This window comes from Vibrio sp. SBT000027 (assembly GCF_963894355.1).
GTDB classification, from domain to species: Bacteria; Pseudomonadota; Gammaproteobacteria; order Enterobacterales; family Vibrionaceae; genus Vibrio; species Vibrio splendidus.
Genome location: NZ_CAWQGD010000004.1, coordinates 1903161 through 1960831, shown reverse-complemented (window position 1 = coordinate 1960831; position 57671 = coordinate 1903161). Strand labels below are relative to the sequence as shown.

The window sequence follows — 57671 nt, the reverse complement described above, 5'->3', positions numbered from 1 at the left end:
ATTCAAGCGGCGATGGAAGCGGGTTTCATGCTTCACAAAGTAACGGACTACAAGTCTGCGGTGAAGTATCACGGTGAATACATTGTTTACCCTGCTAACCGAGGTAACCAACTTGCAGAGATCCCAATTAGCGTTATTGGCTAGTAGCGGATTCGGGATACGAGATGAGAGATACGAAGAGCGGAATTATCCGCTCTTTTTTTGCCTCTCATAGCGCGTGTCGCAAATTTGCTGTTAAGTCTTTTCGCATCTCGGCACTCGAATCCGCTTTTAATCGTTTCTCATCCCGTTACTCTAATCCCGTATCCGCTTTTAATCTTTTCTCATCTCGTTACTCGAATCCCGTATCCGCTTTTAATCTTTTCTCATCTCGACACTCGAATCTCGCATCTGCTCTTTAGCCTGCTTCTCAATCGCTTTAACCATGCCTTTAAAGATAAACAGGTGGGCTGGCATCATCGCAAACCAATACAGTAACCCTAGAAAGCCTTTTGGATGCCACCAAGCTGATATGTTCAGTTCACGTGAATCACCGTGGTCAGAGACGGTAATCTCGAGTCGCCCCAACCCCGGGCCTTTCATACCGAAAAGCAGAGATAAAAACTGGTTTTCTTCACAACGAATGACTTTCCACGAATCGATTTTGTCACCGACTTTTAGGGTCGGCCCTTCAGGCATTTGTCGAACCGGCACACCACCGCCAAAGAGAAGATCTAACCATTCGCGTGTGCGCCATAGAGCATTAGCAAAGAAGTAACCTTGCTTCGGGCTTCCTATTTGCTGAGCGACCTGCCAAAGGGATTCTAAAGATGCGCTTGAGGTGATACTTGCGCCTGTTTTCTTAGGGTAATAGCCGTACCCAGCTTGCCAGCGTTTGAAGGCGGTCTTATCAAAGCCCCAAACATTACTTTTCACGAAGTTTCCTTCAGCGTGAATCGCTTGCTCAACCATATTTTCGAACGAGATAAGCTTCTGAGGGTACTTTTCTCTAATGATGGTCGAACTGGCAATAAAGTCATGTTTTAAGCCCGCGAGAAGCGCTCTGCCTATGTTAGACGGAACAGATGTCACAACGCCTAGCCAATATGACGCAATTGAGGGCGTGAGGAGTGACGTCGCCCAAAGCCTGAGTGGGCGATCGGCTGTTTTGGCAATGTGAGCAAATTGATTTCGATAAGAGACAATATCTGGCCCACCAACTTCGAAGGTTTGGCTTTCGCTAGGCGTGTCCTGTGCGAGTTTTAGCAGATAGTGGTTCAGGTTCTGCAAGGCAATAGGGTTGGCTTTAGAGTCGACCCATTTGGGCGCAATCATTATAGGTAAGTTGTACACGAAGTCTCGCATGATCTCGAACGCTGCAGATCCGGGCCCAATGATCACGCCTGCTTGCAGCTCAGTGACGGGGACTGGTCCTTTGCGTAGCAGTTCTCCGGTTTTCTTTCTCGCTTGAAGGTGTTCTGAATCACCCGTTTGCGGCTGAAGCGAACTCAGGTAGATGACGTGTTGATTCTTTGGCCCAAGAGCTGAAACAAAGTTACGTGCCAAATTCAGTTCATAATCAATAAAGTCGTGGCCTTCTGCCATGCCATGAACTAGAAAGAAGACAAGATCAAAGTCGGGGACTAATGCTTGTGTTGCGGCTTGATCTGCAAGATCAAGATACTCTAGTGACAAGTTGTCATGAGGTTCGGTTCGTGCCTTTAAATAGTCGATATGCCTTGCTGCGGCAGTGACTTGATAGCCTTGCTCAAGCAGGAGTGGGAGGAGCTGCGAACCAACATATCCAGAAGCGCCTAAAACCAGTACTTTCTTCATTGTTACTCCATTTATATCTGTGGTTAAAAACCGAACATTGATATAATAGCGCTATATTTATCTTTATTCATCAATACGTTCCGTTTAGGTATCTCTATGTTGCTCTCTTCAATTATTCATCACACTCGAGGTGATTTTGTTCGTAGGCTTATTGCGATTGCTTTGCCTATTGCTTTGCAGAGCATTATGTTTTCAAGCCGAGGCTTAGTCGATGTGTTGATGTTAGGTCAGCTTGGGGAAGCAGACATTGCGGCAGTGGGGGTTGCGAGCCGTGCAATGTTTGTGACGACCATTATGCTGGTGGGTGTCACTACGGGTGGCGCTTTGCTAACGGCTCAATATTGGGGCGCGGGTAACAAACAAGGTGTCAGAGAAAGTACCGCACTGACGTGGCTGGTTTCAACTCTGTTTGCGTTGCTGACCATTGTTTTCTTTATTTCTTTTCCTGCGCAAATCATGGGCGTGACGACCGACTCTCAAGAAGTCATCAGCCTCGGCGTTGAATACATCGTCATCACCTCATTCAGCATGCTGGCGGTGTCGTGCGTCAGCAGTATGGCGGTAGGTTTGAGAGCGATGCATAAACCTGGGTTAAGCACTTTCTTCAGCGGTATCGGCATTCTGTCTAATGTGTTCTTAAACTGGGTGCTGATCTTCGGTAACTTGGGCTTTCCATCGCTTGGAATCAAAGGCGCAGCGATTGCGACGGTATTGAGCGGTGCCATTGAAGTGGCGACCTTATATGGCTACCTTTATTTTTCTAAACACCTATTAGCTTTTAAACTTTGTGATATCAAAGCGGCTGCAACCGTTGAGAAAGTCGTTCGCTTCTTGAAGTTGTCTTTGCCGACCACGTTTAACTTCTTAGCGTGGGCGGGTGGCTTGTTTGCTTACCACGCGATCATGGGACAATCGGGTGTTCAAGGTTTGGCTGCGCTTTCAGTCATGACGCCGGTTGAATCTATCTCATTGAGTTTATTGATTGGCCTTTCGAATGCGGCAGCGGTTCTGGTGGGTAACCAACTTGGCGCGAAGAACAATGAAGCGGTTTATTATCAAGCATTAGGCTTAACGATTCTGTGTTTCTTAACCAGTATTGTTGTGGCGATTTTTCTCTATTTCGTCCAAATGCCAATATTGAATGCGTTCAGTGCGTTGACTGAAGAAACCAGAGCCCTCTCTGAGAAATTCATCCTCATTCTCAGCGTGGGGATTATTATTCGCTCGGTACCGCTGACTGTGATCGTTGGTGTGTTGAGAGCGGGTGGTGATGTGAAGTTCTGTCTTTATCAAGATTTGATTGCTCAGTGGGTGATTGGTATTCCACTGGCTGCGATTGCGGCTATCTATTTAAAGTTTCCACCGGAGTGGGTGTATCTGCTTTTCCTCACCGAAGAAGTGATTAAGTGGGGTGGGTCGCTCTATCGCATGAAAACAAGAAAATGGATCAAAAACTTGATAGGAAGTTGAAGTAGGGCGCATCGATCACATCACTTTATCGTTGGTGTGTGATCTATCTTTCAAAATACTTCCTCCTAACAGGGAATTAGTGTAGATTCTCCTTCCAAATTCTAACTAATGTGAGCTGTTTAATGTTAAAGCTGTCAGACCTATGTAAAGGCTATGTCGACGGGGGGGAATTTCACCCTGTTTTGCAAGGTGCTGAACTAACATTAAACCAAGGTGACCAGCTTGCACTAATGGGCGAAAGTGGATCAGGTAAAAGTACATTACTGAATCTTATCGCGGGTTTAGACCTAGTAGACTCTGGCGAAATTGCTTTCCCAAACTTCAATATGCATGATTCGACAGAACGTAATCGCACCGCATATCGCCGAAATAATATTGGTCACATCTTCCAGCAATTCAACCTACTTCCAACGCTTAATATTGCTGACAATATTCGTTTTTGTCGCCAGTTAAAAGGCTTGCCTGAAGACAAAGGCCTCTGGCGACAGATTCTTTCTGCTTTAGACCTTATGCCTTTACTTGGACGTTACCCTGAAGAAGCGTCTGGTGGTCAACAACAACGCGCAGCGATTGCTCGTGCTCTGTACATGGAACCTAAAATTCTGTTAGCCGATGAACCGACGGGAAGTTTAGATGAGCGTAATGCAGAAGCGGTAATGCGTTTGCTGACCTCTTTGGCTCGCCAATTAGAATGCACTTTGTTGTTGGTGACACACAGTGAAAAAGTAGCACAGCACATGGACGGCAGAATCCGTCTACAAGGAGGGCAACTGCATGTTATGGCCCGTAGTTAAGGCACTACTCGGTCACTATCGACGCTACCCGCTTCAGATTATTTTGGTATGGCTTGGTTTAACCCTTGGCGTATCACTTTTGGTTGGTGTTACTGCTATCAACCAACACGCCAAGCAAAGCTATGCGCATGGCGAAAAACTCTTTTCGAATCCTCTTCCTTATCGTATTCGACCAAAACACAACGCCAATAAAATCCCGCAAGGTTTTTATATCCAGCTTCGCCGTGAAGGCTTTCAACAGTGTTCTCCTTTTGACCACCATCGTATCACTGATGAAAATGGCGCGAACTTCATGCTTATCGGCATCGACCCTGTGTCTATGCTTCAGCTTCAGCCGGGTGTTGCGTTAAAAGATCTCACTACGTTAAACCTCATGAAGCCGCCATACCCAATCCTTGTGAGTGATGATCTCGCAGAACACATGGAATGGAATAACGGGGATTACATTCCTCTCATGGATGGTTCTGAGCTTGGCCCTATCGCTGTTGATCAAAAAAACCTGATTGATGGCACAAGGCTGATTGCAGATATCTCTTTGCTCAGAATGCTTAAACGCAGTGCTGGGCTGTCTGTGATTGCGTGTTCAGATATGTCGCCTGAGAAGTTTGAGCGTCTTAAAAACATGCTGCCTAATGGTTTGACGATCTCTCGCAGCTCTAAAGCTGAGCTTGAGTCGCTGACCAGCGCGTTCCACTTAAATCTAAAAGCGATGGGTATGCTGTCGTTTGTGGTTGGCTTGTTCATTTTCTATCAAGCGATGTCGCTGTCGTTTATTCAGCGCCAACCGTTAGTTGGAATCTTAAGACAGACGGGTGTGTCGGGTTGGCAACTGGCTAAAGCGCTTTGTTTAGAGTTACTGTTATTGGTGGTATTGAGCTGGATCTGCGGCAATGTATTCGGTGTCATGTTGGCAAACCAACTGTTACCAGCGGTATCTTCAAGTTTAGGTGACTTATATGACGCCAACGTTGGATTAACTATCGACTGGAATTGGCGATGGAGCGGTTACAGCTTATTAATGGCGTTGCTTGGTGCATTCCTAGCGTGTGCTTGGCCATTGGTTCGTCTGCTTCGTTCACAACCGATTCGTTTGACCTCTCGTTTATCTTTGATGCGCTTTGCTGGTACAGAATTCACTTGGCAGGCTTTGATTGGTTGTGGTTTCTTGGTTGCAGCTGTCGCTGTGTATCAAGCGCCTCAGACTCAAGAAACGGGTTTTGCGATTATCGCGCTGATGCTTGTTAGTGTGGCTTTGTTTACGCCGTTCTTGATGTGGAAGCTATTTAACAGCCTGTCTTATTCATTACGCTGGGTTCGTGCTCGTTGGTTCTTCGCGGATGCCGCTTCAAGCATGAGTTATCGTGGTGTGGCGACAATGGCGTTTATGTTGGCGTTAACCGCGAATATTGGTGTAGAAACCATGGTCGGTAGCTTTAGAGATACCACGGATAAATGGTTAACACAGCGCTTGGCGGCAGATCTTTACATCTACCCAACCAACAATGGTGCTGCTCGTATGAGTAACTGGCTGTCAGAACAACCTGAAGTGGATTCTGTTTGGTGGCGTTGGGAGAAAGATGTTGCATCTCCAGTTGGCAGTATTCAAGTGGTCAGTACTGGACCTTCTGAAGGTGAGCTAGAAGCGCTGACGATCAAGTTAGGTATTCCTAATTACTGGTATCACTTACATCACTCTAAAGGTGTGTTGATCAGTGAATCGATGTCTCTCAAGTTGGGTATTCGCCCAGGTGACTACATCGATCTCTATGACAATCTTGGCTCTGGTTGGCAGGTTGTCGGTGTGTATTACGATTACGGTAACCCTTACCATCAAGTCATGATGTCTCATCGAAACTGGCTGTATGGATTTGCAGGGCGGGGCAATGTGGGCCTTGGCGTAATACTCAAAGATGATGTGAATTCAGTAGGGCTTCGAAGCCGCTTAGAAAGCGTATTCAGGCTTGGCTCTGAGCGTGTTTTCGATAACAACAATATTCACAGCCAAGCGATGCGTGTGTTCGATAGAACGTTCGCGATTGCAGATACATTGGGCAACATCACATTGGTCATTGCTGTCTTCGGCATCTTCTTCGCAACGGTTGCTGGTGAAGTGTCTCGACAAAGGCATATATCTTTACAGCGCTGTTTAGGTGTCTCAGCGAAAGAACTGATTCTGACCGGTAGCTTACAATTGTTTGTGTTCGGGCTTATTTCCTCCTTAATTGCTATTCCGCTCGGCTTAGCGTTGGCTAGTTTGATCGTCGATATCGTGATCAAGCAGTCTTTTGGGTGGTCACTCGAGTTACAAGTGATTCCCTGGGACTATTTACAGACATTTGCGTGGGCTATGGCAGCATTGATGTTAGCTGGTGCTTTGCCAGTGATGAGAATGATTCGGAACACCCCGATGAAATCACTGAGGGATGCGCTTTAATATGCTTCAACGAAATGGCTCAACGAAATTCAGACACCGATTTGTCTCCTCACTATTATTGATCGGTTTCTTTGGCACCATTTTAGGTGTCTGGGCGTACTATTCTTACTTTGTTGATGTTGGCGAGAAAGGCGTGAACGAGGTCAACTCAGTGCTTGTAAGCGAGCACTTTAATGTATTCGAGCCTGTGTTACCTGACCGCAGCGTTTCGTTACCTCGAGACTTCCAATTCCACCCAGAATTTCAACACGAGTGGTGGCATTACTTTGCTTCTCTCAAAGGGGATGATGGCAAAAAGTACTCGGTTCAATGGAGCTTCTTCCGAATAGCGACTGACGAACGCGAGACGCCGGGGTGGCAAAGCCCACAGGTCTATATTTCAAATGTCGTGATCTCTTCTGATTCTAAGGTTTGGAAAGAGCAACGCTTAGCGCGTGGCGGTATTGGCCAAGCGGGAATGACCAGTCGTCCGTTTAGAATTTGGATTGATAACTGGAACTGGCGCGCCCTTGGCAACACACCATTTCCTGGTCGCCTTCAAGTGAAAACGGATACGTTTGGCCTTGAACTCGACACCATTGCGAAAGGGCCCTATGTGCTCAACGGCGATAATGGTTACCAGAAAAAGCACGATTTATTGCCTGTCGCGTCTTATAACTTCAGCGCTCCATTTTTATCCCTAAGCGGTGTATTGAATCTGGAGGGCGTTACCAAGGAAGTAGAAGGCACAGCTTGGGTACATAAAGAGTGGGGCAGTGGCTTACTCGGAGTGGGTCAACAAGGCTGGGATTGGTTCGTGTTTAATCTCGATGATGGTACAGCGCTGAGCATTAACCGCTACCGCCATAATCAACAGCTGCCTTATGTATTTGGAACATTGGCCACTCGTTCGGGCAAGGTGTACCAGTTAACGGACTCCGATATTTCTATCAAGCCTTTACAGAATACGACGCTACAGAATGGTAGAAGAATGCCGCTCCAATGGATTATTAACGTGCCACAGCACAATATCAACCTCACGACACGCATCAAACGCCGAGATATGTGGTTGCCATTTGTCATACCATATTGGGAAGGGCCAATTATGGCGAGTGGAAGCCATGAAGCGACAGGCTTTATGCAGTTAACCGGTTACTAAAAACACCTAAGGCTATCATTTGATAGCCTTTTTTGTACTCATGATTTTTGTGAGCCCCTGATTAATTGTGCATACAGCCTTTGTGATCTCATCTATACTTATTTTATGGTGCATAACAACATTATGGAATATACGACGTATTGTTTAGTATTTGTAGGAAAAACCGAAGTTAAACATCCGAAGAAGTGATTATCTATCGATTACGCTTGGATATAAACTCATGGTTATTCTTTGTTATTCGTTTATTTAAATAATAAATATAAGGGCGAAATCATGACCGACGTCATCCGTGACTTCTTTAAAATGGAATCTGCTGGCGGCATCATACTAGTCATCGCTGCGGCGATCGCAATGTTTGTAGCAAACTCACCACTGAACGAAATGTACCAAGGCGTATTGCATAGTTACGTTCTTGGTATGTCTGTGTCTCACTGGATTAACGATGGCTTAATGGCTGTCTTCTTCCTTCTAATCGGCTTAGAAGTTAAGCGCGAACTTTTAGAAGGCGCATTAAAGTCTAAAGAGACAGCAATCTTCCCAGCTATTGCAGCTGTGGGTGGTATGCTAGCTCCTGCACTTATTTACGTGCTATTCAATTCAAGTAACCCTGAAGCGCTTCAGGGCTGGGCTATTCCAGCAGCAACAGATATCGCATTCGCATTGGGTATCATGGCTCTTCTTGGTAACCGAGTACCGGTCAGCTTGAAGGTGTTCCTACTAGCATTGGCAATTATCGATGACCTAGGTGTTGTTGTTATCATTGCACTGTTCTACTCAGGCGATCTATCGACGCTTGCACTAACGGTTGGCTTCATCGCAACGGGTGTGCTGTTCATGCTAAACAATAAGCATGTGACTAAGCTGAGTATTTATCTCATTGTCGGTGCAATTCTGTGGTTCGCAGTATTGAAGTCTGGTGTTCATGCAACATTGGCTGGTGTAGTTATTGGTTTTGCTATCCCACTGAAAGGCAATAAAGGGGAGCGTTCTCCGCTGAAACACCTAGAGCATGCTCTGCACCCATACGTCGCTTTTGCAATTTTGCCAATCTTCGCATTTGCAAACGCAGGTATCTCACTGGAAGGCATCTCAATTTCAAACCTTACAGGCATGTTACCGCTTGGTATCGCTATGGGTCTATTGGTTGGTAAGCCACTGGGTATCTTCCTGTTCAGCTGGGGCGCTGTGAAAACGGGTGTAGCTAAACTTCCTGAAGGTGTGAATTTCATGAACATCTTCGCGGTATCTGTGTTGTGTGGTATTGGCTTTACGATGTCTATCTTTATTTCATCACTAGCATTTGGTCCAACGAACGCAGATTTTGATACGCTCGCTCGATTAGGTATCCTGATGGGATCAACGACTGCAGCTATCTTAGGTTACTTCCTGCTAAGTATTTCTCTACCGAAGACTAAGCAACAAGAAGTAAAGCTATAATTGGTAAGTAAAAGCATAGTTGGTAAGTAAAACTATATTCGGTAGTAGGTTCGCTTGATAGTGAGCCTACTCACTGAGTAACAAGCCAACTCTTGAGTAGCAAGAAGAGTCACAGAGTCATCCCTCGACTCATGTGACAACAAAGAACAAAAAAGCCGTGATGGGTAACCCTATCACGGCTTTCTTGATCTTACTGTTAAGCTGTCTTTGTAAGATAACCCGCCTTACATTTAAGTGACGATGTCACGTTACTTTTCTAGCGTGGTAAAAATGGTCCACTCTTCAACGATTTGTTCACTTAACCCAACCACGGTTGCCGTTACCTTACGGTTTAGTGCATGCGAAGTAGCATCATCACCATCGTTTTCCAGGCGTTCTTCACCATAACCGACAATTCTCACTCGCTCTGGCTCTATACCATTCGACAGTAACTCGTCTTGAACATTGTTTGCTCGTCTTTTTGATAAATCTAAGTTGTATTCGTTGGAACCCACTTTACTCGCGTAACCTTGTATTTCAATCGACGCACTTTTGTAAGTCTCAAGGAATTCAGCCATTGTGCTGATTTGATCAGAAAATATTGGGTTCACTTCAAATGAGTCATGAGCAAAGAGTATTTTTAACTGTCTGACTTCTTCTGCTCGAATCGTTTCTCCACAGCCGTCATTGTCGACTTGTGACGCTTCAGGCGTTCCTGGGCAGGTATCGCGCGCGTTTACCACACCATCGTTGTCGTCGTCTTGCAGGTCTGCAATCTGTTCTGCTTCAGGTGTCTCGATGTAAGCCTCTTCCTGTTGGCTAGAACAGGCAAATAAAGTCATCGTTAATACGGGAAGTAATAAGTACGTTACTTTCATCATTAATACTCCATAGCCGTTGTCCACTCTTCTGGAATATCAACCAGTAGAGCATTCAATAAAGAACCTGTTGCGTTCATCACTCGGTATTTAGCGTACTGCTCAGAGTAATGGGCATCTAGATAATCTTTACGGGCTTCAAATAGTTCGTTCTCAGTGTTGAGCAAGTCAAGAAGAGTACGTTTGCCTATTCGGTATTGTTTTTCATATGCGATAACGGTTTCCGAAGCTGAATCAACATGATCAGATAGGAAGTTCTTTTGTTGCAGCGTGAGGTCTAAGGCGCTCCATGAAAGGCGAAGGCCTTCTTCCACTTGGCGATAAGCACGATCTCTCAAATCTTTTGCTTTGTTCAATTGGTAGGCAGCCGCTTCAGAATTAGCACTGTCTGTTCCGCCGTTGTACAAGTTATATCGCATTCGCAGCATCGCGAGCGTTTCTTGACTTGAGCCTTCATCGCCACCTGCATCGTCACGCCATGACTGTGATGCCTCAATGGAGAAGGTAGGGTAGTTCACGCCTTTCGATTGTTTGTATTGGAAGTGCGCAGCGTCAACATCAGCTGCCGCGATTTTGATCACGGGGTGTTTGTCTAAGGCATCAACAATGGCGTCTGTTAACGACAAAGGAATTCTAGAAATATCGGCTCTTGGGTAAATTAAACCTAGGGGTTCTTGACCCACCACACGTCTAAATTGGGTATGTGTATCGATCAAATTATTCTGTGCAGCCAATAAGTTACCATGAGCTTTTGCAATCCTAGCTTCTACTTGCGACACATCCGCTGTTGAACCTATACCAGAATTAGCTCGTTTCTTAATATCTTTATAGATTTTTTTGTGTATTGAAAGATTACTTTCTGACAGTGCCAAAACCTCAGTGGCTTTTACCGCGTCTAGATAGATTTGTGTCACCTCCAGCGCTTTGTCTTCGGCATCTGCAATCAATTGTAAACGAACCGACTCGGCTTCTGCGGCGGTACGATCAATGTCGTAAAGAGTCGCTGAACCATCCCACAGCAATTGCGTGAGGGAAATCGTCGCTTCCTTTCTTGTTAGATCGGTATCGGGGCCGTTATTTGGTGCAGGATTTATGCCTTCGTAACCAATACCAGCATCAAGGTCGATACTGGGCTTGTACGCTCCTCCTGAGGCATCATTACGTTTTTTCACGCTCGCATATTCGTTGAAGATGCTTTTTATCTCTGGATTCGTTGCCAAGGTAATAGCCACAGACTGTTCCAGAGTTTGAGCGGCGAGTGGTGCTGCAGCAACTAAGCAACACATGATGGATAATTTAAACAATTTCAAAGTAGCTCTCCTTCTACTTTCAATGTCTCATCCGTTTCCCAACCTAGGTTTCCCGTTAGATTGAGAGAAGGGTATTAAACGAAGCTTAGGACATTTGCAAAAAAATGCGAAGTTTGTTGGATTTTTTTTGAATGTAAGTCGCTATTGCTATTGACTAATTTGAAAATCGCCAAATTTACACCCTTCTAGTGAGTTGATTATCAATAGTGACACTACTAAATTTAGTGTAGGAAATAGCCACAGCGCAGAGTGGGATTGAATCCGCGTTTGGCATGTTCTGGGCAGAAGTGGGAATATGGATATGGGAAACATCAACCTAAATATACTAGGTCTTGCTAGCGGGAGTGTTGTGCTCGACGCTCAAGGCCAAGTTAGACGTTTGTCTCCGGGCGAACAACCAGCGGCTAGCGACGTAATTATCAGTTTTGATACTAGTGAAGAAAATGTGCCAAGTGTTTCTGCACGTTTTGTAGATAACCAGGGCCAACAAAATGTACTAGATACTGATGATGCGATCGCTCAAGTTCAGCGTGCTATCGAAGAAGGATTTGATCCAACGGAACTAGGAGATGAGTTTGACACTGCAGCTGGTGAGGAAGGCTCGAGTTTGACCAACAGCGGTAGGATTGAACGTACTGGGGCTGAAACTCAAGCTGCCACGAATTTTGAAACTGACGGGTTTGAGTCTCAAGGATTGTCAGAAACTCAAAGTATTGCTCTTTTTGATATCATCGCTTTTGCGCTTATTTCAGGTGAAACTAACGTTATTGAGTTTGAGCAGGATGAACCAATTGAAACCGGTGGCGCCTTAACCAGCGACGACCCGGACGTTACCTTTATTGGCAAAGAGGTCGCTGGAGACAATGACCTCGGTACCTTTGTCGTCAATGAGGATGGTACTTGGACCTTCGTAGCCAACAGTCCTTATGATGAACTTGCTGACGGCGAGCAAATTCAAGATACAACCACAGTACAAACTTCTGATGGAGGTGAGCAAGTCATTACAGTCACTATTATTGGTACTGATGATGCGGCTGTAGCCACTGATGATTCAGGCAGTGTGACTGAGGACATTGATGTCGATGACATCACCAACCAATTAGTGACGTCTGGTCAGATCGTGATTACAGACGTAGATAGCGACACTCCTACCTTCTCAGCTGATGGTGAGTTTAACCTCGTAGGTTCAACAAACGACTCACAACTTGGCGTATTGAGCATCGAACCTGACGGCGCTTGGACTTACGTAGTCAATAACGATGACGTGCAGTACCTAGACGACGATGAATTCGTGACTGAGGTTTATACCGTTACAGCCAGTGACGGTACCACGAGCGAAGTAATTATCACGATTAACGGTGCCGATGATCCATCTGACATAACCGTTGGCGAAGGTGACTCTGATATGGGTGAGGTGACGGAAGATGTCGATGTCGATCCGGAGAGTAACGACTTGATGGCGACGGGAACACTGACGATTACCGATGTTGATGCTAACGATGTCGCGGCTTTTCAACCTAACGGAACGTTTAATCCTGAAGGTTCGACCAATGATACCGCGTTGGGTATGTTGACCATTACCGACGATGGCGAATGGACTTACGTCGTAGACAACGACAACGTGCAATATCTCGATGACGATGAGTTTGTCACCGAGGTTTACACGGTTACTGCGATTGATGGAACCACCAGTGAAGTGACCATCACCATTAACGGTGCTGATGATCCATCCGAAATTACTGTCGGGGAAGGTGACTCAGACATGGGTGAGGTGACGGAAGATGTCGATGTTGATCCGGAGAGTAACGACTTGATGGCGACGGGAACACTGACGATTACCGATGTTGATGCTAACGATGTTGCGGCTTTTCAACCTAACGGAACGTTTAATCCTGAAGGTTCGACCAATGATACCGCGTTAGGTATGTTGACCATTACCGACGATGGCGAATGGACTTACGTCGTAGACAACGACAACGTGCAATATCTCGATGACGATGAGTTTGTCACTGAGGTTTACACTGTTACTGCGATTGACGGAACCACCAGTGAAGTAACCATCACCATCAACGGTGCTGATGATCCATCTGAGATTACCGTTGGTGAAGGTGACTCTGATATGGGGGAGGTGACGGAAGATGTTGATGTCGATCCAGAAAGCAACGACTTGATGGCGACGGGAACACTGACGATTACCGATGTTGATGCTAACGATGTCGCGGCTTTTCAACCTAACGGAACGTTTAACCCTGAAGGTTCGACCAATGATACCGCGTTGGGTATGTTGACGATTACCGACGATGGCGAATGGACTTATGTGGTAGACAACGACGATGTGCAATATCTTGATGACGATGAGTTTGTCACCGAGGTTTACACTGTTACTGCCATTGACGGAACCACAAGTGAAGTGACCATCACCATTAACGGTGCTGATGATCCATCTGAGATCACCGTTGGCGAAGGTGACTCTAATATGGGTGAGGTGACGGAAGATGTTGATGTCGATCCTGATACCAACGAACTCTCGGTGTCTGGTACTTTAACGATTACCGATGTCGATACCAGTGATATGCCGGCCTTTAAACCTAATGGTGTGTTTAGCCCTATTGGGTCTACTTATGCACTTGCTTTGGGGATGTTAACGATTACTCCCGAAGGGGCATGGAGTTATGTCGTTGATAACGATGCGGTTCAATACTTGAATGATGATGACACGGTTATTGAGCGATATGTCGTAACCGCCATCGATGGTGTCGAGCATGTTATCGAGATAACAATTAATGGTGTCAACGATGCGCCTGAAGCGACCAGCTTTACGGTCGTCAATGATGAAGACGCGATCATACCAATCCTCTTCGATTCGGAAGATGGCGGTATGCCTGATTACATCTCAGATATCGAAGATGACCATGACGACATTCCACTTAATATTCGGATAGAAAGTTTGCCAACCAACGGTAGCCTTTTGTATACCGATGAAAATGGCATCACGAGAGAAATTGCGCAGTCTGACGTCGACAACGGTGTGTTGTTTGTTCCAAACAATATTAGCTTCGTTGCTGGGCCCGGAGAGATGTTTGAAATGGGCTTCAGTGGCGATCCAGACGATATGCCAGATCTCGTTGATGGTTTCTATAATTGGGGTGTCGCGGTATCACCAACCGAAAGGCTAATTACCTTAGCTAACGGAAATACCATTACGCTATCGATTGATGACAATAACGACAAACCCCTACAACAGTATCAAGGTGAACAGCCTCATGTTGGTTATGGGATTGGTGATACTGATGGTAAAGGTATGAACATGCAGGAGACCTTGATCATCGACTTTACCAACAACCCACTTGATGTTGTTCATTTTGGATTAGATGGGCTGGGCGGAGAGTTCAATACGAATAGCAGTGTACATATTGAAGTGATTTATACCTTTGCTGACGGGACAACAGCTAGTGAGCAATACCAAAAAGATGAAGGCGATACAGGCAACCAGCAGATCCTGTACGAGTTCAGCTACTCGTCACCAAGTAATCCGATTGTTGGTATGGAGCTTTCATCTTCCGGTGGTAATTGGGAGTTGCGTTACGTACAAGGTAATGAAGCTGTAACCGATGACCCTCAATTTGACTATGTCGCAGTAGATTCAAATGGCGCTGAAAGTACAGTCGAAACGGTGACGGTTGATATTGAAGAACCACAACAATATAACGTGACTAGTGCTGCGAGTAACGAGCCTTTATTTGCGGGCTCTGGGAATGATCTGCTTATTGGTGATAGCGATGACAATATTTTCACCTGGTTAGACTCTGTACTCGATAATGGTACAGACATCATTAAAGACTTTGAGCTTTATACCAATGGTTCTGGTGATTTGATCGACCTAAATGATCTGATTGAAGATCCACAAGACGAAACTCAAATGGCCGAGCTTCTTGATATGATCGAAGTGTCGTTCGATGGCGAAGACATCGCTTTGTCTATTCCAATCAATGGTGGAGACGACGTTCAAACAATCGTGATAGAAGGGATCACTACGGAAATGGGTGCTTCAGTTGACTTGGGTAATGATCTCGCAATATTGGGAGAGCTTATTAAAAACGATGCAGCCTAATAGGCATCGTGGAATGCTCCATAGCTTGACGTAATGAAAGCCCTCGGTTTCGGGGGCTTTTTGCGCTCAGGAGTAGCCGAAGAAAAGTTGCCTGAAATTAAAAGCTGCTTGAATCATAGGCAAAAAAAAGCCCAAACCAATGCGGTTTGGGCGGATACAAGTATAGGAGTTAATAAGGAAAATGCAGTAATTAAGAAAGCAGGGAGAGAAACAAGTTTGACGGCCTGTTAAACTTCTAAATACTCTGTTTTCTACTTAATTTATGACCCTCCATTTCTAATTCAGTTCCCAGAAAATTCAATAATTTTTCCTTTTTTATTAAACGTACATCGATTCAATCGGTTAGAGCTGATTCTTGCTAACTGGTACGACCAATTGGTGAAAGTGTGATGTTGCTTGCTTGTTAAATAAATGTTCTAAGCGTATATTTCAAACAGTTGTTTAATACGAGTGATTGAAATGGCACCAAGAAGTACAACCAAAGACAAAATCTTAGATGTGGCTGAAGGCTTATTTGCTGAGCACGGTTTCAATGACACCTCTTTACGCACTATTACGGGTAAAGCCAATGTCAATCTTGCTTCAGTGAACTACCACTTTGGCGATAAGAAGACTCTGGTTCGTGCGGTACTCAATCGATACTTAGAAGCATTTATGCCTGCATTGCAAGACGCTTTAGTGAACTTAAACTTGAACGAAACGTATTCTATGAGTGATGTGTTTGAGTCTTTAAGACAGCCGCTAAGAGCACTGAATGATGTAAGGCCAAACGGTACCAGCCGATTTATGTTACTCATCGGTCGAGGTTATACGGATGTGCAAGGTCACTTGCGTTGGTTCATTACAACTCGCTACAGCGAAGTTCTGACTCTGTTTACGACGTCAGTAATGAAAGCTAATCCGAACCTCACTCAAGAGCAGTTATTTTGGCGTTTACACTTCACCCTTGGGACTTGTGTTTTCACCATGGCGTCTAGCCAAGCTCTAATAGAAATTGCAGAGAATGACTACGACACAAAGATAGATGCGAAGGCCGTGGTCGATATTCTCATTCCATTTTTGGCCGCTGGCATGTCAGCAAAAGAATAAAACAATAAAAAGCAAAATATTCACAAACAATATAGTGAACAAAAGGATCTGAACTATGAGCTCTCTAAGACAAAAATGGGTAAGTGACCCAGCTTTTAAACTCTTTAAAAAAGTACTACCACCACTATCTAGCACCGAGAAAGAAGCGATGGAAGCGGGTAGCGTGTGGTGGGACGGAGAGCTGTTTTCTGGTAAACCAGATTTCACTAAGCTTCACCAGTACCCAAAACCTCAGCTGACAGCAGAAGAGCAATCGTTCATGGATAATGAACTTGAAACATTGCTCGCTATGCTTGATGACCACAAAATTGTGAAAGAAGACCGAGACCTTCCAGAGGAAGTTTGGAACTTTTTACGCAAAGAGCGTTTCTTCTCGCTAATTATCGCGAAAGGGTACGGCGGTCGTGAATTTTCAGCGCACGCAAACTCTACCATCGTAACTAAAATTGCGACGCGTAGTATCAGTACTGCGGTTTCGGTAATGGTTCCAAACTCTCTTGGCCCTGGTGAGCTACTGTCTCATTACGGAACTCAAGATCAAAAAGACTACTGGTTACCTCGTCTTGCTGACGGTACAGATATCCCTTGTTTCGCACTAACAGGGCCTGAAGCAGGTTCTGATGCGGGTGGTATCCCTGATGTCGGTACCGTTTGTATGGGCATGCACGAAGGCAAAGAGACACTAGGCATCAAGCTTAACTGGAACAAGCGCTACATTACGCTAGCACCAGTGGCAACGGTACTTGGTCTGGCTTTCAAACTGCACGATCCAGAAAAGCTACTGGGTGACAAAGAAGACATTGGCATCACTTGCGCACTAATCCCGGCAGACCATGAAGGTGTTGTGATTGGTGAGCGTCATGACCCACTTGGTCTTGCGTTTATGAATGGTCCAACACGCGGTCACGATGTATTTATTCCTATGGAATGGCTAATCGGTGGCGCAGATTACGCAGGTAAAGGTTGGCGTATGCTGGTGGAATGTCTGTCTGCAGGTCGTGGTATCTCATTACCAGCACTTGGCACGGCGATGGGCCACCTAACAGCGAAAACGACCGGCGCATACGCTTATGTTCGTAAGCAGTTCGGTATGTCGATTGGTAAGTTTGAAGGTGTTGCAGAGAGCCTTGGACGTATTGGTGGTTTAACGTATCTATTAGAAGCGACTCGTACACTGACAACCACTTCGCTTGATATGAAAGAGAAGCCGGGTATCGTAACGGCTATCGCCAAATATCACATGACAGAAATGGCACGTACTATTCTGAATGACTCAATGGATATCCATTCAGGTCGTGCAATTCAAGATGGCCCAATGAACTACTTGGCTGCGCCTTACCTAGGTATTCCAGTTGCTATCACAGTAGAAGGTGCGAACATCCTAACTCGTAACCTGATGATCTTCGGTCAAGGTGCGACACGTTGTCACCCATACGTATTGAGCGAAATGGAAGCGGCAGCGAACCCAGACGAGAAGCAAGGTGCAAAAGACTTTGATAGCTTGTTGTTCAAGCACATCTCACACGCAACTAAAAACACGTTCGGTGCTTTTGGTGCGGCACTGACTGGCTCTAAGTTCATTAAAGCCGACATGAGCGGCCCAACGAAGCCTTACTACCAAGATTTGACTCGTTTGAGCCGTGCGCTTGCAGTGAGTGCGGATTTCGCAATGTTGACGCTAGGTGGTGAACTGAAACGTAAAGAGCTTATCTCTGCACGTTTGGGTGATGGTCTAAGTTACCTATACATGGCGTCGGCTGCGCTTAAGAAGTATGAAGACGAAGGTCGTCAACAAGCTGACCTAGACTACGTACATTACGCGGTTCAACACTGTTTCCATAATGCGGCTAAGTCGCTGCAGGAAGCGTACAGAAACTTCCCGAACAAGATGGTGGGTAAAGTACTTAAAGGTCTAGTTTTCCCTGTCGGTAACCACTTCGAGAAACCGAGTGATAACCTAACAGTTCAACTAGCAGAAAGCTTGATGACTCCGGGAGCACACCGTGAACGTCTGACTCACCTTTGTTACATTGGCAAAGAGGAAGATGATAGTGTTGGCCTTATGGAGAATGCTTTCAATGCGATGTACAGCATCAAGCCTCTGGAGCGTAAGATCTTCAAAGCAGTGAAAGAGGGCAAAGTGGCTCGTAAAGGCTTGCTTGCGGATAAACTGGCTCAAGCACTTGCTGCTGATGTTCTGACACAAGAAGAAGTCGACCAAATTGTTGCTGCTGATAAACTACGCTACACAGCGATTCAAGTTGACCACTTCAGTCATGACTTTAGTGAAACTTTGACGCGAAAAGAGTTAAAACCTAAGCTAAATAGCGTTGCTTAGATAAAGAAATGATAAAAGGCACCTAATAAGGTGCCTTTTTTTGTTTTTGTCGTAGAAGTCGCAATAGATGCGTTAACAAATGGTGACTTAGTCAGCAAATATCCGCTGAGTGCTCCAACCACTTGCATTTTCACCACATTTTTACAGAAATTAGATGCCATTTGCGTACGAAACTTTTATCCTTACCCTGATTTTTTAAGGAAGTTGAATATGATCATCAAACCTCGAATTCGCGGATTCATCTGTACTACAACACATCCAGTCGGTTGTGAAGCTAATGTAAAAGAACAAATTGCTTACACAAAAGCTCAAGGCCCAATCGCAAACGCACCTAAACGTGTACTCGTTGTTGGCTCTTCAAGTGGCTACGGCTTGTCTTCACGTATTGCGGCTGCATTTGGTGGCGGTGCTTCAACTATCGGTGTTTTCTTCGAGAAAGCCGGTACTGAGAAAAAGCCGGGCACAGCTGGCTTTTACAACTCAGCAGCGTTCGACAAGTTAGCTAAAGAAGAAGGCCTGTATTCAAAAAGCCTTAACGGCGATGCTTTCTCTAACGAAGCGAAACAGAAAACAATTGACCTGATCAAAGAAGATCTAGGCCAAATCGATATGGTTGTGTACTCACTGGCGTCTCCAGTGCGTAAAATGCCTGAGACTGGCGAAGTAATTCGTTCAGCTCTTAAGCCTATCGGCGAAACGTACACATCTACAGCGGTAGATACAAACAAAGATGCGATCATCGAAGCAAGCGTTGAGCCTGCTACCGAAGAAGAGATCAAAGACACTGTTACTGTAATGGGCGGTGAAGATTGGGAACTTTGGATCAACGCACTTTCTGAAGCGGGTGTTCTAGCTGACGGTTGTAAGACTGTTGCTTACAGCTACATCGGTACTGAATTAACGTGGCCAATCTACTGGGATGGCGCGCTAGGTAAAGCTAAAATGGATCTAGATCGTGCAGCATCAGCGCTGAACGAAAAACTAGGCCAAACTGGCGGTACTGCAAACGTTGCTGTTCTTAAGTCTGTTGTGACTCAAGCAAGCTCTGCGATTCCTGTTATGCCTCTTTACATCGCTATGGTGTTCAAGAAGATGCGTGAAGAAGGTATTCACGAAGGTTGTATGGAACAGATCTTCCGTATGTTCAGCCAACGTTTGTACAAAGCAGATGGCAGCGCAGCAGAAGTTGATGAAGTGAACCGTCTACGTCTAGATGACTTAGAACTTCGTGACGACATTCAAGAGCATTGTCGTAACCTATGGCCTCAAATCACAACTGAAAACCTGAAAGAACTGACTGACTACGTTGAGTACAAAGAAGAGTTCTTGAAGCTGTTCGGTTTTGGTGTTGAAGGCGTTGATTACGAAGCTGACGTTGATACTGCTGTTGAATTTGATGTAGCTGACATCTAATTCAAACAATCGAATCAAAACGAAATAGGCGCTCACTGAGCGCCTATTTTTTGTCCGTCGTTTGAGGAAAGAGATTAAAAGCAGGCATGGAAAAATAAAAGCAGATGCGGGATACGAGTGGCGAGATGCGAAGAGAAGTTAAGAGCAGATGCGGGATTCGAGTTACGAGATGCGAAAAGATTTAAGAGCGGATGCGGGATTCAAGTTGCGAGATGTGAAGAGATTTAAAGAGCAGACTTGGGATGCGTTAAAAGCTGAGAAGAAGTAATAAAAAATGCACTAATCCAAAGATGAATTAGTGCATTCGAAATATCTAAGCTTGACTGCTTTTAAAGCCGCAGACGCTAGCTAATGATGATAATGAAAGTACCTGCTAAGGTCATCAATATATTGGCAATCGCGTACGTACCCGCGTAACCCAGAGCTGGGATAGTTGAGCGAGCGTGGTCATTTACGATGTCCATCGCCGGAGCACAGGTTCGCGCGCCAATGATGGCACCAAATAGTAGAGCTCGGTTCATCTTCAATACGTAAGCACCCACCAAGTAAGCGAAGAATACTGGTAGCACACTCACTACTAGAGCAATACCGATGACCTGAGGGCCTACTTGGGTCAAGTGTTCAAACATCTTACCGCCGGCGCTCAAGCCGATACCGACCATGAAGAACATCAAACCCAGGTCTTTGACCATGTTCAATGCCCCCTGAGGCACATAACCGAAAGTAGGGTGGTTTGCTCTTAAGAAGCCAAGCATGATGCCGGATAAAAGCAGGCCAACCGCATTACCTAATCCAAACGACACCTGACCGAATGTCATGGTGATCAAACCAAACAAAATACCCAGAATGAAGAAGCTACAGAAGGCCATCAAATCCGCCATTTGGCTGTGGATTGAGATGAAACCAATTTTCTCAGCTAGACCGTGAACGCGGCTCTTTTCGCCACTCACCTGCAGGACATCGCCTTTAGAAAGCACGATATTTAAGTCCATCGGCATTTCAATTTGAGCACGTACTACGCGGTTAAGGAAACAGCCGTATTCAGATAGGTTCAAGTCGGATAGGCGCTTACCTGCGATGCTGTCACTTTTAACGACAATCTCCTCTTCCACGATACGAAGATCGAGAAGGTTACGGTCGAAAACCTCTTTACCATTACGGAAGCTTGGGTCGAGACGCGCGTGGCTATCAGGGAAACCTACCAATGCGATTTCATCACCTTCTTGCAGGATCGCATCACCATCTGGATGGGCAAGAATACCATTACGGCGAATACGCTCGATGTAACAGCCCGTTTGGCGATAGATACCCAGTTCACGAAGGTTCTTACCGTCTGTCCAAGAGATAAGCTCTTGTCCTACGCGGTAAGCTCGTATGATTGGAAGGTAAACCTTACGTTGCCCTGAAGCACCTAATCCACGCTCTTGGGCGATTTGCTCAGCTGAATCGTGTAGGTTAACTTTCTGAAGCTTTGGAATAAGGCGAGCAAACATAATCATGCTGATTAAGCCAACTAAGTAAGCCATCGCATAACCAACTGAAAGGTTTTCGATGATCAGGCCTATATCCATGTTTCTTGGCAATTCTGCAAGCCCAGAATTCAGAGCATCTTGAGCACCTACTAATATCGGCGTTGCTGTTAAGGCCCCCGCCATCATGCCTGCGGATAAACCAAAGCCTAACCCAAGGTAGTGGCTACTGAAATACGTTAAAGCAATTGCGGTAGAGAGAACCACAAGGCTCAGAATGAGATAATGCTTACCGTCTCTGAAGAAGATACCGAAGAAGTTTGGTCCTGCTTCAATACCAACACAGTAGATGAAAAGCATGAAGCCAATCGTGAGCGCATCAGCGTTAAACGAAAAACCAAGATGTCCCATGATAAGGGAAGTAATCAGAACACCGATTGAATTGCCAAGTTGGAGGCTACCGAAACGAATTTTACCAATGGCTAATCCAATCGATAAAACAACAAAGATGAGGAGAATGGGGTTTTGTTCTAACAGAAAAACAACGTCGATATTCACAGTGGTCGCTCAATAATTGGCGTGAAACACAGGGTAAGTTTGAGAGGTGAATTGTATCTAAATATAAATAAAATATAAGCGATATTTTGCTATTTTACTTGATTTTGACTTTATTATTATTCCGTACGAAAACTGGTCATAAAAAAAGCCCGCTACAGTGAGCGGGCTTGATATAAATCGTACAGTTTAACGCTTGAATTGGTTAGCTGTTTTAGGCTTTAGCATTGGATCTCGTAAGAGAAATCTTAGCTTAGTCGAAAAGACCTAGGTTTTCTTTTGCGTATGCTTCAAATTCTGTGCAGCCGCCGATGTGGTCTTGGTCGATGAAGATTTGTGGCACTGTGTCTACAGGCTTACCAACAGTCTTCTCAAGGTCAGCTTTGCTGATGCCTTCAGCGTGGATGTCAACGTAACGGTAGTTGAAGTCATCGCGTTTAGCTTTAAGAGTTTCAGCATGCTCTTTTGCACGAACACAGAATGGGCAAGCAGGGCGACCAAAAATAACTACAAACATTTAATTTCTCCTAAATACGGGATGAGGCTCGTTAACTCAATTATGTTAACTATTCTTTAATGAATGCCACTCAAAATTTCTTAAAACCAACTATGCCTCAATGCCATGGGGAAATAAAGATGGAATTGCCTCTTAATACGATAGGTTTTGCCTATCAGCGCAAATATTAATCATAAAAAGGTAGGGTCGCGTTCACTGGCCTCTACCATTGTTAAGTACCCTTAATATTAGAGTGTGAATTACCCCTAAGATTGCGACTTTAATCCATCTTTAATGTGACAAGTTGCACCTCGTCAAAAAAATCAAACACAGAACGAGGCATCTTATTATTGGGTATGGAACCATATTCGGTAAGCTGCCAGATGTAACCCCATTTTAGTGTGCTTGTATTTAAGATGCAGGCATTGTGTTGTAAGTACAAAGGTTACATTTCGAAGGTTGTATTCCGAAGATTAAATGCCAAAAAGCAAGAATTTCAAAAAAACCAAGAGTTCGTAGTTTTGTTTAGTCATAGGCGCAGGAGGCTCCATGTTTCAATTTATGACATCTACAAAGATCATCTTTGGTGATGGGGCACTTCCCGCTTCATTGTCTCTCTTTAATCAATACGGCTACAGCGTGTTATTGGTTACTGGTAATACATTAGAACGCACCTCACTTGTTACTGATTATCTAGATGCGCAGAGTATGCGTTACCAGCACATTGCCGTTTCGGGTGAACCCAATATCAAAATGGTTGAAGAGGCTGCCACGTCTGCTCGGCGATTTAAACCTGATATGGTGGTGGCAATGGGTGGCGGCAGTGCCATTGATATGGGAAAAGCGTTAGCTGCGGTTTTACCCAATCAAGGTAATTTATACGACTATGTTGAAGTGGTTGGGCGTAATGTTCCTCTTAAAACTAAACCGCTTCCGTTTATCGCTATTCCAACCACAGCGAGTACCGGCGCTGAGGTCACTAAAAATGCGGTACTTAAATCAGGCCAAGACCAAGTCAAGATAAGCCTTAGAAGCCCAGAGATGCTAGCTGACGTCGCGATTGTTGACCCTGCATTAACCCATGGCACTAATCCGTATTTATCTGGCCGCGGTGCTATGGACGCATTTACCCATTTAATGGAAGCCTATGTGTGTGGTGAACCGAATCCGTTAACCGATATGATCTGTGAAGAAGGGTTGCGTAAGCTGAGTTGTTCTGTCATTCAGGCGTGTATCTATGATGAACCTCAAGCGCGTTCTGATCTTGCCTTCGCTTCTATGCTCGGAGGAATGGCGATAACCAATGCTAAGCTCGGTGCTGCGCACGGGCTAGCTTCTGCGTTAGGAGGTAAGATTTCTGCGCCGCACAGTGTGATTACAGCGCGCTTGGCACCATTTGTGATGTTAGAAAACATAGCAGTAGCGAAAGAGCAGCAAAGAAACGACATATTAGCGCGTTATCAGCGAATCGCTCAGATAGTGACGGGTAACGTAGAAGCAAAAGAAGAAGAGGCGATTACTTGGTTATCTGAAGTGTTGGATACACTCAAGCTACCAAGCTTACTTGAATTTGGTGTCTGCGAAGCTCAGTTTGATGAGGTGTCTGCCGATGCGCTCAAATCAGTGGCTATTAAAGGAAACCCTTTACCATTGAATCAACAGAGGCTTGTACATATTTTGAAGCAGGTTTGCGAGGAGTGTAGTTGTGGAGAGAGGTATCATGAGACAGCCTCAATGAATCAGGCTAATCAACTTGCCCCAGAACAGGCTACCGAGTCGAGTTTTACCATTATTAACTCTTATGCGTCTGAGAATAATGTTGTAGAGAAAGGCAATAGCTGGACGATCTAACGGTCTTCGAACAGTTCACTGCATAAACCATTGTAAACAGATAAATAAAAACGGAGCACTAGGCTCCGTTTTTTAATTCAACTTGTTCTCTGGTCATCTGTTTTCAGGTCATGCCTTAACAGATTAGAACTGAGAATACTTCTCGTAACGTGAATCACGAAGTGACTCTTTCACTCGCTTTAGGTTCTCTCTGAAACCAGAACCACGACGAAGTGTAAAGCCTGTTGCTAGCACATCGATAACCGTCATCTGAACAACGCGACTTGCCATTGGCATGTAAACGTCAGTGTCTTCCGGTACATCCAATGAGATAGACAGCGAGCTCGCTTTATCTAATGGAGAGTCTTTCGCTGTGATAGCGATAACTGTTGCGCCGTTCTCGCGAGCTAAGTTCGCAATCTCAACTTGGCTTTTTGTGCGGCCAGTGTGAGAGATAAGAACAATAACGTCGTTGTCACTGCAGTTAATGCAGCTCATGCGTTGCATCACGATGTCTTCGAAACAAGTGATTGGGATATTGAAACGAATGAACTTGTTTTGAGCATCTTTGGCTACAGCAGAAGAGGCACCCAGTCCGAAGAATGAAATGCGTTTTGCTTGAGTCAGCAGGTCAACCGCACGGTTAACTTGCATCGCGTCTAGACTGTTTTTAGCAACGTCTAAACAAGCCATAGTTGATTCGAAAATCTTATGCGTGTAAGCATCTGGGCCATCATCTTCTTCAACATTACGGTTCACATAAGGTGTACCGTTCGCCAAGCTTTGAGCTAGGTGAAGTTTGAAGTCAGGAAAGCCCTTTGTGTCTAAACGACGACAGAAGCGGTTAACTGTAGGCTCACTCACGTCAGCCATTTTAGCTAAGGTAGCAATGCTAGAATGAATTGCAGTTTGAGGGGAAGCCATGATTACTTCGGCTACCTTACGCTCAGACTTGCTGAAATTTTCCAGGTTTTTTTGTATTTTTTCTAATGTATTCATAGTGTTCACAAGGGTATAGAGAACAACTTGCTAGTTAATATCTTTTACCAGGGGGTATGGCTGAAGCAAATATCAGTAAGCACAAAGCCAAAACTATATTCGGTATTGTAAATACTGATGCATCAAATAGATATCAAGCTAACTAGCACCATAGAGTCAGTATAAACCCAACATACTATTTACTAATACAAAAACACGGCATGAATGCTTAAGAATATGACAAACCTCAACAAAATTTTAGAAAACTACAGAATTGGAAGAGAGTTTGAGCAAAAAGAATGCAAATTGAGTATGAACTGACAGCTTAGTTACATCAAAAAGAAAGAAATTTTCAATTTGATGCAACTAAAATTGAATGACTATGCGTTGATTTGCGTAACCAGTTTGTTGATTTTGCCCATCAAGTTTGGTGCTAGTTTAGAGATTTCACGCTGTTCTTCAAGCACTGAAGAAAGAATATCATTACCTGTCAGTGGATTTGCTAACACTACGCGGAAAACGATGATTGGTTGATGTGCCCATGCTTCGGGATTTAAGCGCGTTCGCGATACGAAAGACTTGCCTGTTTCACGCTGCTTCTTTTGAATAAACTTGGTCAGTTCATTCAGTAGCTCATTCAGTTCAACGCGTTTTATTGCGTCAGCTTTAAGCAGCGCCGCTTTAACTGGCTCAGGCACATAGCGGTAAGTCAGTAGGCACAGCTCAGGCTCTGAAACCAGTTCGAAATCGCTTTGATCTTTAATCAGGTCGGCAAAGTAGCGCGCTTTGTTGATGCTTTGGTCGATTAGCAGTTCGTAGCCAGGTCGGCTGATGATGTGCATCGACGCATAAACAAGCATTGCCATACCGGAACGAGAGCCTTCTAACGTATGACTACCAAGATCTTTCGAACCCTTACGCAATATGTATTGAGCGTGATGTTCGATCGCTGTCATCGCATCTGGCTTCTTAAACAGCACCATACCCGCACCCATAGGGATATAAAGCTGTTTATGTGCGTCAATCGTGACTGAATCTGCTAGCTCGATGCCATCAAGCAGGTGACGATGATTGTTCGACATCAGAGTCGCACCGCCCCAAGCTGCATCTACGTGGAAGTGACAATCCGTTTTGGCACACACCTCAGCAATGTCTCTTAGCGGATCGATATTACCAGTTTCGGTTGTACCAGCCACACCAATGACGGCGAAAGGTTTGATCTTGTTCTGCTTAAGTTGCTCGATCTTGAGTCTTAGATCGTCAGTGCAAATACGGTTGTCGTTATCCGTCTTAACAGATACTAGACCTTCTTGACCAATACCAAGGACATCTGCGGCTTTTTTCAGAGAGTAGTGACCACGTTCAGAAACTAAGATGGCTAGGCCTTCGTAGTCGTAGTGCTTCATGGCTTTAAATAAGCCTTCTTTTTCTACCCCTTTGAACGAACCTTGTGCCTTCAACGCATTGTTGCGCGCAACCCAAAGCGCAGTAATGTTCGCGATGGTACCACCAGAACAAAACGCACCCAAAGAGTGGTTCGCACTGTGCATCCAGCGTGAATAAAACTGATCGTCGTCTTGGTAGATCAAGCGATGTAGCATACCCAAAACTTGACGCTCTAGGGGCGTGAAAGCTTTGGAGGTCTCAATTTTTACTAGATTCTGATTCAACGCAATCATGATTTTAGAAAGCGGCATCAGAAAGTACGGCAGAGCAGACGTCATGTGGCCAATAAAACTTGGCGAAGACGTATGAACCGAGTGAGACACGAGAGAATCGAGGAGATGCTCAGTATGTTCAGAAACAAACTCAGGCTGCTCAGGGATATGAGCATTTGAAAAATCTTTCTCAATTTCACGCAGCGGCTTTTCTTCAGCCACAATGTGTTCACGTAAGAATTGATTCAGGTTTCGTGAAAGTTTGTCTTCAATTTGAGTGAGTGTTGAATCTGGGCCTTCAGGTACCGTGAAGATACGTAAAAGACTGTCGAAGCTAACATCTGCTGTTTTTTGTTCCGTAACCATAGCAAGCGATTTGTTTTTTTTTATATTGACGCGAGCGGGACAATCTAAACGAAAACGGGAACAATGTCCCGTCTTAATTATGAAATCCAACTTCTCAAAAAAGCATATTAAATGAGGGGTTATTTACACTTAATCGCTTCAAGTTTAGTAATTGACTGGTTGTAGCGTTGCAGTGCCGTATCGATTTGCTTAGGGTGGCTAAGCAATTCTGCAAAGGCTGAACGTAACTCGTAGTTTTGAGCATGAGGCGTTGATTGGCGGTCGTCGAACGTTGTTTTCGCGATTTTACCTAGCTCATCATCACGTGTTGATAGCGTTTTAATGTCGTGTTGCTCTAGTTGTAGCCAACCTTCGACAGGTTGTTCTGTAGCCACTTTGCTAGAGTCATTCACAAGGTAGTAGTTTACTGCAGCACGATTAAGCTCAAAGTGGTGCTTACGACCTTCTAGGAACCACTCACTGACTTCTGTTAGCTCTGGGTATTGCTCAGAGGTCAATGCAGCAAGGTCGGCATACCAATTCAAAGAGGCGTCGATGTACGCATCATATTTTTTTGCTTGGCACTGGTTTGTTTCAGACATTGAATCTGCTGCAAAAGAGAAAGTAGAAGTTGAAGCTAGCAGTAATGCGACGCAAAGGCGTTTCATAGTGGTTCCTTTTGTAAGTTTATTCTTTTTATAACTTTGTCGTTACAGGTTACCGTGATCGTTATTTGTTGAGCAATGACACTTAGTGTCTTTTTATTTCGGTAACTGTATCGGTGTCTTGGGCATAGGTATTCGAGTTGCATTCTAATCTAAAACAAACGCTATTCCTGCGATCTAGTTAGCAAGAGATACAAAGAACAACATCAAAATCGGGACAAGCAAGCTTAGGATAAAGCCACTGACGATAGCGATAGGCACACATCGAACACCGCCTGTTGATTGAATCACAGGTAGAGTGAAGTCCATCGCCGTAGCACCTGCATAGCCTATAGAGGTACACGGATAGCTGCGAATCAGCACTGGAATCAGTACTAGGGCAACTAACTCTCTTAACAGCTCAAGCATGAAAGAAGCGCCGCCATAAACAGGACCAAAGGCGTCACCCATCAAGATACCAGCCAGAGAATACCAACCAAATCCAGAAGACATAGCCAAGGCTTTGAACAGAGGGATATCCAGAATGTAAGCCGCTATAACGCCACCTAGCATTGAGGTAATGATAATCGTGATTGCGATGACCATGCCGTGTTTGTTCAGCAAGATTTGTCGAAGTGTTAAACCGCTATTACGCAGTTGAATGCCAATAAAGAAGAGAAGTACAAACAAAATCCACTCACTGGCGGTATCAACCCAATCAAGACTGATAGGCAATACTAAACCAGCGATAAGGCCTGAACCCACAACTAGGATCAGTTTGGCCGACTCCATCGCCATCGAAGAGAGGGGAAGTTTCTTTTTGCTGCTGTCGGTTTTGAGTGGCAGTAACTTATCAATAGCGGGCAGTGCCATTAGGTTACAAACACTTAAGCAGACAAAGAAAGTGACGGTGTAAAGAAGGATTGTCTGCAGATTACTGCCTAGGTTATCGAGGGCGGCTAAGCTTAGCCCCATTAACGCGAGAATCACGTAGATCAACCGCGATGTCGAGCGGTTGATAAATTCTAGCGTCTGATCGTTCGAAATAGAAAAAAGATACCCCACGACGAGTGGTGCAAATATAAAGATCATCCCTGTAAACATGCTTTCCCCATTGCATTTACTTCATATTACATTTACTTGTCACTTAACAGTGACTTAGAAGCCACTAGTATTGATCACGTCGCTTAGCTTTGCATTAAAATCATGTTTGCTCAAGTTGCTTAATTTATAAAGCACCTCTGCACCTGTCACGTTAAGTTCAACTTCGTGATCATCGATGTTCTCATCCTTGTTTCTGAACATCAGCAGGTGATTAGCGATTCGAGCAATATCCAAGTAAGACACTTCGCGTTCTTCGTGGCTATTAATGGTATTACTGCACACATCAATAAAGTCGCTGTCGAAGCCCCAACGATTAAGCACCAGTTTACTGGTTGCAGAACATTGGCCTTGGAATATTTGTAGGGCGATATCGTGGTCTAGGTAATTGCCATTTTCGAGGTAGAGGTGGTATTCGCTCACTAAACAGAACAAACCAATGTCAGCCAGTAACCCAACAAGCAGTGACTTCTCATGTTCAAGGTAGCGGTATTCGATAGGGGAGAGTTCTTTGAAGCCGTTGGTCACCAGTACCATAGTCGCGCCGAGTTCTTTGGAGACAGAAGCGCTCTGAACCAGTAACTCATTACACTCTTTGCTCAGGTTGACTGAATGCTTGAGTTGTTCAATAGCCTGAGCCGTAACGATATCACGCACTCTTAATATGCCAAGGCGCGACACAGCCGTCATCATATCGACACAAGTAATGTTGCGTCTGTTGAATACGACAGAGTTAGCCACTCGAATGACGACAGCAGTGAGGCCTGGGTCTTCAAGTAAGCATTCGGCAACTTCGGCAATCCCGGTTGATTCGAGAGTACAAAGCTTTTGAATTTTCAGTACAACGTTAGGGATAGGAGGAAGTGTTATTTTTCCCGCTGAAATAGAATGGCCAACAAGTTGGGCAAACTCTGATTCTAGACCCTTTAAGAGAAGAGCCTTATTTTGTGGTAGCCAGAAAAACGATAAATGATTCATAAAAAAAGTAACAACATGTATGTTCTGCCATTTTACAAGCCGCGATGCTGTGAAGCAATACTCATCCGACGACATAACCTTGAATAATTTGAACGGGTGTATCACTGGGTGTCGAAATTTAAGCATTGTTTGATAGTTTACTGTGATATCAATCATGAAAAATCATAATACTCAATTGATTGATGTGAACTAAGCCCAGACTTATTTTTCTTTTCGAAGTATCATTTATTTAAAGGTGGAAAACGAAATCATAATATTCACCTAAAGAATAAAAAATAGATTAAAAATTTTTCGCATAAAAAGCTGCTTGTCTGGTAATGAACCTAATCGGGGTAATTTGATTAAGGATCAACGGATATGACCGAGACAGCATTTATTAATTACGTGAATCAATTTGGTGAGCATCAAAAACGTTCTATGTTTGGAGGTATCGGCCTCTTTCAAAATGACGCTATGTTCGCTTTATTGAGTGAAGGTTGTTTATTCATCAGAGGTGGAAAGTCATTAGATAAAAAACTGACGGATCTTGACTGTGAAAAGTATCGTCATGTAAAAAAACAGACAACAGCTACCGTAAATTATTACGATATTACTGACCTGTTTACCTGCGAACATCCTGAATTGGATAGTATTATTCGTACTTCAATCGATAATTCAATTCAGCAACGTAGCTTTAAGAAATCATCCGCTAGCCGTCGATTGAGAGATCTTCCAAACATGCAACTTACGTTAGAGCGCATGGTTAAAAAGGCGGGTGTGGACGATGTTTCAATGTTTATGCAGTTGGGCGCGCCTGAAGTGTTTAATAAGGTTCGCAAAGCGTACGGAAACGATGTTGACCTAAAACTACTTTGGAAATTTGCGGGTGCAATTGATGGTATTCACTGGAAACTATTACAAGAGCCACGCAAGCAGCAATTATTAAAGGGCTGCCACTAAAGAAGTTTGCCTTATATGCTTAAGATTATTACTAATAAATAAAAACCGAGGAATGTCCTCGGTTTTTTTGTTTCTGTCTTAGCCGGATTTCTTAAAAGACTAAGTATCAAAAGGCTAAGTGCTCATGGAGAGCTTATTTGCTAGGGCTTGAGCGTTAAGTATTAGTACTTGAAACGAGCCGTGAACATTAGCTGGTCACCGTAGAAGTCGTTAATACGAGCTTCAGCACCTAAAGAGAAAAGCTCTGTAGAGTGGAAACGCGCGTAAACAGAACCCGTCCAATCATCGTTGTCATCGATAGAAACGTAACCACCTTTACCACCAACTTCTAGTTGTGGACCAAGCCATTGGCGAACACCAACGTTGATTTCCATACCGATATCAGTAGAGCTTGAGTTTTCAGGCTGAACGATACGAGCTAGCATTTCACCTGTTAGGTCTGCCCAGTTGTTTAATGGAGCGTGGAAACCAAGACCTACAGCTGAGTCGTAATCGCCTTCAAATTCTGAATCGATACGTGCTATAGCGTGAGCATTCGGGTGAATTGACTTACTGAACGCGCCACCAAATGTTACTGGGCTAGCACCGATACGTGCTTCAAAGTAATCGTAGTTAAAGTTGCTCATTACTTGTGGTTGTTCATCAACAGCTAGTGCTTGGCTAGAAGCCAATAGCATAGCGGTAGTAAGTAGAATTTTGCGCATAACGACCATAAACCTTTATTTAGTGTTAATTCCTTTGGCTTGAGAAAAATCAGGCAAACCATAAACATTGAGACAGTTTAATCTAACTCGTGGAAAAGTAATCCATAAAAATGCCAATCCTTTGCCATTTAGCTAAAAAATATACAATTTAGGCGCTGCTCTGCAACTGAGATCTCATGTTTATGGGACTATTCACCAAAATCTAAGTTCGATTCACCAAAACTTAAGGTCGATTTACAATGCATTAGCTTATTCACCAAAGCTTGTTCGCTTGTTTGCCATTGACGTGAGGATGCGCTCGGTATCTAAAATGGAAGTCCAGTTTAGCAATTGCTTGTCGTTTGCAATCACATAGTCGGTCAGTTGTTGAGTAATTGTGTCTCTGAGCTGATCACCTTGCCAAGGCTTAGAAATATAGAAATCAAGCGCTGCGTTATTAATCGCGGTAACCGTATCTTCCAGGCCAGCTTGCCCTGTGAGCAGTAGTTTGCGTGTCGGCTTAGTGTGATCGTTCTGATTGAGTTCTATGAGAAAGTCGATACCGGTTTTGTCAGGCATGATGTGGTCGCACAAGATTAACGCGAGCTTTATACCATCTTGTCCCATTTCTTTGATTACTTGCTTGGCTTCATCGACAGACTCAGCACCTTCAACCAGAAAGTTCTCTTCAAATATCGCCAAGTCCTGAAGGACACTGTTAAGAACTTCAGGCTCATCATCGACACATAAAATTAGGTACTTATTCATGAGGTGCTCCTTCTTGTTTGAATGGAAGCCACACTTGCATGTGTGTATGGCTGCCTACCTCAGACTTCACCAAAATAAACCCTTGATGAGCCGAAACGATTTGTTGAGAAATAGATAAACCAATTCCTAAACCAAAGTTACCTTCTTTTTTGGTCGTGAAATTTGGGTTGAAAATGGTGCTGATGTCTTCTTTCGCAATGCCATGGCCGGTGTCGGAAATTTCCACTACTAGAAACGTGTCGTCACCTTGCGTCTGTTGAGAGGTAGTGATTGACACTTTTCCTCGTTCAGAAAGGGCATCGAGTGCGTTAGAGATCAGGTTCGTCCATACTTGTTGTAGCGAGAGCGACTGGCACAATAAAGGCGGTAATTCGGTGTCGTAATGTTTTTCGAGTTGGTGATGTTTGAGTCTGTTTTCAAAGATCACTAAGGTATCTTCAAGCCCTTCGTGAATGTCTGCGTAGTGGCGAACCTCTTCATCTTCTCGGGCATAGCTTTTTAGGCTTTTAACCATATCGGCAATACGCTTGCTGCATACTTGAATTGAGCGGATAGAGTTTCCAACATAGTGGTAATGCTCTAAGTCATTGAGCAGCTCTTTGCCTGCGACAGGTGAGTCTTTCAAGGTGTCTAGAACCGCCGAGTCTTGGCTTAGGTTTAGTCTCACAGCTTTTTTGGCTAGCGCACGATCATCGATAGTCGACGTAAGATGCTTTACGAGTTGTCTTTCTTGAGCCGTTGATAGTGGCTTGGCTAACTTTGAATGCGCCAGCACGTCAGTCCCTTTATTCGATTCTGGGAATGACGAGTTTTCGAGTATCTGGTCGAGATGTTCAGACAAGGTTTCAATACTTCGTAAGATCGCGGCAATAGGGTTGTTCAACTCATGAGCAACGCCCGCGACAAGTTGCCCAAGCATCGCCATCTTCTCTTTCTCGATCAATTGTTGATGTGCAGACTCTAGTGACTCCAACGTTTGTTGCAGCTTGATTTTATTAGTGATACTTCTTTGCAAGCGGCGGTTAAAGTGACGGAGCAATAGATTGGTGAATAACGGCAGCAGGGTATTGTTTGAGTGCATTACCTGAGCAAAGCTATCTTTATCCAGCTTGATGACTCGTGTTTGCGTTAGGGTTATCGCGGTTGAGAATGAAGGTTCACCCGTCACAAATGACATCCCGCCGACAATGTTGCCCTTAGAGTGTCGTACCACTTCCCGCTGTTGCCCCAACTCATCTTTTTTATAGAGAGCGGCTTCACCCTCAATGATCAGCCATAAAAAGCGATTGTCTTCACCTTCTACAGTGAGGAGATGTTCGGGTGAGTAGTCTCGAATGGCCTTGGTTTTGTCATCTTTTGAAAACACATCTTGTAATGCACTGACGACACGCTCTGCAAGGGCATTGTCAGAAAGCTGGTGGTAGTCGTGAATGAACCCCGATTGAAAAGAATGAATCTTTTGCTCGATGTGTGCTCTGAATAAGCGCTGTTGATCCAACGCATCACTGTAAGATAACAGGTTTTCTGAGTCGTATTGGATAACAAAAGAGGTCAGCTCTTTTTGCGCCGATTTGAATAGAACTTGATCTTGAACGGGTTTGGTTAGGCAGTGATTGAGCCGGCCTTCATTCACCGCGGTCAGAATGGATTGAATGTCTGACGAAGCGCTGACTAATATCGTTCTTGCGGTATTACTATGGGGCAGCTGTTCCAGTTCAATAAGAAATTGCACACCATTAAATCCAGAATGATGATGAGTGATCACTAAAGCAACGGTTTGGTGGTGATCATGGATATCTTCTAATGCGTGATGCGCGTCTTCTATGTTCTCGGCAGTATAAATATCGAATACAGATGCTAACGGAGCCAGCTCCGAACGTATTCTTTCAATGCTAACCGGATTATTGTCCAAACAGATAACAGCGTATTGATTCACAGCTCAACCTTAATAGTAGCGACGTCTCTAGCCTAGCAAGAACCGCTCAATAAGGATGAGAGCTAGCCGTTAATTTATTGAGGCAATCGAAGTATCGAGCAATAGACTGATTTAACTCAATGTTTCTTGTTTGCTACTGATGGGTTAGACTAAAAAAAACAGACTAGTGTAGAAAGAGAACTCATGGAACAGTTAAGAAAAATTGGTGCAATTGGCGGAGCAATCTCATTGGCACTTTGTTGGCCATTAGCGGTTGGGCAAATTGGACAAAATGCGATTACTGATGGCGTTGCAAAGCTTAACAATTCAAGCATTCAAGCTGAGATCGTGGAATACGATAGAGGTTATCTTTCTTCTACTGTAATCACTCGCGTAACTGTGACGGATGAGAGCTTGAAAGAGCAGCTTGCGCTCGATGGCTTACCGAGTGAGTTTGTCATTAATAGTGCGGTGAGCCATGGCTTAGTGAGCTTAAACGCGCTGTCGACGTTTGAGAACACTGACATTCTGCCTCTTACTCTGACTACCAGCACTGAGCTAAACGGCAACACGGATTTCAACTTCGAGTTAAGCCAGTTCAATCACCAAGGCTCAGAAGAAAATGGTACCTCGGTATCTATCACGAAGTCGAATCTGTCTGGCCATGCCACTGTATTAGGGCAGGTTGATTACCAGCTTTCTATCCCATCGGTTCAAATTGATTTTGAAACGGGTGAAGAGGTCACACTCTCTAACCTAAAAGGCATTGGCTCAGGCCAGCAAGCGAAAGGTTACTGGTTAGGCACGCAGAATTTTACTATTGATAGCTTCTTGATTTCAGATTCTGCAATGCAGCCTTTCATGACCATCGAAAACTCTAAGTACGATTTTGAATCGCATCTAGATGAAGCGACTAAGCGCTTGAGCAGCAGTCTTAAGTTGGATATCGCCAACATTGAGACCAACGAAGGCCAGTTGAACAATCTAAACGTCGATTTTGAAATGTCGAAACTGGACAGCCAGTCGTTTGAGAAAATCTTTGAAATCTACCAGGCGAATCCTGTTCTGACACAAGAAGATGTGGCTGAGATTATTCCGTTCATCGACGTACTGTTTGCTAAAGGCTTCGACCTTTCAATGAACAATATGTCGTTAGAATTAGGCAAGGGTCAGTTTGAATCTAAATGGTTGGTGAGCGTACCGGAAGGCACAGAAAACATCAGCAGTAACCCTTCAATGATTGTCCCTGCATTAACAGGTAATGTTCAATCTAGCTTCTCAAATGAGCTTGTTGAAGAATACCCTTTTATCCGTGAAGGTATCGACGAATTGATCGTGATGGAAATGATCAAGCAAACAGAAAGTGGTTATGAAATCACGGCTGACCTAGAAAATGGAAATCTAGTGTTTGAAAATGGACAAGAAATTCCATTAATTGCACTGCTTATGCCGGCTTTTGTTCAATAAAAAGAGTCGGGCTTAATACTGATAGGGCGATCTAACGGGTTAAGTTAAACATTTTGTACGGTACGAAACAAAAGAGGTCTTAAGACCTCTTTTGTTGTTTTTATGTTGGGTAAAACATGGTATTACTTGCATAGTTATTATTTAGCAGGAGCAATTATCCCCATGGAACTTACATTAGATAACGTATTCAACTTTAGTGCTGGCCCAGCGGCACTGCCTAAACCGGTAATGAAACAAGCGCAAGCAGACTTCATTGATTGGAATGGTTTAGGCACTTCCGTTATGGAAATCAGCCATCGCAGCAAAGAATTTATTCAAGTTGCCGATGAGTCTGAGCAAGACCTACGTGATCTTCTGAACATCCCAGACAACTATAAAGTTCTTTTCTGTCAGGGGGGCGCTCGTGCTCAATTCGCTGCTGTTCCTCTAAACCTTCTAGGTGACGCGACGAAAGCAACTTACATTGATGCGGGTTACTGGGCAGAAAGCGCAGTGACTGAAGCGAGCAAATATTGCGAAATCGATGTATTTAACGCGAAGACATCTATTGATGGCAAAGCGGCGGTTGTTCCGGCTAAAGATTGGAAAATCGACCCAGAAGCGGCGTACGTACATTTCTGTCCAAACGAAACCATCGATGGCATTGAAATCAGTGAGCTTCCTCAAACGGATAAGCCAATCGTCGCGGATATGTCATCTAACATTCTGTCTCGTAAGATCGATGTGTCTCAGTATGGTGTTATCTACGCGGGTGCTCAAAAGAATATCGGCCCAGCTGGTATCTGCATTGCTATCGTACGTGATGATCTACTAGAACTAGCAAACGAAGTATTGCCGAGCATTCTTAACTACAAAGTACTTGCTGAAAAAGACTCAATGTTCAACACACCACCAACCTACGCTTGGTACCTATCAGGCCTTGTATTCAAGTGGCTGAAAGCTCAAGGTGGCGTTGAAGCTATGGAGTTGGTGAACAAAGAGAAAGCGGCGTTGCTTTATAATGCGATTGATAGCTCTGCTTTTTACAAAAACGATGTTCACACCGCAAACCGTTCAAGAATGAACGTACCTTTCCAATTGGCGAAACCAGAACTAGACGCAAAGTTTTTAGAGTTAGCTGATGCTGCGGGTCTGAAATCGCTAAAAGGTCACAGAGCGGTAGGCGGAATGAGAGCTTCACTTTACAACGCGATGTCTTTGGAAGGCGTGCAAGTATTAGTCAGCTTCATGAAAGACTTCGAAGAGAAATACGCTTAATTCAATAGGCAAACTTCGATATTATCCAATAAAAAGAGGAGCCTGGGGCTCCTCTTTTTTTATCTCTACAGATGCTAAAAACATAGAGGCTGAAATCATCTTCTTCGACCATTTAAGCGAAACTGCTGCGGGGTGACATTGAAGGAAGCCTTGAATGCTTTGATGTAGGACGAGTCGTTTTGATAACCGATTTGGTCGGCAATGCTTTGGATTGAGAACTCTTCATCGAGCAAAGACAACGAGTAAATCAGGCGGATTTGTTGTCGCCATAACTGAAATGACGTATTGAATTCTTTTGAGAATAAGCGCGATAAGGTTCGCTCTGATGCGCCGACTTTATCTCCCCATTCCTTCAACGACAAATCCAACGTTGGTGCCTCTGTCAGCGCTTCAAATATAAGCTTCAAGCGCCTGTCTTCGGGTAGCAACAATTGAAAAGTTTGAATGTTGTCTTTCAAGATCTGATCGTGCAATACCGAAAGCAATCGCGATACCTCTTCATCACCCGCAAATCCTTCGCACTGTCTGCGAATTTCCTGCAAGAGCTCATTTAAAAACGGCGTGAGGGTAATGGTTCGTACTTGAGGCTTATATTCATTTCCAAATGTAGGATTAAGGTAGATGCCGACAAATGTTGTATGGCTCAATGCGATAGATTCGTGTTGAATACCTGCAGGCACAAACAAAGCAGAAGTATGGGGCACAAGATGCTGGTAGTGCTCGGTTTTCGTTTGCAATAGGCCTTTGAGTGGGAAGATCACTTGATGCCACGTATGTTGGTGCATTGCATCGACGTAGCCCTTGGGCATATCGATGGTCTTCACTAACGCTGGTGAATTAGGATTGGCGACCATCATCTCATTTGAGGTGATGATTCCGGAGTGTGAATCTATTTGGCGGGTTGGCATGGTTAACTGGCTTTATGTCCCTATTCTGACGTTGGTTTGTTAGGTTATCATGCTTGGCGTAGTGAATGAAATCGAGTTATCGTGTCGTTTGTCTCACGTAGTTCAGAAAATAAGTTTAGGTAAAAGGGAAAGATATGAAGAAGTTAGGCGTAGTAAATAGCGTATTGGTTGGTAAAACTGTTGCCTTTGCACACGGTGCAAATAGTGCCATCAACAAGCAGATTTCACCTGAGCGTCAGCATGCCACAGAACTTGGTTTTACCACTGATGAACAAGGCGACCCTCGCTTTCACGGTGGTATTCAAAAAGCCCTTCATATCTACCCAAGCGAGCACTACCCAGTTTGGCAGGAAGAGTTAGGTGACAAAATCATCTTTCAATCTGCAGGCGCATTTGGCGAGAACCTAAGCTCAAGCGGCATCACGGAGCACTCCATTTGCTTGAAAGATAAGATTCGTATTGGTTCAACATTGTTGGAAGTCTCGCAAGGGCGTATGCCGTGCTGGAAGCTGAACGTGAGATTCGATCAAAATGATATGGCAAGAAGGCTGCAAGATACGCTAAGAACTGGCTGGTATTTCCGTGTATTGGAAGAGGGTGATATCGGTGCTGGAGATGAGATCATTCTATGTGAAAGACCTTATCCAGAATGGCCGTTAACTCGCATCATGGGGGCGGTGTTCACAGGTTGTTTGAATAAACAAGAGCTCAAAGAATTGGCGGAGCTACCTTTAGTCGAATCTTGGGGAGCACTTATAGAGCGTCGCCTTGAAACTGGCAAAGTCGAAGATTGGGAAATGCGATTAGTTGGTCCGACAGCGGAGTAAGCTTTTCCTAATACGCAAAAAAACGCTCACTATTTCGATAATGTGAGCGTTATGAGTATTAAGGTGTAAAACGGCTAATGGCTAATGGCTAATGGCTAATGGCTAACGGTTAATGCCTAATCGCTTCACGTACGATTTAAACAGTATTTAAATCTAGCTATAACCAGAAATCTTTAACCGGCATGTCAGGGCTAAAATGATGTGCAATCTGCGCTTGTAGTAACTCTGCGGTCGCAATTGCATCCGTTAATGCATGATGCGGCGTGTAGTCCGGCAAATGGTATCGACGGCGACTTTGACCAAGCCTTACTGATGCTGGTTTCTTGCCTTTGAGCTTATTCCATAAGCCGCCAGCCAGTTTGTTCTGGATTTGAGATTCAATCTCGAGTGTGTCGAGGACTGGAAATTCGATCCCTTCACCTAATCTCACTTTCAGTGCGTTATCCAAGAAGTCACGCTCGATACGACGATAGTGAACCACTGGGATGTGACCCGCCAGCGATTCTAATATCTCATCTAACACCTCGCTAAGGTCTGGCGCGTCAATAATGTCGTTGTGAGTGATGCCATGAATAACCACAGAGTCTTCTTCTAATTTCTGCTTTGGTCTCAGTGTCCAGTGTTTGGCTTGTCGTAAGTAAATACGATTTAGCGTAAACGGGACCAGGCCAATGGTAATGATGCCATCTTTGTTTGGGTTTAAACCCGTAGTCTCAAAGTCGACAGCTAAGAAGGTTACTTCTGATAATGGCGTATCAGGCGCAGGAAGAGGTTGGCTATAAAATTGCTTTAAGCGTTCGTCTCTCGCTCGTTCCAGCTTTTGAGCAAACTTAAATGGCCAATCGACCGCAGGTGATCTGAATAGTTTGTTCATAGGCCCTACTTAAACTTATTGCTGGCTTGATAACGGAACTTAAGGAAGTTCTGCGCATTGCTTAATATTTGGAATGCGTCCTTTAGGTTACGTCGCTCGAAGTCAGATAGGTTCTCTGGCTCAATGTTGTTATCCGGTTCTATGTTGTTGTCGACATCGTGTGCTTGGTGGCGAATACGAACTAAGGAGATAAACTCCATCGCATCTTTCAAATCTTGAGCTCGGCCTTTTGGTAGAATACCTGCGTCGATAATGTCATCTAAACGTTCGAATGAGTTCTTAGAACGAGAGGCTACCGCCAACGAGTGAACACGAATTAGATCGGCCAGTGGCGCAGTACCACGACGTTTAAGGTTGATTGAGTTGTTGTGACGGCCATCTTTCTCCATCACGAAATCTTTGAAGAATCCGAGTGGCGGTGTGCGGTTAAGCGCATTACGAGCAAGACATGCTAAGAAACGGTTGTTCTTACGTGCACGGCGAACAATAAAGCTGTTCAGTTGTTCCGCCCATTTCAAGCGGCCGTAGACGCCGTCTAAATCAAAGAAGATAGAAGCGTTCAACAGCGCTTTCGGGTTTGGATCATCAATCCAATCGGCAAAGCACTCTTCCCATTGGCGACGAGTCATACGCCACGTTGGGTTGGTGGCCATGATGTCACCGGTACAGTACACATAGCCACACTGATCTAAGCCATCACAAATGAAGGTCGATAGCTCTTCAAAGTATTTACCGTGTTTTTTCTCGTCGTAGGTGTCATCAAGAATAATGGCGTTATCTTGGTCAGTGACGAGCAATTGCTCATCACGACCCATCGAGCCGAGTGCAAGGAAACAATAAGGAATGGGCGCTTTACCTAATTTCTCTTCGCCTAGCTCGATAATACGTTGCTTAAAGCTACGGCCGATTACCGACATTGCGGTACCCACCATGTGTGCGTTGGCATCTTCGTTAACCAAGCGCACAAAGCTGTCTTTTACTTGTTCAGAAAGTACTTTGAGATCTTCAATGCTTTGTTGTTGGAAGATGCTGCTTACCAATAACAGCGAGTTTTGAGACTCGTAGCGAACAATATCGGTCGCTTCGATAATACCGATAGGTTTCTTATCTTTAAGCACTGGCAAGTGGTGTACGTTGTAGCGAAGCATGGTCATCATTGCTTCATATACATAGGCATTGTGGTCGAGTGAGATAACCTCTGGTGTCATCACACTGGATACTTCATCCGACGGGTCAAGGCCTTCGGCTAGAACGCGAGTACATAAGTCTCGGTCGGTAATGATGCCGATAACAGGTGTTGAATCGTCTTCATCATCTTCAACAATATCAGGGTCGATGATCAGTAGAGAAGAGACATTGTCTTCTGCCATCATGGTTGCTGCTTGTTGGATGGTGCGCGTTTTCTCGATCATCGGCGCTTCGCTGGTCAATAGCGTTTTGACCTTAGATGTCGACAAATCGTTGGCGTCGTTGCTGTCTGAGTTTGCTTGGCGAAGTCGCGCGTTATCTTCCACCTCGACAAAGTCGGCGAATGAATCATAGTTGTCGTAGAGCTCTTGGAAAATCGGCTCAGGGATGCAGTAGAGAAGGGTATCTTCGGTCGCTTTAACTGGGAAGCGAACTTTGTTGTTGGTCAGCAACCCCATTTGTCCAAACACATGCCCTTCATCAAGGCGATTATAGAGTTCGCCCTTACGACGATAGACTTCAACTTCGCCACTTCGAACGATGTAGAGATCATGAATTTGATCACCAAAGTGAATGATAGGGGTATCTTGGCGGTAATAAGAAATTTCTACACTACTGGTCACTTTCACCAATATCTCTTCAGGAAGTTCAGAGAAAGGGGGGTATTGTGCCAGAAAGTTTTGAATCTCTAATAACTCAGCATCCATAATGATCATCCATTGGTTTGTATGATTTCATGGTACAACATTTGATAATAATTTTCCGGCACAAATCAATCTGTGAGCTAAAACCTTTTTAAAGTCTTATGGATAGACTAATCTTTCAGTTAATGGAGTGACAGTTGAAGGATGATAGGAATGTCGAAGTGGAAGCTTAGTTTGGTACCTGCGGTTTTTATGTTTTCTCCAAGTTTGTGGGCGGACACTAACGCGGTGGATATTCTTGATTATGACCATGTTTATGCCACCGCGCATTCGGGCAGTTTAAATGAAGATGCAGGCAGTAATAACAATGCCTCGTCGTATGGATTAGGCGTCAGTTACGCGATGACGGATGATTGGTTGTTGTTGGGCGACTACAGTGCACGCTTCATTCATCCAGATGAAAGTACCACTCGAATTGATACCTTAATGGCAGGGGCTGGGTATCGTTACAGCATCAAGAAAGATTTGGATATTGTCGCTTCTTACTTGCTGGGTATTACTAAAGGTGAGGTAGAGCTTAATGGCAGCAACAAAACCATCGAATCGGATACTGAATTTGTCCAAGGTGTAAAAGCCGAACTCAACTATGGTTTTGCAAAACGTTGGATTGCTAACGGCAGTGTGCAAGTGAACCGAAGTGACCTGTTTGATGAAGAAATTTACCACGTGGGTTTGCGCTATCTCGTGACCAATAAGTTTGCGATTGGTGGCTCTTATCAACACAGAGATGGTGAGGGTAGTAAAGGTGGAAGCGAGAGGACGAACGAGCTAGGTGTAGAGTTCTTCTTAGAGTACTAACCAGTAACGCAGAGGCTAAGCGTTAGTACGCAGAGACTAAGTGTTAGTAACGAAAAGGCTAAGTGCCTTAATAGCTATTATATACATAGCTCTTATATACAAAGAGACAGACACAAAAAAGCCAGCTTAATCGCTGGCTTTTGCATATCTATAGGCTATGGGCTTTAGGTCGACAGATACAGGTTTCGCTTTTCGATTAAAGAACCGCAGCAAGACCTTTACATAGAGGACCCATGTTTGACTTAGTCATGCCTGCAACACTGATACGGCCAGAACCAACAATGTAGATAGCGAATTCGTCTTTCAGGCGAGTTACTTGCTCTTTGCTTAGGCCAGAGAATGAGAACATGCCGTTTTGGCGCTCGATGAATGTAAAGTCTGCATCAACACCTTCAGATTTCAATGTTGTTACGAATAGCTCACGCATCTCTTGGATACGGTCACGCATTTCTGCCACTTCCGCTTCCCATTCAGCACGTAGATCAGCATCACCAAGGATGTGAGTTACTACAGCACTACCGTGCGCTGGTGGGTTAGAGTAGATAGAGCGGATGATGCTCTTAACTTGAGAGAACGCTGTCGTTGCTACGTCTGCAGATTCTGCAACTAGAGTGAATGCGCCCACACGCTCGTTGTACAAGCCGAAGTTCTTAGAGAATGAGCTAGCAACAAGGATCTCTTTGTTGTATTGAGCAAAAATACGTAGACCAGCTGCATCTTCTTCAACGCCTTTTGCAAAACCTTGGTAAGCAAAATCGAATAAAGGAAGCAGTTTCTTCTCAGCAACCAGTTTAGCCAGCACTTCCCACTCGTCAGTTGTTGGGTCGATACCTGTTGGGTTGTGACAGCAGCCGTGAAGAAGAACGATATCGCCTTCAGAAGCTTTCTCTAGGTCAGCAACCATGCCTGCGAAGTCTTTGTCTTTTGTTTCAGCGTTGTAGTAGCTGTATTGAGCTGTCTCGATACCCGCAGCAGCGAAAACGCCGTTGTGGTTTGCCCAAGTTGGGTTACTGATCCAGATTTTAGCATCGCCTAGTTGGCGCTTGATGAATTCGCCAGCAACGCGAAGTGCACCAGTACCACCAGGAGCTTGTGCAGTTTTCGCGCGTTGAGACGTTACGATCTCTGCGTCTGAACCGAAAAGAAGCTTCTGAACCGCTAGGCCGTACTCAGCTGTACCTTCAATTGTCAGGTAAGATTTGGTTTTTTCGCTTTCAAGAAGTGCAGCTTCTGCTTTCTTTACTGTTTTAAGTACAGGCGTTTGGCCAGCTTCATTTTTGTAGATGCCAACACCAAGGTTGATTTTCTCTGCACGAGAGTCTTTTTTAAACTCTTCAGTAAGGCCGAGGATAGGATCGGCGGGAGCAGCTAACACTTTTTCAAACATAATCTTCATCCATGTCAATTGAGAGGGGATAGTATCTATGGGTAGTTATACCTGTATGGAATTTTTAAGACAATACGAAGTGAACAGAAAGGCCAAAAAAAATCCATTTCAATCAGATTTATTGACTAAAGAGGGTATTTGATAACAAAACACCCTACGGATTAACCTATAGGGTGCAAGAAGTTAGTGGTTTTTATATAGATTAGGCTGGTTGAGCAATAAAGCTTTCACGCTCGAGTTCACTTGGTACATTTTTGCCATCTTTGTAGGTCGCGGCAATCGAAACAAACTCTTGTTCGACAGCCAGAAAAGCTTGGACAACTTGCGGATCAAAATGCGTCCCATTGCCCTCCAAGATAATCTGCTTAGCTTGTTCATGAGTAAAGGCTGGCTTGTAGACTCGTTTTGATATTAACGCGTCATAAACATCGGCTAATGCCATCAAGCGCCCGGATAATGGGATGTCCTCACCAGACAGCTGATTTGGATAACCGCTGCCGTTCCATTTTTCGTGGTGGGTCAGAGATATCTCTTTCGCGACTCTCAGGAAAGAGCTGCTTCCTAACTGCTTTTCTGCAATAGATAACGCTTCAGCACCAATTGCGGGGTGACCTTTCATTATCTCAAACTCTTCGTCAGTTAATTTGCCCGGCTTTAATAACACGTTATCAGGCACGCCTACTTTGCCTACGTCATGAAGTGGGGCAGATTTGTAAAGCAGCTCTATGTAGTTTGGTGTTAACAAGTTTGCGTGGATTTCCGACTTACTGAGCTCTTGTGCGAGTACCTTTACGTATTCTTGGGTTCTCAGAATGTGAGCACCGGTTTCATTGTCTCGAGATTCTGCCAACGCAGACAAACTTACGATCGCAACGTCACGGGTAGTTTTGACTTCGTTTTGTGCCGTTTCGAGGCTATCAAGCATGGTGTTGGTCATTGATGCCATTGAACCCAGCTCATTGTAGCCGAAAATAGGTAAGCGAACGCCTTGTTCGCCATTGGTGACCTTGCTCAATGCACACTCTTGGCTTAGGAGAATTCGCTTAATCAGCTTGCTCCATAAAGTCATAATGGTTATCGCGTAGCCACCCAGCACCACTGCCAAATAAATGAATTCTTTGATCACACTGATCTTGCCGGTGCCGTCTAACAAACGGCCAGGGTTATGTTCTAGCCAAAAGATGTCTTTGACGGCAATCATCGTCAGCATGGTGGTTAGTGTTACCAAAAGCACGATAACCAAACCAATCATTTGCTTAACCAGCGAACTCCTTTCGCCAATCAGTTGGAAGTCAAATTGCCCAGTCGCCTCCATTTTATCCATTTGACTAAGCTTGGCATTCAGTTGAAGAATGGTTCCAGTAAAGAAGCCAAATAGGCTCATGCCAAACAACACCTTCAAATTGCTATCTATGGTGAATTCATAGCTTAAGTTGTAGTAGAGCGCGAAAGGCACACTTGCAGCAAAAAATAGCAGGGTATCGAGCTGCGCGAATCGACCTTGTTTGACTAAGGAGTGTTGCGCTAATAAGTAACGACGCGCGAGCCATAATAAGACAAACACAATACTGACTTGTGTGAAAATCTCTAACGTCGTTAAGCTTTCGAGCATTGGGCACACCCGGCTGCCGTAGGTGCCAAACAGCACGCCAGCGATGACATATAATTTAGTCGTTAGCGATTGATTGTAATTTGAAGTATCCATCGATAAGCCTTTGTTGATTTTCATCTTAGGGTTTCGTAACTAATCCTAAGTTTACGAATACGCGATTTTCACATTGATTCACGATATTGGAAATTTGCATGACTAGCATTGCTGGTGTGAATGTAACCGGAAATTCTATCGATAGCTTTCGTTGAATGATACAAGAAACTGGTTTGTGTTAGTGATTTGTTAGCTAGGTGGGGGTTATTGCAGCATTACTATGAAGATATTTGAATAGCCTCGTTGAGATTAGAGGCTATTCAGTCGGTATACTTGAGTGGAATCGCGAGTGATTGAGTTCGCTATCTACTTTAAAACAATTACTTTTTCAGGTTGATTTCAGCTTCGATAGAACCTGTTTCAATCTCAGGGTGAGACGCTAGTTTGTCTGATGCCCATTGGTTAAGGTGTTTCAGAATAGCAGACACCGCGTGTTTCTCAGTTGGTGCTTGGTCTTGATCGACGTCGATCTTCTGCTTTGGATGTGAGCCTGTAGCATCTTCAGCGATATGTAGCCAATCTGGGTGCCAGTAATATGGCTGGCCACTCGGTGTTGTCCAACTATGAACACCGTTTGACTCTCCTTTATAACTTAACTGGTCTGCTTCTATTTTTTTCATTGTTATCTCGCATGTTTTTTGGGTTACATCAAATTATAGAGGCGTAGAACGAACTTGGCTCCCGCCTTGGTTACAAACTTAGCAAAGCATACAAAGTTATCTGTGAACCAATTCACACTATTATAGAAATTAGGTCCAATCATATGGATAGCAGCAATAGTTGTTAACGTTAGTGATAAAATCCCCGGCTTATTAGAATTTCTCTAGGTAGTACAATTAGATGGCGCGTTATGAAGAGCTTGCAAAGGATATTCGAACTCAGATCGCTAATAACACTTGGCGATCCGGAGAGAAGATCCCTTCGGTACGCATGAGTTGTCGAAATTACAACGTCAGTAATAGTACTGTCTTACAAGCCTACCAATTGTTAGAAAGCGAAGGGTGGATCATTGCTAAGCCTCAGTCGGGCTACTTTGTTGCACCACGTGTGGACGGAGTTGATTATGAACTGCCGTTAGTACACAAAAAGAAAGCCATTAATGATCGATTATTCGACTTTTTGAAATCGAGTTCAGCAGAGGGTGTGATTCCTTTTGGCTCAGCGTTCCCCGATCCTGACCTTTTCCCATTACCTACCTTGACTCGAAACCTTGCCAGTGCTGGTAGAAAGATGACAGGTGCCAGTGTGATCAATAATCTGCCACCGGGAAGTGAGTCCTTAAGAAGACAAATCGCGCAGCGTTACCTGCAGCAAGGCATTACGGTTAACCATCAAGATATCGTGATTACCTCTGGCGCAATGGAAGCGCTTAACTTAAGCCTGCAAACGGTTACTAAGTCGGGTGATAATGTTGTGATTGAATCTCCCGCTTTCTATGGTGCTTTACAGGCCGTAGAAAGATTAGGACTCAATCCTATCGAAGTGGATGTTTGCCCAATCAATGGATTGAATATTGAGCAGTTTGAAAGCGCACTACAAAACCAAGATGTAAAAGCGTGTTGGCTGATGACGACGTTTCAAAACCCGACAGGGACAAGTTTGTCTGAAGAAGCGAAGCGCCGTGTAGTTCGGATTGCAGAACAACACGAAACCTACATTATTGAAGATGACGTATATGGTGACCTCTACTTTGAAGGGCATAAACCCAAGCCACTAAAAGCCTTCGATAAGACCGATTCTGTTCTGCTTTGTGGTTCGTACTCAAAAAGTCTGTGTCCGGGTTATCGGGTCGGCTGGGTTGTGAACACGCGTTTCAATGATGCCATTCAAAAGCTGCAGCTTCTTTCTACACTGTCGAGTAGTGCGCCTGTGCAACTTGGCGTCGCACACTTCTTAACACATGAAAGTTACGACAATCACCTTCGTAAATTACGTAAAAATCTTCTAGTGAGAAAAGAGCTATTCATTGAGGTCATTAAGCAGTACTTCCCGCATTCCGTCGAGATTGAAGAACCGGCTGGTGGCTACTTCATATGGATTCGTCTTTCCGCAAAATTCGACAGTCAACAATTTTACCAACTAGCGATTGCTCAGGGGATCAGCGTCGCTTCAGGCGATCTGTTTAGTGAGCAGGGCAGAGTAGATAACGCGATCAGATTGAACTTCTCTTATGAACTCACAGAAGAGAAAGAACAAGCACTAATCTTGCTTGGCAAACTGGCACATCAACTTACGCATTCGTAAAACCTTAAGTCACTCATAAAACAGAGCATGATTTCAACTGTACGGATTGTTTCTGGTGCAACTGTACGCCTTGTACAACAAAGAGTTGTGATTCAATACAGTTAGACCAAATATTGGAGATACCGTTATGTTGAAAATGACTATGGGAAATGAAGTTAAGCTGATTATCGTCGCGATTGTGTGTGCGCTTCTGCTTATTCTCGGCCACGTATTGCTGGCAAAAGCCTTCGCTGATATGGCTTGGGCTGAATATACAACAGCGGCTATCCCGTTCGTTATGATGGCAATCTGCGGTCTCGCGATAAAATACGCTATCGACCAAGATGTCGATTAAGCCGATTATCCAGTCGAATTATTTTAAGCCCTGCCAGAATTTGGCAGGGCTTTTTCGTTTTAAATGACCTGAACTTTTGAATAATTGCATTAAACCTGAGCTCTGAAGGCTATCTCATACTTTAATGCCACAGGCTTTGTAAGTCTGTGTAAGCGAGAAATGGTGATTATTTGGAATATGCATCACCTTTAGTCAAAAACTTGGCTTATTGGTTGTGCTAGGAAATAACCAGAGCCTACCTTTCATTGTTATATATTCACGTCAATTATTGGTCGCTATGCGATAAAAGTGATCAAATCAAAGGCTTACAGTACCTTACAGGTTTAAATTTCCCATTTATTACAATTGGTTATGACTAATTGAGATGCGGGATTATGAGATTGAAATATACAAGAACAAACCTGTGCATGTTGGCTTTGTTAGCCACCAATGCTTCAGCAAGCGAACTCCATGTTGATTTGAATCGACTAAGCAATTTTTCGGAAGTTGGCACTAATAGACTGTCTATTACCAGTGAATTTATCGGCTATGAGCTTGATGAGGGAAAGTATCGTTACGCAAGAGATGTGGACTTAAACGGCTTAGATTGGGCTTTTCTTTATGGAGAGTATCAAAGAAAAGATAAACCCAACAGTGCCTTAATTGGTGATGTGAAGGTTATTGGTGATTTAAAACAAGTCGCTACTTCAGAGACTAAAAATGCAGTTGGCAATCGTTACTACTGGCAAGGCGGCGACTCTACGGATTATAACCAAGAGCTGGCTTTTTCAGGTTTGCTTGTTGGTTCTAGTGGTTTCTCTTTTGACGTTCAGCCGAGTAAAGAAGGGCGATTTGCTGTAGAGCTTTATACACATAATTGGCTGTCTTCTGCTGATGTGACCGCATGTATTAACAAGCAATGCATCACAATTAAAAATGACATTTCATTTCACATGACCAGTGTCAAAAATACGATTGTTTTCGAATCTCAATCGCCAGATGACATCGTAGAAATCTCATATTCACGCCAATATAGGCAGTTTGATTTTGAATCGAGACAAGGCTATCACGCTATTGAGGCTATCCAGTTGAGAGAGGTTGAGTAACATGAAAAAAATCATTCTAGCATCTGCAATTTTAGCGACTTTTTCTGCTCACTCAGGTCTCGGGAAAATGGATCGTTCGGTCACTCAACACAAAACGTTCGCACTACAAACTCAGTTCGATTTTGCCTGTCATATGAATGCGGGGTCCGCGACCTTAATTGACCCTTATTGGGTGATAACGGCAAATCACGTATCAGGCTCTAAAAGTGAAGGGTATGAAAATGCAGTCACTTGTTCTTCTTATGAAAAAGATGAGAACGGTAAGTTCAACGTTATTCATACATCACGTGCGACAACTGACCCTGATGGTGAGTGGGGGGAGTATGAATTTACCGATGGCATTTATGATTTCGCTCTGGTGCGTTTAGACACGCCAATAACCGGTATTAAGCCTGCGAAGTTACCAGAGAAAGGGATGTTCGATCATTCAGAGGTTTATGAAGTAAATAGCGTTGGCTTTGGTAACTATAACGGCCGTAATGGCGGGAAGAAATTTGTTAAGTACAATGACACAGATAAGAAATGGTTAGCTGAATATAAATATAACCCGGTGATCATGCCTCAAAGTGATTTGCAGTGGCTGATCATCCATGGCGACTCAGGTTCAGGCATTACGATTGAACGAGACGACGAGTTTTACATTATTGGGGAGATAGGCCTTCAATATTATGGCGAACTTGGTTGGCAAGATACCTTTGATGATGTTTTGGGGAGATTAGATTCCTTAAACAAGGATATGAGGGAGCATGGGTTTAGTTACACGAAGCCAGTCAATCTTGGTGACGTAAGATGGACGCCAACGACCCAGAACAGTATCGAAGATCTTCACGCCTTTTACAGCTATTGGAAAGCTGGAAGTATGGATTTTAATGGTACTTATTGGACGAAGGATGGCGGTATTTACAACACAGCTTATGCGCAAGAAGGTGAAACGTACACTTTTGAAACTGTCATTCCTGCAAACCCAAAAGCGCCCGCTTTTGATGTGTTTGTAAATGGTCGTCAGGTTGCTCATAACATTAAGGCGGATAAGGAGAGCTTATTCTTTAAAGTGAATGCTTTTGAGCAAAATGGTGATCAGATGGTGATTGAATTTAAGCCGCTAGAACAGACGGGCGAGAAGATACTTTTAGATCACTTTTTGGTTCGTACTGTCGAGTAGACTGAGCTGTTAAGCTTGTATCAGTAGGCGCTTATCAATAGGGGCTTATGAACATACCCTTATAAATAAGTGCGTATAAAAAAACCTCCGTATATACGGAGGTTTTTATCTATTTAATTATCTATCTATACTGACTTCTCTGAAAGAAGAAAGCTGAGATTAGAAGTTAGCAGAGCGTGGTGTACGTGGGAACGGGATAACGTCACGAACGTTGCCCATACCTGTTACGTAAGATACTAGACGTTCAAAGCCAAGACCGAAGCCAGCGTGAGGCACAGTGCCGTATTTACGTAGGTCGCGGTACCAGCTCATGTGCTCAGGGTCGATACCCATACCAATCATGCGCTCGTCTAGAATGTCTAGACGCTCTTCACGTTGTGCACCACCGATGATTTCACCGATGCCTGGTGCAAGTACGTCCATTGCTGCAACTGTCTTGCCGTCGTCGTTTAAGCGCATGTAGAAAGCTTTGATGTCTTTCGGGTAGTTCTTAACGATAACAGGTGCTTTGAAGTGCTCTTCAGCTAGGTAACGCTCATGCTCAGAAGACATGTCGATGCCCCACTCAACGTCGAATTCAAATTTCTTACCAGAATCTAGTAGGATTTGGATTGCGTCAGTGTAGTCAACTTGTGCGAAATCAGCGTCTACGAATTGCTCTAGACGAGTGATTGCTTCTTTGTCGATGCGAGAAGCGAAGAACTCAAGGTCGTCGCGGCGCTCTTCAAGAACAGCAGCGAAAACGTACTTAAGCATGTCTTCAGCCAGTTTTGCTACATCGTCAAGGTCTGCAAACGCAACTTCAGGCTCAACCATCCAGAATTCAGCTAGGTGGCGGCTTGTGTTTGAGTTTTCAGCACGGAACGTAGGACCGAACGTGTAAACCTTGCTTAGTGCACAAGCGTAAGCTTCAGCATTAAGTTGGCCAGATACTGTTAGGAAAGTTTCTTTACCGAAGAAATCTTCGTTGAAGTCAACTTTGCCTTCGTCAGTGCGAGGTAGGTTTTCCATGTCTAGCGTCGATACGCGGAACATTTCACCAGCGCCTTCTGCATCAGATGCAGTGATAAGCGGAGCTGAAGTCCAGAAGAAACCTTGCTCGTGGTAGAAACGGTGAATCGCTTGAGATAGACAGTTACGTACACGTGCTACTGCGCCGATCACGTTTGTACGTGGGCGTAGGTGAGCAACTTCACGAAGGTATTCGATAGAGTGACGTGTCTTAGCCATTGGGTAAGTGTCAGCGTCTTCAACCCAGCCTACAACTTTAACGTCAGTTGCTGCTAGTTCGAAGTCTTGACCTTTCGCAGGAGACTCAACAATCTTACCTGTTACTTCAACAGAGCAGCCAGTTGTTAGCTTTAATACTTCGTCTTCGTAATTATTAAGATTATTAGGAACCACGGCCTGAATCGGGTCGAAACAAGAGCCGTCATAAATGGCAAGGAAAGAGATTCCAGCTTTGGAATCACGACGTGAACGGATCCAGCCGCGAACAGTTACTTCACTGTCTACCGCTAGCTTGCCGCCAAGTACGTCTGTTACAGGCGCGTAAGTCATGTTGATTTCATTCTCCATTGAGGGACAAATTCAACTCAAAGTCTCTGGCATTACTGCAAATAAACATACATTTGCACAATAATTAGCCGAAACATTAAGTTGTATAAACTTTTTAAATCGATTGAACATATTACCTGTCATACCGACAGCTTCAACCTTTATTCTTGCTTGGTGAAAGAAATATTGTGTCTACTGACCAGAAATACCTTTTAGGGTGTGTTTTTTGTTCGATCTTAGCGTCAGCCTTACCTTTCACCCTATGTGAGCTGTTGAACGAGCAAGACGTAATCGAAACCTTTGTTTTCAATAATGGGAGTGTGATTGTGTTGAGACTCACTCTATATTGGCGCGGATTCAGTCATTTTGGACTTGATCACCTTCTTAATTTCCCACTAAAGCTACAAGAGGAGTTTAATATTCACGTGTTAATTACGCCGCCTTAACCCCTGCATTCTCTCTACACCCGCACTTTTCGAGCGCTCGCTCATTCAAGAAAAACAGTCGATCAAATTATGTCTGAACAAGGCAGGACTGGCTGTACAAGTAAAAGAGAATTACATGCTTAATTATTTAAAAAAACACTGGTTATCAAACGTTAAAGGAGATTCATTATCTGGGATTGTGGTTGCACTCGCATTAATCCCTGAAGCCATCGCATTTTCAATTATCGCAGGCGTTGACCCTAAAGTAGGGCTTTATGCTTCTTTCTGTATCTGTGTTGTAACCGCTTTGGTTGGCAGTCGTCCGGGGATGATCTCTGGGGCAACGGGCGCAATGGCGCTGTTGATGGTCACCTTAGTGAGAGAACACGGGCTAGAGTATCTGCTCGCAGCGTCATTTCTTGCTGGCGTCATTCAAATCGCGGCTGGGTATCTCAAGCTTGGTAATCTGATGAATTTCGTTTCCAAATCGGTGATTACTGGGTTTGTTAACGCGCTCGCTATTCTTATATTTATGGCTCAGCTCCCTGAGTTGATCAACGTCCCTTCGAGCGTTTACGTGTTAGTCGCTTTGGGTTTGGCGATCATTTATCTGCTTCCTTATTTTCCCAAGTTTGGTCGTGCAATACCTTCTCCATTAGTCGCGATTGTTGCCCTGACTATTATCAGTTTGTTATTTGGTTTAGATGTCAGAACGATTGGAGATATGGGCAAGCTTCCGGATTCACTGCCTGTATTCTTGATCCCTAATATTCCATTCACGTTTGATACGCTGACAACCATCCTTCCATATTCTATTGCTCTATCTCTTGTAGGCTTATTGGAATCATTGATGACGGCGACGATCGTGGATGACCTGACCGATACTGAAAGTAATAAGAACAATGAATGCAAAGGGCAGGGCGTAGCGAACATCGTGGCTTCACTATTTGGTGGTATGGCGGGGTGTGCGATGATTGGCCAGTCGATCATTAACATCAAATCTGGCGGCTTAACCCGATTATCCAGCCTGATCGCCGGGGTTGTTTTACTGCTAATGGTGGTGTTTGTTTCTGATTGGTTGAAGCTGATACCGATGGCCGCTTTAGTGTCTGTGATGATCATGGTTTCAATCGGCACGTTTTCATGGCGCTCTGTTGTTGAGCTTAAAGACCACACACTCCCAACCAATGTAACCATGTTAGCAACCGTGGCGGTGGTGGTGTTTACTCACAATCTCGCAATAGGTGTTGCGGTTGGTGTGGTGCTATCGGCTCTGTTTTATGCGCATGCTAGCAAGTCGATGGTCTTTATATCCGATGAAGTGGTGACTAACGAAATGCACACTACCCACCGAGTAAAAGGCCATGTCTTCTTTGCTTCTTCAGATGCGTTTGTCGATTTATTTGATTATGACAATGCGACCTCTTTAGTGACCATCGATATTTCGGATGCGTCTTTCCTAGATAACACGTCGGTTGAGGCGCTTGATAAGGTCGTATTTAAGTTCCGTAAAAAAGGCGCTTATGTAGAAGTCGCAGGAATGGATACCGTGAGTGCGAATCTGATATTCAAACACGCGATGTACCACAAGCATAAAGACTTAACCGCGGTTTCCATTACGCACTAATCATGGTTTAAGGTACTTTGAAAGCCTGAACTAGACATTGTTATGAAGATAAAGCGCTCATCATTGAGCGCTTTTTTGTTGATGTCGGTAGGGGAGTTCTAGCGACCTATGACTGACCTCTATCGTTGGTCTTTGAGTTCGATAAGGTGAATTGGTTGATAAGAGATTCAAGGTGATCAGACAGCTCTTCTAAATCATTACTGATTCCACGAGTCTCAGCCGCAGACTGCGATGTGTTATCGGCGTGAGAAGTGATGGTTTCAACCTTTTGTTGAACATCTTCGGTCGCGTGTGTAGTGGATTGCGTCTGTTGTTGAATATTTTTCGCATGAGCCAGCACTTGTTTCATTTCTTCAACGACACCATTCATTTCAACGGACAGTGCGTCGATATCTGTTGAGCTTTGATGTGCTTGTTCGCAAACGCGATCGGCAGAAGTCAGCGACTCTTCACTGCCTTGCTGAAACTGATGAATGATAGACTCAATACTGCCAGTTGCCTCTGCCGTTCGTGATGCAAGATTTCGAACTTCATCTGCCACTACTGCAAAGCCCCGACCTTGCTCTCCCGCACGAGCCGCTTCAATCGCCGCATTTAAGGCTAGAAGGTTGGTTTGGTCGGCAATGCCACGAATCACACTCAATATTGACGAGACCTCTCCGGTTTGCTCATTGAGTGTCAGTATCTTGTGTTTCACTTCTTCTATGCTACTGACTAGGTTCTTTATCTCATTGCTTGCATCATGTGCTTGGTTCGCACTTTTACAGGCCACATCAGCGGTATGATTGATGAGTTCTGACGCGGTTAAAGTGGCTTGTTCTACATTGACTTGCTGCGCCTGTATCCCTTCGATATTGTTTTGTACTTCAGCGGTTTCGTTTTGTTGATCGCTGGCGGCTTGCTCGGTAATTTGTGCAACACTGGTCAGTTGGTTGGCAGACGCATTCAGTTTGTGCGAGGTGTCTTGTACCCTCTCTAAGCTGTCGGAAACGGTGCCCATGAACGAGTTGATGGAGTTAGCAAGCGTGCCAATTTCATCCTTGCTTTGCTCTGGCAGCCGAGTGGATAGGTTTTTATCACTGCTGACTTGAGTCATAAAGCGAGAGGTTTGTTGAAGCGGGCGAACGATTATCTTACGAATCAATCCCATAGTAAGAACGAATCCGGCAAAGGAGATCACTGCCATGATACCGATCGCTGTCATCGTTTGAGTATTGATCAGCGAGTTGACATGGCTAAGGTTATATTCAAGTCGAATTGCACCTAATACTTCCCCTTCTGGCGCCATATGACATGCCACACAATTGGTGCCGCGATAGTTCTCGCTCGACTTCATAGGCAGAGCAATAACCAAGCCTTTTCCCCAATCGGCAGAAAAGGGTTCGATAACGGTTTCACCCGCTAGCGCTCGTTTATCAATATCATCCACAGGTGTTTGGTTGTCATTGCCAGGCCCGTATAACTTACTTACCGCATCAGCACGCAATACACGAACATTTTCAATGCCTTCTTGAGCTAAGGCTTTCTGACGAAGGGTCTCTTTTTGTGCCATGGTGCCAGTGAGCATCATCATATTGAGGCTATCGAAATAGTTGCTCGCTTTATCGTGAAGTTGCTCACTTAACACTGAGTTTACAAGTTGCTTTTGCTGCGAATATTGAAAGTAGGTCGATATTGCTAATAGAAAAGTGAACACGATGGCGAGGGCCACTAGGATTTTAAAGGTGATTGTTGAGCGCATAAGGTGTTTGTTTTTATTAATTATAATGACGCGCATACTTTACGTGTAAGAGACCCTACCACCTATGAGGTATAACCGATTGTGTGACCACACTCCGGTTGTGGTTATGTTTCTGTGATGTAGCGAGTTTGTGATGATGTTCTTTGGGCGAATGAAAGGGAGTTTATCGTTAAATTTGAAGGGCATGAAAAGCCTAATAAACGTACATGACTTGAATAAACATATTCAGCGGGCTGTCTTTATACTGGTCAAGCGTCATTATTAAAATCCACCTGCCAAAACAGGTGGATTTTTTACTTTTACTTTTACTTTTACTTTCAATTGCCAGTTAGCTGACGGTTGAAAGGGGAATGGCGTCAGAGGTTGATTTCTCTAATCTGATGGCGATAAATTTCGAGGTAGGGGTAAAGGTTCGTTCACCATAGCTGTCTAGAGGAACCAAAGGGTTGGTTTCAGGATAGTAAGCCGCCGCCTGACCCTGTGGAACGTCATAAGCTACCAGGGTAAACCCTTTCACTTTTCTCGTTACACCATCTTCCCAAAGCGACACCATATCGACCTTGTCACCCGGTTTAAAACCGAGCTTCAATATATCGGCTTCATTGATAAACAAAACTTCGCGCATACCAAAGACACCGCGGTAACGATCATTCAAGCCATATAACGTGGTGTTGTATTGGTCATGGGAACGCATGGTTTGCAAGATCAGATCGGGTTTATTACCCCCTTGCAACACCGCTTCATTAATCAGCTGTTTTGGCAGTTCATTGGAGCCAAATTGCGCTTTGCCGCTGAGGGTGTTCCATTGACGATTTGCGGCAGGATTGACTAAATGAAATCCACCCGGATTTTCCAGTTTCTGATTGAAGTCAGTAAAGCCCGGAATCGTATCTGCAATGAGGTCTCGAATATGTCCATAATCTTGAATGACCCAATTCCAATCGATTGGATGGCTGCCTAGTGTGGCATTGGCAATACCCGCGACAATGGCTGGTTCAGAACGTAAATACTCTGATCGAGGTTCGAGCTGTCCGTAAGAGATGTGAACCATGCTGAAGGTATCTTCAACGGTGATGCCTTGTGGCCCATTTACTTGTGTATCGATTTCCGTGCGCCCCAAACATGGCAAAATCAAGGCATCTTGACCGGTAACAAGGTGAGAGCGATTGAGTTTGGTCGAGATATGAACGGTAAGGTCACAATTTTTCATCGCCAGATGTGTGCGAGGAGTATCGGGTGTAGCTTGCGCAAAATTACCACCTAAACCAATAAAGACTTTCGAGCGTTTTTCTTCCATCGCTTTAATAGCTTGTATGGTGTTGTGGCCTACATCTCGCGGGACATTGAAGTTAAAGCGGCGTTCTATGCTATCTAGAAATTGGTTTGAGGGTTTTTCATCGATACCCATCGTACGATCGCCTTGGACATTACTATGCCCCCTAACTGGTGATAGCCCAGCACCTGGCTTACCGACGTTGCCGCGCAACAATTGCACATTGGCTACTTCTTTGATGGTTTGTACTGAATGACGATGTTGTGTTAGCCCCATAGCCCAACACATGATCACCTTTTCTGAACGGCGGTACATGTCTGCGACCATTTCTATTTCGCTTAAAGCTAACCCTGATTGTTCAGCGATATGCTCCCATGTTGTCGCATCAACTTCTGCTAAGTATTCATCAATACCTGTGGTGTGTTCGCTGATGAATTGACGATCAAATATGGCTTTTCCTTCGGTTGCGAGCGCATCACGTTCCCATTGCAGCAAATATTTAGCCATCCCACGAAAAACTGCCATATCGCCACCTAATGCAGG

At 44.3% G+C, this 57671-nt stretch carries 43 protein-coding genes (2 of these 43 cut by a window edge); 21 read left to right on the top strand and 22 right to left on the bottom strand.

Translation table 11 applies throughout. From position 1 onward, the window contains the following. Nucleotides 1–144: the final stretch of a DUF2913 family protein gene (locus AACU28_RS18510; RefSeq protein WP_121603418.1), read on the top strand. Its footprint begins 516 nt before the window's first position; only the last 144 of its 660 coding nucleotides appear in the window; its start codon lies beyond the left edge, outside the window; it ends in the stop codon at nt 142–144. Between the two features lie 210 nt (nt 145–354). Here AACU28_RS18510 and AACU28_RS18505 read toward each other — a convergent pair whose 3' ends face one another. Beyond that, nucleotides 355–1815: a DUF2867 domain-containing protein gene (locus AACU28_RS18505; protein ID WP_017090666.1), complete on the bottom strand. Its 1461-nt coding sequence runs from the start codon at nt 1813–1815 to the stop codon at nt 355–357. A 96-nt stretch (nt 1816–1911) separates the two neighbouring features. Here AACU28_RS18505 and AACU28_RS18500 point away from each other — a divergent pair, with 96 nt between their 5' ends. From AACU28_RS18500 to nhaA, 5 genes are all read left to right on the top strand, one after another. Continuing rightward, nucleotides 1912–3285, top strand: a complete 1374-nt coding sequence (locus AACU28_RS18500; RefSeq protein ID WP_102496010.1) for an MATE family efflux transporter — start codon at nt 1912–1914, stop codon at nt 3283–3285. A 122-nt stretch (nt 3286–3407) separates the two neighbouring features. After that, a complete protein-coding gene (locus AACU28_RS18495) occupies nt 3408–4079 on the top strand; it encodes an ABC transporter ATP-binding protein (RefSeq protein ID WP_004734674.1) in 672 nt (223 codons plus the stop codon). After that, nucleotides 4060–6513, top strand: coding sequence for an ABC transporter permease (locus AACU28_RS18490; protein ID WP_029222149.1), 2454 nt, complete (start codon nt 4060–4062; stop codon nt 6511–6513). Before AACU28_RS18495 ends, AACU28_RS18490 begins: the two co-directional genes overlap by 20 nt. Next, nucleotides 6503–7651 carry a lipocalin-like domain-containing protein gene (locus tag AACU28_RS18485; RefSeq protein WP_121603417.1) on the top strand — a complete coding sequence of 383 codons (1149 nt, stop codon included), beginning with the start codon at nt 6503–6505 and terminating at the stop codon, nt 7649–7651. Before AACU28_RS18490 ends, AACU28_RS18485 begins: the two co-directional genes overlap by 11 nt. Nucleotides 7652–7924: 273 nt before the next feature. Next, nucleotides 7925–9088 carry a Na+/H+ antiporter NhaA gene (nhaA, locus tag AACU28_RS18480; protein WP_004734677.1) on the top strand — a complete coding sequence of 388 codons (1164 nt, stop codon included), beginning with the start codon at nt 7925–7927 and terminating at the stop codon, nt 9086–9088. Nucleotides 9089–9336: 248 nt separating this feature from the next. Here the strand turns inward: nhaA and AACU28_RS18475 are convergent, their stop codons facing one another. Both AACU28_RS18475 and AACU28_RS18470 read right to left on the bottom strand, forming a co-directional pair. Then, complete coding sequence (locus tag AACU28_RS18475) at nt 9337–9948, bottom strand: OmpA family protein (protein ID WP_029222148.1); 612 nt, start codon at nt 9946–9948, stop codon at nt 9337–9339. Then, on the bottom strand, nt 9948–11255 hold the full coding sequence (locus AACU28_RS18470; protein ID WP_017079061.1) for a TolC family outer membrane protein: 1308 nt from the start codon (nt 11253–11255) through the stop codon (nt 9948–9950). Before AACU28_RS18470 ends, AACU28_RS18475 begins: the two co-directional genes overlap by 1 nt. A 301-nt stretch (nt 11256–11556) precedes the next feature. Here AACU28_RS18470 and AACU28_RS18465 point away from each other — a divergent pair, with 301 nt between their 5' ends. From AACU28_RS18465 to fabV, 4 genes are all read left to right on the top strand, one after another. Next, the gene (locus tag AACU28_RS18465) at nt 11557–15366 is read left to right on the top strand and encodes a VCBS domain-containing protein (RefSeq protein ID WP_121603416.1); all 3810 of its coding nucleotides are present in this window, start codon (nt 11557–11559) and stop codon (nt 15364–15366) included. A gap of 459 nt (nt 15367–15825) precedes the next feature. Beyond that, a complete protein-coding gene (locus AACU28_RS18460) occupies nt 15826–16455 on the top strand; it encodes a TetR/AcrR family transcriptional regulator (RefSeq protein ID WP_029222147.1) in 630 nt (209 codons plus the stop codon). A gap of 55 nt (nt 16456–16510) precedes the next feature. Then, the gene (locus tag AACU28_RS18455; protein WP_004734682.1) at nt 16511–18793 is read left to right on the top strand and encodes an acyl-CoA dehydrogenase; all 2283 of its coding nucleotides are present in this window, start codon (nt 16511–16513) and stop codon (nt 18791–18793) included. 210 nt (nt 18794–19003) lie between these two features. Next, a complete protein-coding gene (gene fabV / locus AACU28_RS18450; protein ID WP_004734683.1) occupies nt 19004–20206 on the top strand; it encodes an enoyl-ACP reductase FabV in 1203 nt (400 codons plus the stop codon). A gap of 344 nt (nt 20207–20550) precedes the next feature. Here the strand turns inward: fabV and AACU28_RS18445 are convergent, their stop codons facing one another. Both AACU28_RS18445 and AACU28_RS18440 read right to left on the bottom strand, forming a co-directional pair. Beyond that, nucleotides 20551–22233 (bottom strand): aspartate:alanine antiporter, encoded by a 1683-nt coding sequence (locus AACU28_RS18445; protein WP_017077841.1) that lies wholly within the window; start codon nt 22231–22233, stop codon nt 20551–20553. Between the two features lie 250 nt (nt 22234–22483). Then, nucleotides 22484–22747, bottom strand: a complete 264-nt coding sequence (locus AACU28_RS18440) for a GrxA family glutaredoxin (RefSeq protein ID WP_009847069.1) — start codon at nt 22745–22747, stop codon at nt 22484–22486. 528 nt (nt 22748–23275) lie between these two features. On the opposite strand from AACU28_RS18440, the gene AACU28_RS18435 reads away from it, so the two are divergent. Beyond that, on the top strand, nt 23276–24577 hold the full coding sequence (locus AACU28_RS18435) for an iron-containing alcohol dehydrogenase (RefSeq protein WP_121603415.1): 1302 nt from the start codon (nt 23276–23278) through the stop codon (nt 24575–24577). 123 nt (nt 24578–24700) lie between these two features. On the opposite strand, the gene AACU28_RS18430 is transcribed toward AACU28_RS18435, so the two are convergent. The 5 genes from AACU28_RS18430 to AACU28_RS18410 all read right to left on the bottom strand — a co-directional run bounded on the left by AACU28_RS18430 (nt 24701) and on the right by AACU28_RS18410 (nt 30260). Then, on the bottom strand, nt 24701–25555 hold the full coding sequence (locus AACU28_RS18430; RefSeq protein ID WP_004734686.1) for a MurR/RpiR family transcriptional regulator: 855 nt from the start codon (nt 25553–25555) through the stop codon (nt 24701–24703). Between the two features lie 359 nt (nt 25556–25914). Beyond that, nucleotides 25915–27558, bottom strand: a complete 1644-nt coding sequence (panP, locus tag AACU28_RS18425) for a pyridoxal-dependent aspartate 1-decarboxylase PanP (protein ID WP_121603414.1) — start codon at nt 27556–27558, stop codon at nt 25915–25917. Nucleotides 27559–27677: 119 nt separating this feature from the next. Then, the gene (locus tag AACU28_RS18420; protein ID WP_004734688.1) at nt 27678–28205 is read right to left on the bottom strand and encodes a hypothetical protein; all 528 of its coding nucleotides are present in this window, start codon (nt 28203–28205) and stop codon (nt 27678–27680) included. Between the two features lie 174 nt (nt 28206–28379). Continuing rightward, the gene (locus tag AACU28_RS18415) at nt 28380–29285 is read right to left on the bottom strand and encodes a lysine exporter LysO family protein (protein ID WP_121603413.1); all 906 of its coding nucleotides are present in this window, start codon (nt 29283–29285) and stop codon (nt 28380–28382) included. Between the two features lie 54 nt (nt 29286–29339). Next, nucleotides 29340–30260 (bottom strand): HDOD domain-containing protein, encoded by a 921-nt coding sequence (locus AACU28_RS18410; RefSeq protein ID WP_004734690.1) that lies wholly within the window; start codon nt 30258–30260, stop codon nt 29340–29342. 357 nt (nt 30261–30617) lie between these two features. On the opposite strand from AACU28_RS18410, the gene AACU28_RS18405 reads away from it, so the two are divergent. Next, nucleotides 30618–31199, top strand: coding sequence for a TfoX/Sxy family DNA transformation protein (locus tag AACU28_RS18405; RefSeq protein ID WP_004734691.1), 582 nt, complete (start codon nt 30618–30620; stop codon nt 31197–31199). 161 nt (nt 31200–31360) lie between these two features. Here AACU28_RS18405 and AACU28_RS18400 read toward each other — a convergent pair whose 3' ends face one another. The 3 genes from AACU28_RS18400 to AACU28_RS18390 form a co-directional block, all read right to left on the bottom strand. Further along, a complete protein-coding gene (locus tag AACU28_RS18400) occupies nt 31361–31903 on the bottom strand; it encodes a hypothetical protein (protein ID WP_004734692.1) in 543 nt (180 codons plus the stop codon). 249 nt (nt 31904–32152) lie between these two features. Next, a complete protein-coding gene (locus AACU28_RS18395; RefSeq protein ID WP_121603412.1) occupies nt 32153–32650 on the bottom strand; it encodes a response regulator in 498 nt (165 codons plus the stop codon). Continuing rightward, nucleotides 32643–34586, bottom strand: a complete 1944-nt coding sequence (locus AACU28_RS18390) for an ATP-binding protein (protein WP_065608579.1) — start codon at nt 34584–34586, stop codon at nt 32643–32645. The genes AACU28_RS18395 and AACU28_RS18390 overlap by 8 nt, the downstream gene beginning before the upstream one ends. Before the next feature lie 183 nt (nt 34587–34769). Between AACU28_RS18390 and AACU28_RS18385 the strand changes: the two genes are divergently transcribed. After that, nucleotides 34770–36032: a DUF945 family protein gene (locus tag AACU28_RS18385; protein ID WP_121603411.1), complete on the top strand. Its 1263-nt coding sequence runs from the start codon at nt 34770–34772 to the stop codon at nt 36030–36032. Nucleotides 36033–36194: 162 nt separating this feature from the next. Then, a complete protein-coding gene (gene serC, locus AACU28_RS18380) occupies nt 36195–37289 on the top strand; it encodes a 3-phosphoserine/phosphohydroxythreonine transaminase (RefSeq protein WP_029222145.1) in 1095 nt (364 codons plus the stop codon). Nucleotides 37290–37384: 95 nt separating this feature from the next. Here the strand turns inward: serC and AACU28_RS18375 are convergent, their stop codons facing one another. Further along, complete coding sequence (locus AACU28_RS18375; RefSeq protein WP_017088743.1) at nt 37385–38197, bottom strand: AraC family transcriptional regulator; 813 nt, start codon at nt 38195–38197, stop codon at nt 37385–37387. 134 nt (nt 38198–38331) lie between these two features. On the opposite strand from AACU28_RS18375, the gene AACU28_RS18370 reads away from it, so the two are divergent. Then, nucleotides 38332–39024 carry an MOSC domain-containing protein gene (locus AACU28_RS18370; protein ID WP_121603410.1) on the top strand — a complete coding sequence of 231 codons (693 nt, stop codon included), beginning with the start codon at nt 38332–38334 and terminating at the stop codon, nt 39022–39024. A gap of 157 nt (nt 39025–39181) precedes the next feature. Here AACU28_RS18370 and AACU28_RS18365 read toward each other — a convergent pair whose 3' ends face one another. Both AACU28_RS18365 and AACU28_RS18360 read right to left on the bottom strand, forming a co-directional pair. Continuing rightward, a complete protein-coding gene (locus AACU28_RS18365; protein WP_004734700.1) occupies nt 39182–39898 on the bottom strand; it encodes a 3'-5' exonuclease in 717 nt (238 codons plus the stop codon). A gap of 5 nt (nt 39899–39903) precedes the next feature. Further along, complete coding sequence (locus tag AACU28_RS18360) at nt 39904–41793, bottom strand: DUF294 nucleotidyltransferase-like domain-containing protein (RefSeq protein WP_004734701.1); 1890 nt, start codon at nt 41791–41793, stop codon at nt 39904–39906. 150 nt (nt 41794–41943) lie between these two features. On the opposite strand from AACU28_RS18360, the gene AACU28_RS18355 reads away from it, so the two are divergent. Beyond that, nucleotides 41944–42588, top strand: a complete 645-nt coding sequence (locus AACU28_RS18355; protein ID WP_061024627.1) for a TonB-dependent receptor — start codon at nt 41944–41946, stop codon at nt 42586–42588. Nucleotides 42589–42784: 196 nt separating this feature from the next. Here AACU28_RS18355 and AACU28_RS18350 read toward each other — a convergent pair whose 3' ends face one another. The 3 genes from AACU28_RS18350 to AACU28_RS18340 form a co-directional block, all read right to left on the bottom strand. Further along, nucleotides 42785–43975, bottom strand: a complete 1191-nt coding sequence (locus tag AACU28_RS18350) for an amino acid aminotransferase (RefSeq protein WP_017086475.1) — start codon at nt 43973–43975, stop codon at nt 42785–42787. Between the two features lie 202 nt (nt 43976–44177). Beyond that, complete coding sequence (locus tag AACU28_RS18345) at nt 44178–45704, bottom strand: HD-GYP domain-containing protein (protein ID WP_121603409.1); 1527 nt, start codon at nt 45702–45704, stop codon at nt 44178–44180. Nucleotides 45705–46000: 296 nt separating this feature from the next. Beyond that, a complete protein-coding gene (locus AACU28_RS18340; protein WP_004734705.1) occupies nt 46001–46300 on the bottom strand; it encodes a hypothetical protein in 300 nt (99 codons plus the stop codon). A gap of 220 nt (nt 46301–46520) precedes the next feature. Here AACU28_RS18340 and AACU28_RS18335 point away from each other — a divergent pair, with 220 nt between their 5' ends. The 4 genes from AACU28_RS18335 (at nt 46521) to AACU28_RS18320 (ending at nt 50505) form a co-directional block, all read left to right on the top strand. Next, a complete protein-coding gene (locus AACU28_RS18335) occupies nt 46521–47924 on the top strand; it encodes an aminotransferase-like domain-containing protein (RefSeq protein WP_121603408.1) in 1404 nt (467 codons plus the stop codon). A 127-nt stretch (nt 47925–48051) separates the two neighbouring features. After that, complete coding sequence (locus AACU28_RS18330; protein WP_004734707.1) at nt 48052–48258, top strand: hypothetical protein; 207 nt, start codon at nt 48052–48054, stop codon at nt 48256–48258. 407 nt (nt 48259–48665) lie between these two features. After that, a complete protein-coding gene (locus AACU28_RS18325) occupies nt 48666–49343 on the top strand; it encodes a hypothetical protein (protein ID WP_121603407.1) in 678 nt (225 codons plus the stop codon). 1 nt (nt 49344) lies between these two features. Continuing rightward, nucleotides 49345–50505, top strand: a complete 1161-nt coding sequence (locus AACU28_RS18320; protein WP_121603406.1) for a trypsin-like serine peptidase — start codon at nt 49345–49347, stop codon at nt 50503–50505. 159 nt (nt 50506–50664) lie between these two features. On the opposite strand, the gene asnS is transcribed toward AACU28_RS18320, so the two are convergent. Next, nucleotides 50665–52065: an asparagine--tRNA ligase gene (asnS, locus tag AACU28_RS18315; RefSeq protein WP_004734710.1), complete on the bottom strand. Its 1401-nt coding sequence runs from the start codon at nt 52063–52065 to the stop codon at nt 50665–50667. 558 nt (nt 52066–52623) lie between these two features. Between asnS and AACU28_RS18310 the strand changes: the two genes are divergently transcribed. Next, nucleotides 52624–54114, top strand: coding sequence for a SulP family inorganic anion transporter (locus tag AACU28_RS18310; protein WP_004734711.1), 1491 nt, complete (start codon nt 52624–52626; stop codon nt 54112–54114). 106 nt (nt 54115–54220) lie between these two features. Here AACU28_RS18310 and AACU28_RS18305 read toward each other — a convergent pair whose 3' ends face one another. Both AACU28_RS18305 and AACU28_RS18300 read right to left on the bottom strand, forming a co-directional pair. Further along, nucleotides 54221–55855, bottom strand: coding sequence for a methyl-accepting chemotaxis protein (locus AACU28_RS18305; protein WP_121603692.1), 1635 nt, complete (start codon nt 55853–55855; stop codon nt 54221–54223). A gap of 328 nt (nt 55856–56183) precedes the next feature. After that, nucleotides 56184–57671, bottom strand: partial view of an FdhF/YdeP family oxidoreductase gene (locus tag AACU28_RS18300; RefSeq protein WP_121603405.1) — the 3' portion only. Its footprint extends 837 nt past the window's final position; only the last 1488 of its 2325 coding nucleotides appear in the window; the start codon falls outside the window, past its right edge — the gene reads right to left on this strand; the stop codon is at nt 56184–56186.

What these genes read in the sequence shown, in the direction of transcription:
- AACU28_RS18410 (WP_004734690.1), bottom strand. Translation starts at nt 30,260, where the DNA reads ATGAATCATTTATCGTTTTTCTGGCTACCACAAAATAAGGCTCTTCTC.
- AACU28_RS18440 (WP_009847069.1), bottom strand. Translation starts at nt 22,747, where the DNA reads ATGTTTGTAGTTATTTTTGGTCGCCCTGCTTGCCCATTCTGTGTTCGT.
- asnS (WP_004734710.1), bottom strand. Translation starts at nt 52,065, where the DNA reads ATGACTTACGCGCCTGTAACAGACGTACTTGGCGGCAAGCTAGCGGTA.
- AACU28_RS18415 (WP_121603413.1), bottom strand. Translation starts at nt 29,285, where the DNA reads ATGTTTACAGGGATGATCTTTATATTTGCACCACTCGTCGTGGGGTAT.
- AACU28_RS18335 (WP_121603408.1), top strand. Translation starts at nt 46,521, where the DNA reads ATGGCGCGTTATGAAGAGCTTGCAAAGGATATTCGAACTCAGATCGCT.
- AACU28_RS18370 (WP_121603410.1), top strand. Translation starts at nt 38,332, where the DNA reads ATGAAGAAGTTAGGCGTAGTAAATAGCGTATTGGTTGGTAAAACTGTT.
- AACU28_RS18490 (WP_029222149.1), top strand. Translation starts at nt 4,060, where the DNA reads ATGTTATGGCCCGTAGTTAAGGCACTACTCGGTCACTATCGACGCTAC.
- AACU28_RS18375 (WP_017088743.1), bottom strand. Translation starts at nt 38,197, where the DNA reads ATGCCAACCCGCCAAATAGATTCACACTCCGGAATCATCACCTCAAAT.
- AACU28_RS18325 (WP_121603407.1), top strand. Translation starts at nt 48,666, where the DNA reads ATGTTGGCTTTGTTAGCCACCAATGCTTCAGCAAGCGAACTCCATGTT.
- AACU28_RS18305 (WP_121603692.1), bottom strand. Translation starts at nt 55,855, where the DNA reads ATGCGCTCAACAATCACCTTTAAAATCCTAGTGGCCCTCGCCATCGTG.
- AACU28_RS18455 (WP_004734682.1), top strand. Translation starts at nt 16,511, where the DNA reads ATGAGCTCTCTAAGACAAAAATGGGTAAGTGACCCAGCTTTTAAACTC.
- AACU28_RS18500 (WP_102496010.1), top strand. Translation starts at nt 1,912, where the DNA reads ATGTTGCTCTCTTCAATTATTCATCACACTCGAGGTGATTTTGTTCGT.
- serC (WP_029222145.1), top strand. Translation starts at nt 36,195, where the DNA reads ATGGAACTTACATTAGATAACGTATTCAACTTTAGTGCTGGCCCAGCG.
- AACU28_RS18465 (WP_121603416.1), top strand. Translation starts at nt 11,557, where the DNA reads ATGGGAAACATCAACCTAAATATACTAGGTCTTGCTAGCGGGAGTGTT.
- AACU28_RS18435 (WP_121603415.1), top strand. Translation starts at nt 23,276, where the DNA reads ATGTTTCAATTTATGACATCTACAAAGATCATCTTTGGTGATGGGGCA.
- nhaA (WP_004734677.1), top strand. Translation starts at nt 7,925, where the DNA reads ATGACCGACGTCATCCGTGACTTCTTTAAAATGGAATCTGCTGGCGGC.
- AACU28_RS18365 (WP_004734700.1), bottom strand. Translation starts at nt 39,898, where the DNA reads ATGAACAAACTATTCAGATCACCTGCGGTCGATTGGCCATTTAAGTTT.
- AACU28_RS18475 (WP_029222148.1), bottom strand. Translation starts at nt 9,948, where the DNA reads ATGATGAAAGTAACGTACTTATTACTTCCCGTATTAACGATGACTTTA.
- AACU28_RS18385 (WP_121603411.1), top strand. Translation starts at nt 34,770, where the DNA reads ATGGAACAGTTAAGAAAAATTGGTGCAATTGGCGGAGCAATCTCATTG.
- AACU28_RS18400 (WP_004734692.1), bottom strand. Translation starts at nt 31,903, where the DNA reads ATGCGCAAAATTCTACTTACTACCGCTATGCTATTGGCTTCTAGCCAA.
- AACU28_RS18345 (WP_121603409.1), bottom strand. Translation starts at nt 45,704, where the DNA reads ATGAAAATCAACAAAGGCTTATCGATGGATACTTCAAATTACAATCAA.
- AACU28_RS18310 (WP_004734711.1), top strand. Translation starts at nt 52,624, where the DNA reads ATGCTTAATTATTTAAAAAAACACTGGTTATCAAACGTTAAAGGAGAT.
- AACU28_RS18350 (WP_017086475.1), bottom strand. Translation starts at nt 43,975, where the DNA reads ATGTTTGAAAAAGTGTTAGCTGCTCCCGCCGATCCTATCCTCGGCCTT.
- AACU28_RS18320 (WP_121603406.1), top strand. Translation starts at nt 49,345, where the DNA reads ATGAAAAAAATCATTCTAGCATCTGCAATTTTAGCGACTTTTTCTGCT.
- AACU28_RS18505 (WP_017090666.1), bottom strand. Translation starts at nt 1,815, where the DNA reads ATGAAGAAAGTACTGGTTTTAGGCGCTTCTGGATATGTTGGTTCGCAG.
- panP (WP_121603414.1), bottom strand. Translation starts at nt 27,558, where the DNA reads ATGGTTACGGAACAAAAAACAGCAGATGTTAGCTTCGACAGTCTTTTA.
- AACU28_RS18430 (WP_004734686.1), bottom strand. Translation starts at nt 25,555, where the DNA reads ATGAATACATTAGAAAAAATACAAAAAAACCTGGAAAATTTCAGCAAG.
- AACU28_RS18460 (WP_029222147.1), top strand. Translation starts at nt 15,826, where the DNA reads ATGGCACCAAGAAGTACAACCAAAGACAAAATCTTAGATGTGGCTGAA.
- AACU28_RS18420 (WP_004734688.1), bottom strand. Translation starts at nt 28,205, where the DNA reads ATGAAACGCCTTTGCGTCGCATTACTGCTAGCTTCAACTTCTACTTTC.
- AACU28_RS18485 (WP_121603417.1), top strand. Translation starts at nt 6,503, where the DNA reads ATGCGCTTTAATATGCTTCAACGAAATGGCTCAACGAAATTCAGACAC.
- AACU28_RS18340 (WP_004734705.1), bottom strand. Translation starts at nt 46,300, where the DNA reads ATGAAAAAAATAGAAGCAGACCAGTTAAGTTATAAAGGAGAGTCAAAC.
- AACU28_RS18330 (WP_004734707.1), top strand. Translation starts at nt 48,052, where the DNA reads ATGTTGAAAATGACTATGGGAAATGAAGTTAAGCTGATTATCGTCGCG.
- AACU28_RS18395 (WP_121603412.1), bottom strand. Translation starts at nt 32,650, where the DNA reads ATGAATAAGTACCTAATTTTATGTGTCGATGATGAGCCTGAAGTTCTT.
- AACU28_RS18405 (WP_004734691.1), top strand. Translation starts at nt 30,618, where the DNA reads ATGACCGAGACAGCATTTATTAATTACGTGAATCAATTTGGTGAGCAT.
- AACU28_RS18360 (WP_004734701.1), bottom strand. Translation starts at nt 41,793, where the DNA reads ATGGATGCTGAGTTATTAGAGATTCAAAACTTTCTGGCACAATACCCC.
- AACU28_RS18495 (WP_004734674.1), top strand. Translation starts at nt 3,408, where the DNA reads ATGTTAAAGCTGTCAGACCTATGTAAAGGCTATGTCGACGGGGGGGAA.
- fabV (WP_004734683.1), top strand. Translation starts at nt 19,004, where the DNA reads ATGATCATCAAACCTCGAATTCGCGGATTCATCTGTACTACAACACAT.
- AACU28_RS18355 (WP_061024627.1), top strand. Translation starts at nt 41,944, where the DNA reads ATGTCGAAGTGGAAGCTTAGTTTGGTACCTGCGGTTTTTATGTTTTCT.